Origin of the sequence: Rhizobium sp. ERR 1071, from assembly GCF_007828675.1 — a bacterium.
Classification (GTDB): Bacteria; Pseudomonadota; Alphaproteobacteria; order Rhizobiales; family Rhizobiaceae; genus Rhizobium; species Rhizobium dioscoreae.
Genome location: NZ_VITM01000012.1, coordinates 1 through 57671 on the forward strand (window position 1 = coordinate 1; position 57671 = coordinate 57671).

At 59.7% G+C, this 57671-nt stretch carries 53 protein-coding genes, 1 tRNA gene and 2 pseudogenes (1 of these 56 running past the window's edge); 36 read left to right on the forward strand and 20 right to left on the reverse strand.

Annotated elements, in window-relative coordinates; translation table 11 throughout:
* The first annotated feature begins 96 nt into the window (after positions 1-96).
* Complete coding sequence (locus tag FBZ99_RS27845) at positions 97-402, forward strand: diguanylate cyclase domain-containing protein (protein WP_442966521.1); 306 nt, start codon at positions 97-99, stop codon at positions 400-402.
* A gap of 12 nt (positions 403-414) precedes the next feature.
* Here FBZ99_RS27845 and FBZ99_RS27850 read toward each other — a convergent pair.
* The 4 genes and pseudogenes from FBZ99_RS27850 to FBZ99_RS27865 form a co-directional block, all read right to left on the reverse strand.
* A pseudogene (locus FBZ99_RS27850) lies at positions 415-947 on the reverse strand (IS5 family transposase); the annotation flags it as partial.
* 75 nt (positions 948-1022) lie between these two features.
* Complete coding sequence (locus FBZ99_RS27855) at positions 1023-1325, reverse strand: H-NS histone family protein (RefSeq protein WP_113366496.1); 303 nt, start codon at positions 1323-1325, stop codon at positions 1023-1025.
* Positions 1326-2383: 1058 nt separating this feature from the next.
* A complete protein-coding gene (locus tag FBZ99_RS27860) occupies positions 2384-3046 on the reverse strand; it encodes a flavin reductase family protein (RefSeq protein ID WP_145636138.1) in 663 nt (220 codons plus the stop codon).
* 95 nt (positions 3047-3141) lie between these two features.
* Positions 3142-3597 (reverse strand): winged helix-turn-helix transcriptional regulator, encoded by a 456-nt coding sequence (locus FBZ99_RS27865; protein WP_113420549.1) that lies wholly within the window; start codon positions 3595-3597, stop codon positions 3142-3144.
* Between the two features lie 146 nt (positions 3598-3743).
* On the opposite strand from FBZ99_RS27865, the gene FBZ99_RS27870 reads away from it, so the two are divergent.
* The 3 genes from FBZ99_RS27870 to FBZ99_RS27880 all read left to right on the forward strand — a co-directional run bounded on the left by FBZ99_RS27870 (position 3744) and on the right by FBZ99_RS27880 (position 7363).
* Positions 3744-4664, forward strand: a complete 921-nt coding sequence (locus FBZ99_RS27870; RefSeq protein WP_145636141.1) for an alpha/beta fold hydrolase — start codon at positions 3744-3746, stop codon at positions 4662-4664.
* Between the two features lie 501 nt (positions 4665-5165).
* Entirely contained in the window at positions 5166-5459 is a 294-nt protein-coding gene (locus FBZ99_RS27875; protein ID WP_145636143.1) for a hypothetical protein, read from the forward strand.
* A 1493-nt stretch (positions 5460-6952) separates the two neighbouring features.
* On the forward strand, positions 6953-7363 hold the full coding sequence (locus FBZ99_RS27880; protein WP_113366491.1) for a cupin domain-containing protein: 411 nt from the start codon (positions 6953-6955) through the stop codon (positions 7361-7363).
* Positions 7364-7452: 89 nt separating this feature from the next.
* Here the strand turns inward: FBZ99_RS27880 and FBZ99_RS27885 are convergent, their stop codons facing one another.
* Entirely contained in the window at positions 7453-8541 is a 1089-nt protein-coding gene (locus FBZ99_RS27885) for a Fic family protein (protein ID WP_145636145.1), read from the reverse strand.
* Positions 8542-8789: 248 nt separating this feature from the next.
* A tRNA-Ser gene (locus FBZ99_RS27895) sits at positions 8790-8879 on the reverse strand.
* A gap of 306 nt (positions 8880-9185) precedes the next feature.
* Here FBZ99_RS27895 and rplU point away from each other — a divergent pair.
* The 11 genes from rplU to modC all read left to right on the forward strand — a co-directional run bounded on the left by rplU (position 9186) and on the right by modC (position 18785).
* Positions 9186-9503: a 50S ribosomal protein L21 gene (gene rplU / locus FBZ99_RS27900; RefSeq protein WP_028753733.1), complete on the forward strand. Its 318-nt coding sequence runs from the start codon at positions 9186-9188 to the stop codon at positions 9501-9503.
* A gap of 32 nt (positions 9504-9535) precedes the next feature.
* The gene (rpmA, locus tag FBZ99_RS27905; RefSeq protein WP_004127267.1) at positions 9536-9805 is read left to right on the forward strand and encodes a 50S ribosomal protein L27; all 270 of its coding nucleotides are present in this window, start codon (positions 9536-9538) and stop codon (positions 9803-9805) included.
* Between the two features lie 128 nt (positions 9806-9933).
* Entirely contained in the window at positions 9934-10569 is a 636-nt protein-coding gene (locus FBZ99_RS27910) for a GNAT family N-acetyltransferase (protein WP_113352816.1), read from the forward strand.
* Positions 10566-11153, forward strand: a complete 588-nt coding sequence (locus tag FBZ99_RS27915) for a GNAT family N-acetyltransferase (RefSeq protein ID WP_145636147.1) — start codon at positions 10566-10568, stop codon at positions 11151-11153. The genes FBZ99_RS27910 and FBZ99_RS27915 overlap by 4 nt, the downstream gene beginning before the upstream one ends.
* A 266-nt stretch (positions 11154-11419) precedes the next feature.
* Complete coding sequence (obgE, locus tag FBZ99_RS27920) at positions 11420-12511, forward strand: GTPase ObgE (RefSeq protein ID WP_113352817.1); 1092 nt, start codon at positions 11420-11422, stop codon at positions 12509-12511.
* On the forward strand, positions 12508-13677 hold the full coding sequence (gene proB, locus FBZ99_RS27925; RefSeq protein ID WP_145636150.1) for a glutamate 5-kinase: 1170 nt from the start codon (positions 12508-12510) through the stop codon (positions 13675-13677). The genes obgE and proB overlap by 4 nt, the downstream gene beginning before the upstream one ends.
* Positions 13670-14953 carry a glutamate-5-semialdehyde dehydrogenase gene (locus FBZ99_RS27930; protein ID WP_145636153.1) on the forward strand — a complete coding sequence of 428 codons (1284 nt, stop codon included), beginning with the start codon at positions 13670-13672 and terminating at the stop codon, positions 14951-14953. The genes proB and FBZ99_RS27930 overlap by 8 nt, the downstream gene beginning before the upstream one ends.
* A 37-nt stretch (positions 14954-14990) precedes the next feature.
* A complete protein-coding gene (locus tag FBZ99_RS27935; protein ID WP_229002124.1) occupies positions 14991-15572 on the forward strand; it encodes a nicotinate-nucleotide adenylyltransferase in 582 nt (193 codons plus the stop codon).
* A 554-nt stretch (positions 15573-16126) separates the two neighbouring features.
* Complete coding sequence (modA, locus tag FBZ99_RS27940) at positions 16127-16924, forward strand: molybdate ABC transporter substrate-binding protein (protein ID WP_145636155.1); 798 nt, start codon at positions 16127-16129, stop codon at positions 16922-16924.
* Positions 16925-17013: 89 nt separating this feature from the next.
* Entirely contained in the window at positions 17014-17715 is a 702-nt protein-coding gene (gene modB, locus FBZ99_RS27945) for a molybdate ABC transporter permease subunit (protein WP_145636158.1), read from the forward strand.
* Positions 17712-18785 carry a molybdenum ABC transporter ATP-binding protein gene (gene modC / locus FBZ99_RS27950; RefSeq protein ID WP_145636160.1) on the forward strand — a complete coding sequence of 358 codons (1074 nt, stop codon included), beginning with the start codon at positions 17712-17714 and terminating at the stop codon, positions 18783-18785. Before modB ends, modC begins: the two co-directional genes overlap by 4 nt.
* Here modC and FBZ99_RS27955 read toward each other — a convergent pair whose 3' ends face one another.
* Positions 18786-19169 (reverse strand): winged helix-turn-helix domain-containing protein, encoded by a 384-nt coding sequence (locus tag FBZ99_RS27955; protein WP_113333472.1) that lies wholly within the window; start codon positions 19167-19169, stop codon positions 18786-18788. It lies immediately after the preceding gene.
* 170 nt (positions 19170-19339) lie between these two features.
* Between FBZ99_RS27955 and FBZ99_RS27960 the strand changes: the two genes are divergently transcribed.
* The 7 genes and pseudogenes from FBZ99_RS27960 (at position 19340) to FBZ99_RS27990 (ending at position 25843) form a co-directional block, all read left to right on the forward strand.
* Positions 19340-19639, forward strand: coding sequence for a DUF1330 domain-containing protein (locus FBZ99_RS27960; RefSeq protein WP_095433357.1), 300 nt, complete (start codon positions 19340-19342; stop codon positions 19637-19639).
* A 163-nt stretch (positions 19640-19802) separates the two neighbouring features.
* Positions 19803-20245: pseudogene (rsfS, locus tag FBZ99_RS27965) on the forward strand (ribosome silencing factor).
* 171 nt (positions 20246-20416) lie between these two features.
* Complete coding sequence (gene rlmH / locus FBZ99_RS27970) at positions 20417-20899, forward strand: 23S rRNA (pseudouridine(1915)-N(3))-methyltransferase RlmH (RefSeq protein ID WP_113352824.1); 483 nt, start codon at positions 20417-20419, stop codon at positions 20897-20899.
* A gap of 187 nt (positions 20900-21086) precedes the next feature.
* Entirely contained in the window at positions 21087-22523 is a 1437-nt protein-coding gene (locus FBZ99_RS27975) for a murein hydrolase activator EnvC family protein (RefSeq protein ID WP_233788775.1), read from the forward strand.
* Positions 22513-23841 (forward strand): S41 family peptidase, encoded by a 1329-nt coding sequence (locus FBZ99_RS27980; protein WP_113333468.1) that lies wholly within the window; start codon positions 22513-22515, stop codon positions 23839-23841. Before FBZ99_RS27975 ends, FBZ99_RS27980 begins: the two co-directional genes overlap by 11 nt.
* A 228-nt stretch (positions 23842-24069) precedes the next feature.
* Positions 24070-25263, forward strand: coding sequence for a divergent polysaccharide deacetylase family protein (locus FBZ99_RS27985; RefSeq protein WP_145636163.1), 1194 nt, complete (start codon positions 24070-24072; stop codon positions 25261-25263).
* Between the two features lie 40 nt (positions 25264-25303).
* Positions 25304-25843, forward strand: coding sequence for an RNA pyrophosphohydrolase (locus FBZ99_RS27990; protein ID WP_113352827.1), 540 nt, complete (start codon positions 25304-25306; stop codon positions 25841-25843).
* 142 nt (positions 25844-25985) lie between these two features.
* Here the strand turns inward: FBZ99_RS27990 and bfr are convergent, their stop codons facing one another.
* Together bfr and FBZ99_RS28000 are read right to left on the reverse strand one after the other, a co-directional pair.
* On the reverse strand, positions 25986-26471 hold the full coding sequence (gene bfr / locus FBZ99_RS27995) for a bacterioferritin (RefSeq protein WP_069611399.1): 486 nt from the start codon (positions 26469-26471) through the stop codon (positions 25986-25988).
* Positions 26437-26709: a (2Fe-2S)-binding protein gene (locus FBZ99_RS28000; RefSeq protein WP_244575290.1), complete on the reverse strand. Its 273-nt coding sequence runs from the start codon at positions 26707-26709 to the stop codon at positions 26437-26439. The genes bfr and FBZ99_RS28000 overlap by 35 nt, the downstream gene beginning before the upstream one ends.
* On the opposite strand from FBZ99_RS28000, the gene FBZ99_RS33655 reads away from it, so the two are divergent.
* Positions 26596-26850: a hypothetical protein gene (locus FBZ99_RS33655; protein WP_246661215.1), complete on the forward strand. Its 255-nt coding sequence runs from the start codon at positions 26596-26598 to the stop codon at positions 26848-26850. The genes FBZ99_RS28000 and FBZ99_RS33655 overlap by 114 nt on opposite strands.
* A 38-nt stretch (positions 26851-26888) precedes the next feature.
* On the opposite strand, the gene FBZ99_RS28005 is transcribed toward FBZ99_RS33655, so the two are convergent.
* The 3 genes from FBZ99_RS28005 to FBZ99_RS33660 are packed head-to-tail and all read right to left on the reverse strand — an operon-like array spanning position 26889 to position 32798.
* Entirely contained in the window at positions 26889-30353 is a 3465-nt protein-coding gene (locus FBZ99_RS28005) for an error-prone DNA polymerase (RefSeq protein WP_145636166.1), read from the reverse strand.
* On the reverse strand, positions 30350-31777 hold the full coding sequence (locus FBZ99_RS28010) for a Y-family DNA polymerase (protein ID WP_246661216.1): 1428 nt from the start codon (positions 31775-31777) through the stop codon (positions 30350-30352). Before FBZ99_RS28010 ends, FBZ99_RS28005 begins: the two co-directional genes overlap by 4 nt.
* A 40-nt stretch (positions 31778-31817) precedes the next feature.
* A complete protein-coding gene (locus FBZ99_RS33660) occupies positions 31818-32798 on the reverse strand; it encodes an ImuA family protein (RefSeq protein WP_233788774.1) in 981 nt (326 codons plus the stop codon).
* A 162-nt stretch (positions 32799-32960) separates the two neighbouring features.
* On the opposite strand from FBZ99_RS33660, the gene FBZ99_RS28015 reads away from it, so the two are divergent.
* Entirely contained in the window at positions 32961-33398 is a 438-nt protein-coding gene (locus tag FBZ99_RS28015) for a metallopeptidase family protein (RefSeq protein ID WP_069611396.1), read from the forward strand.
* Between the two features lie 52 nt (positions 33399-33450).
* Here the strand turns inward: FBZ99_RS28015 and FBZ99_RS28020 are convergent, their stop codons facing one another.
* The gene (locus tag FBZ99_RS28020; protein ID WP_113352830.1) at positions 33451-33657 is read right to left on the reverse strand and encodes a DUF1737 domain-containing protein; all 207 of its coding nucleotides are present in this window, start codon (positions 33655-33657) and stop codon (positions 33451-33453) included.
* A 26-nt stretch (positions 33658-33683) separates the two neighbouring features.
* Positions 33684-34628, reverse strand: a complete 945-nt coding sequence (locus FBZ99_RS28025) for an HpcH/HpaI aldolase/citrate lyase family protein (RefSeq protein WP_113366479.1) — start codon at positions 34626-34628, stop codon at positions 33684-33686.
* A 111-nt stretch (positions 34629-34739) separates the two neighbouring features.
* Between FBZ99_RS28025 and FBZ99_RS28030 the strand changes: the two genes are divergently transcribed.
* The 10 genes from FBZ99_RS28030 (at position 34740) to FBZ99_RS28075 (ending at position 43743) form a co-directional block, all read left to right on the forward strand.
* On the forward strand, positions 34740-34976 hold the full coding sequence (locus FBZ99_RS28030; RefSeq protein ID WP_069613878.1) for a hypothetical protein: 237 nt from the start codon (positions 34740-34742) through the stop codon (positions 34974-34976).
* A gap of 223 nt (positions 34977-35199) precedes the next feature.
* Positions 35200-35808: a 3-isopropylmalate dehydratase small subunit gene (leuD, locus tag FBZ99_RS28035; RefSeq protein WP_145636170.1), complete on the forward strand. Its 609-nt coding sequence runs from the start codon at positions 35200-35202 to the stop codon at positions 35806-35808.
* A 263-nt stretch (positions 35809-36071) separates the two neighbouring features.
* Positions 36072-36890, forward strand: coding sequence for a sugar phosphate isomerase/epimerase family protein (locus FBZ99_RS28040; RefSeq protein ID WP_145636172.1), 819 nt, complete (start codon positions 36072-36074; stop codon positions 36888-36890).
* Between the two features lie 156 nt (positions 36891-37046).
* Positions 37047-38159, forward strand: coding sequence for a 3-isopropylmalate dehydrogenase (gene leuB / locus FBZ99_RS28045; protein WP_113352832.1), 1113 nt, complete (start codon positions 37047-37049; stop codon positions 38157-38159).
* A 192-nt stretch (positions 38160-38351) separates the two neighbouring features.
* The gene (gene lpxE / locus FBZ99_RS28050; RefSeq protein WP_113352833.1) at positions 38352-39116 is read left to right on the forward strand and encodes a lipid A 1-phosphatase LpxE; all 765 of its coding nucleotides are present in this window, start codon (positions 38352-38354) and stop codon (positions 39114-39116) included.
* A 146-nt stretch (positions 39117-39262) separates the two neighbouring features.
* Positions 39263-39517, forward strand: a complete 255-nt coding sequence (locus FBZ99_RS28055; protein ID WP_113352834.1) for an ArsR/SmtB family transcription factor — start codon at positions 39263-39265, stop codon at positions 39515-39517.
* Positions 39518-39674: 157 nt separating this feature from the next.
* Positions 39675-40424 (forward strand): SDR family NAD(P)-dependent oxidoreductase, encoded by a 750-nt coding sequence (locus FBZ99_RS28060; protein ID WP_113352835.1) that lies wholly within the window; start codon positions 39675-39677, stop codon positions 40422-40424.
* Between the two features lie 295 nt (positions 40425-40719).
* Positions 40720-41229, forward strand: a complete 510-nt coding sequence (locus FBZ99_RS28065) for a Dps family protein (RefSeq protein ID WP_145636174.1) — start codon at positions 40720-40722, stop codon at positions 41227-41229.
* A 373-nt stretch (positions 41230-41602) separates the two neighbouring features.
* On the forward strand, positions 41603-42637 hold the full coding sequence (locus FBZ99_RS28070; RefSeq protein WP_069613887.1) for an aspartate-semialdehyde dehydrogenase: 1035 nt from the start codon (positions 41603-41605) through the stop codon (positions 42635-42637).
* A gap of 284 nt (positions 42638-42921) precedes the next feature.
* Positions 42922-43743 (forward strand): lytic murein transglycosylase, encoded by an 822-nt coding sequence (locus tag FBZ99_RS28075; RefSeq protein WP_092718611.1) that lies wholly within the window; start codon positions 42922-42924, stop codon positions 43741-43743.
* 112 nt (positions 43744-43855) lie between these two features.
* Here FBZ99_RS28075 and FBZ99_RS28080 read toward each other — a convergent pair whose 3' ends face one another.
* Both FBZ99_RS28080 and pdxY read right to left on the reverse strand, forming a co-directional pair.
* Positions 43856-44497 (reverse strand): carbonic anhydrase, encoded by a 642-nt coding sequence (locus FBZ99_RS28080; protein ID WP_145636176.1) that lies wholly within the window; start codon positions 44495-44497, stop codon positions 43856-43858.
* A 72-nt stretch (positions 44498-44569) separates the two neighbouring features.
* Complete coding sequence (gene pdxY, locus FBZ99_RS28085) at positions 44570-45445, reverse strand: pyridoxal kinase PdxY (RefSeq protein ID WP_145636179.1); 876 nt, start codon at positions 45443-45445, stop codon at positions 44570-44572.
* A 294-nt stretch (positions 45446-45739) separates the two neighbouring features.
* On the opposite strand from pdxY, the gene FBZ99_RS28090 reads away from it, so the two are divergent.
* Positions 45740-50530, forward strand: a complete 4791-nt coding sequence (locus FBZ99_RS28090) for an NAD-glutamate dehydrogenase (RefSeq protein WP_145636181.1) — start codon at positions 45740-45742, stop codon at positions 50528-50530.
* A 48-nt stretch (positions 50531-50578) separates the two neighbouring features.
* Entirely contained in the window at positions 50579-51970 is a 1392-nt protein-coding gene (locus FBZ99_RS28095; protein ID WP_113501457.1) for an MFS transporter, read from the forward strand.
* A 67-nt stretch (positions 51971-52037) separates the two neighbouring features.
* Here FBZ99_RS28095 and purH read toward each other — a convergent pair whose 3' ends face one another.
* The 4 genes from purH to htpX all read right to left on the reverse strand — a co-directional run.
* Positions 52038-53654, reverse strand: coding sequence for a bifunctional phosphoribosylaminoimidazolecarboxamide formyltransferase/IMP cyclohydrolase (gene purH / locus FBZ99_RS28100; protein ID WP_145636182.1), 1617 nt, complete (start codon positions 53652-53654; stop codon positions 52038-52040).
* Positions 53655-53751: 97 nt separating this feature from the next.
* A complete protein-coding gene (locus tag FBZ99_RS28105; protein ID WP_246661213.1) occupies positions 53752-55398 on the reverse strand; it encodes a heparinase II/III family protein in 1647 nt (548 codons plus the stop codon).
* Positions 55399-55547: 149 nt separating this feature from the next.
* Entirely contained in the window at positions 55548-56957 is a 1410-nt protein-coding gene (locus tag FBZ99_RS28110) for an RsmB/NOP family class I SAM-dependent RNA methyltransferase (RefSeq protein ID WP_145636186.1), read from the reverse strand.
* Positions 56954-57671 carry the 3' portion of a zinc metalloprotease HtpX gene (gene htpX / locus FBZ99_RS28115; protein ID WP_145636188.1) on the reverse strand. It continues 281 nt past the right edge of the window, so 718 of the gene's 999 nt are visible here — the last part of the coding sequence; its start codon lies off the right edge, out of view; its stop codon occupies positions 56954-56956. The genes FBZ99_RS28110 and htpX overlap by 4 nt, the downstream gene beginning before the upstream one ends.

Consider the following 57671-nt stretch of genomic DNA (forward strand, 5'->3'; position numbering starts at 1 on the left):
TACTTTATGCCGAAGCGGGCAAAGCAGAAGTTCTGAAAGAAAGCGCTTTGCGATCCCGTCAACGCCGAAAGCAGTGGGCTGTTCATCGCGCTCACGATCGTCCAGTCCTCAGTTCGCCGTGACGATCTCGTGGCGCGGCTTGCGACGAACGAACTCGGCATTTTTCTGCCTGGCGCCACGATCGAGGACGCCCGCGACATCGGTACCCGCGTCCGCACGCGCCTCTCCGAAGCTACCTTTAGCGCCGACGGCGCGCCGCTTTCTGTCGCCATCCGCCTCGGTGGTATCTCCTTCGACGGCCCGGCCGACTTCAACCAACTCCGCCAGCTCGCCGACCAAATGGCCTTCGAGCGCGGCGACGAGGACGATGACATCCCGATCAGCGTGCTGGCGGCCGCATGAGGCTGGCACCCCCGCAGCCGCGGCAGCGGCGGCAACTCCAAATGCTGCCAGGAGTATCTGACCAGGCCTGACAGTTTCAAACTTATCGGCGGCCGAACGCGCGTCATGAGCCTGCCCGGCTGTAAGCTTCAGTCTGATTGGGCGGCCATCGGCATCGACGAGGGCGTGGATTTTGGTTGTCAGTCCACCACGCGAGCGACCCATGCAACCGGATCTCTCGTCTGTTTTTGACCGTTGGCCGCATGCTGGTGAACGCGGATCGAAGAGCTGTCGATCATCTGGATATCGCCATCGTAAGCTTCTGATATTGCGTTGAGAATACGTGCCCAATGTCCCGCATGGCGCCATCGGTTGAAGCGGTTTACACAAGTCGTATAGGGTCCATACCGAACAGGAATGTCCGCCCAAGGCGCACCCGTTCTCAGTCGCCAGAGAATACCATTCAGCACCCGTCGGTCATCAACGCGCGCCTTGCCACGAACCTTGGTCGGAAGGAGAGGCTCAATTACCGACCATTCGAAATCCGTCAAATCAAAGGGCGCCATCACTAATGTCCAACCATCAGAAACAGTGAAGCACAAACTATATTCAAATCTAAAACTATTTTATGGGTATGTGATCTAGCCCGCGTGGACTTCAAAATCTTCTAAATTTGCGCCGCCATCAATTTTATCTTTCAGCCACTGAGGCATTCGACCTCTGCCGCGCCATGAATTTCCTTTGTCGTCTTTATAGATAGCCTTTGAGCTAGGCACTTCTCTTGCGGCCTTCCCTAAGCCTGCTTTGGATAGCTTATCAAGCTCGTTCAGCTCGGCGAGAAGTTGCGACCTGCGTGTCGAGATGATCTTGTTTCGAGCCGTGACTGCATCAGCAATGATTTCATTCAATTCTTTTAGCGAGGCCTTGGAAAAATCAATTTTCATCTAAACCGTTCATTTCGTTAATGTGTTTCCACCTGTTGCGTCGATTGCCTCAAGCAACGTAATGCAATTAAAGCGTATCCGAGCGCTTTACGAGTGCCATTCTCTATAGGACCATTTGCGCCTAATGTAGAGTCTTTTTGGCGCTGTTATTGGTTAAACTTATTCGAATGAAAGACACCAAGCTTGAGACGCTTAAGGAGCGTTGGAAATCCGCGCGGATATCAGCGGACCGCCACGTCCCCGAATTGAGCCGCCGCAGGTTGCACCCCAACTTTGGCCAGCGAGACAACCAGGCGCTTGGTTTTTGGTCCTAAGAGCCCGGCCGAGAGTAGTTAAAGAGAGCATTTCCGGCAGGGGTGCAAATACTCAATGACCCCCGGCCTCAAACAGAACTACGATGCAGTTATTGATTTTCGCACGTAGGAGCATCGACTCCTTATGAAATGCGAGCCTGCGCACCCCCGACATCATCCCGAGCGATGCACCTATAGGCAAGGAGTGTCTTTAGTGCTATTTTTCGCACATTAAGCGACGCCGTTATACCAATTGCGGCGTAGTAGTTCTTTTGCAGTTATTTTTTTGAAGCGAGAAGAGCGTGACGGAAACAGAAAAGCGTAAGCTTGCCCAACTCATCATGATGAAGCTCCTGCTGATTTTCGGTGGATTAACTGCGTTCGCGGCAGTCGCTCTTTCAACAATAAACTGAGAGTCAAAAAGCATTTTTTGGGCGAGAACTGGATCGCTCGATACCTATGCAAGACGTCAATCTTCATTGATTGCCGGTCATTCGCCGAAGATCGAGGGCGTCACCGGTCGGCGTCTTCGGCGCTTCAAACAAAATTACGCGCGATTGTGGTGGACCGTTCAGAAGGGTGGTTAACCACAGGCAAAGGCTGGCTGAATTATGGACATCACACGCATGAGATTGACGGAGTTCCATTGAGTTCGCGCTACTCTGGGACGAGCTGACCGAACGGCCGTGAGTTAACTCGCGTGATGGGCCATAACTTCATGTGCGGCCCCAATTTCTCAGTTGGGCGTCGTTGCGATTGGATGCATCATCTCTCGGCCTTGAACGTGCGGCCGAGATCCGGCCCGATGCCGAAATAATGTCGAAACACGTAAATCAGCGGGCTCCATCTGCTGGTATCGATATGATGGGTGCCGGCGACGACGATATCCTTGTGCGCGTGGACACGAAGAACCTTCGCCTCGATGATGGAGAAGCCTTCGGCACGCTCCGAGGGCCAATCCCCGCCGGGAGGATACGCCGCCACCACCTCCGCCTCGAATTGGATCGGACATTCAACGATGCGCGGAGGCCGCACGAGGTCGGCTGTCTGCGGCGTAAAGCCGCCCACGTCGAATTTATCGGCCTCGAAACGATAGCCGATCTTTTCCTTATGCGGGGGAACGGGATCGCGGCCGGTCGTCGGTGCGATCGCCTCGACCTTAGTCCACAGCTCCGGTGACGGGAAATTCAGCACCAGTTGGCGCTCGCGCAGGAGATTTTCTCGCCCTTTGCTGGTCGATGTCAGGCCAAGGACGATACGATCATATAAAGCCCAAACCGAGGACATCGGCGAGATATTCGTCGTGCCATCAGGGTTGAGGCTCGTAATCAGCACGACGGGAGTGCCGACATAAAGCACGCTGGGCTTGATTTCGATATGCTCGCGGTCGCCATCGGCCGCGCGGGATTCGGCTGTCTTCGTCAACATTGCAACTCTCCTTTGAGGGTTTCAGTGTAACCGACATGGAGTCTCAAATAGTTCGGCCGTGACCGAACTATTTCCTGACGACGGGCGCGCCAGCCTCATTCCTCAGGCGACGGCGCTACGATCATCGTATCTTCAGCCATAAGCATCCGCCCATCCTGCGCCCGCAGTTCCAGCCGCCGCACCGGCAGCTTTGTCGCTCTGTCGACCAGCATCACATGCGGCTCATTGGGCTCGAAAAAGAAATCCTCGCCCCATTGGCGAAGCGCGACCAGCAGAGGAAACAAGCCCTGCCCCTTCTGTGTAAGCACATATTCTTGATAAGGGCTACCGTCGGAGGCCGGCACGGTAGCCATGATGCCGTGCGCGACGAGATTGCGCAGCCGGGCCGAGAGGATGTTCTTAGCAAGCCCGAGGCTCTTCTGAAATTCGCCGAACCGCCGCAGTCCATCGAAGGCATCGCGGATGATCAGCAGCGACCACCAGTCGCCGATCGCATCCAGTGGCCGCGCCACCCCGCACATCGAATCCTTATGACTCACTCTCTTGGCCATGCCACCCTGCCCTCGCCTATTTTCATGTCTGCCGTCACGACCGCGATCAGGCGTCTGATGAGGAGTTCAATGTATTGGTTGCAAAATAAAACCGCAAGAGATAATGGGATTAAGGTTTCAAATTAAAACCACCTTGGAGAACCACTGTGATTCCTGCCAATGAAACATTCGCCGGTACATTCCCCTTCGCGCCGCATTTCACCGAGGCACCTGGCTTCCAGATGCATTATGTCGACGAGGGACCTCGCGACGGCGAGACCATCCTCTGCCTGCATGGCGAGCCGACCTGGGGCTATCTGTTTCGCCATCTCATCTCGACACTGAGCCGCACGCACCGCGTCGTCGTTCCCGACCAAATGGGGTTTGGCAAAAGCGAAACGCCGGCCGTCCGTAGCTATTGGCTGCAGGATCATATCGCCAATCTGGAGACCTTCGTGCTTGCGCTCGACCTCACAGACATCACGCTCGTCATGCATGATTTCGGCGGCCCGGTCGGCATGGGCTTTGCCGCTCGTCATCCTCACAGGATTCGCCGCATCATCTCGGCTAATGGACCAACGTCCTTCGGCCAGGCCGATGTTATCGATCGGGCGGTGGCGAACGCCGCCGTATCGCCGTGGTTTCAATGGATCATCAAGGCCGAGGCCGACGGCACGCTGGAGCCGGTGCTCAACAATCTCGGCTACAACATTCTCAGCACGCTCAAGCTCAATGGCTTCGAAAACAATGCCATCATCAACGGCACCTGGCTCGAAGCCTATGGCACTCCTTTTGCCACCGCGGCCGAGTGCCTTGGCGCGCTCGGCTGGGCCAAGGGCTTTGCGAGCGGTGCCCACCAGTTCGAGATACCCGATCCGGCCGCCGAGCGCATCATCCGCAGCAAACCGGCGCTCGCCATCTGGGGCGAGGCGGACCGGACGCTGCATGGCGAGCATTTCCTGCCGCTCTTTACCGCCCTCTTCCCGTCGGCGCCAATCAAGCACCTTCCAGGCGTGGGCCATTATTGCTTCGAAGATGCGCCGGAGACGATCTCAGGTCTGATCGCGGATTTCCTGCAGCGGACATGAGGCCATCAGGTCAAAGCAATCGCAACCGAAAACGAGAGAGCGGGAAACCTTCCCGCTTGCACTTCGTCGATCTTGCCTCTTCCTTGCCCATGGCGCGTCCAGACAGGACACAAAACCCAACAATTGACACCTTAACTAGATACCTATCCAATTGGCATTCTCGGTGTTTGCGACGCCGTTCCACGTGGTTATTCACCAAGCTTTTGAGGCAAATGACCACACGATCGCAAGCCATTGTCACGACAGCCGAGGACCGCCCGCGCGACGGATGAAACGATCCCGTCAACGGCTCCATCTCCTCGTACACGCTGCTCGTCAGCGGCATCATCCGCAACCGAAGCATCAGCGCCGCATCGTCGACGCGCCCCTCAATTTCGAGGATACCGGATTAGCCCGTAGGGAGCTATTTTTTCGGGCGGAGCAAACTGACGGTAGATATGAATGTATCGCCGTGACGATGAAGCCCAATAGCTGCTTGAGACGTTACTGTTCACGCTAAATGTGATCGTCGACCATGAGGAACACCGGCACCGGATCACCCAAGGCTTTCTGGATGCGAAGCAATTGATAGCCACGAAGTATAGGGGCGAACCCAGTGCTCAACCGGCCGTAGAGGCATGCCTTAGAGAGTTCGCTACCCTCAAGGATGCGAATGATTTTGCCGCAGCCGGGTGGATGATGGCTGCGATCCGGGAGCGGTTGACCGGGCAGGACCTGCCGGAGTTGGAAAAGCTCGAAAAGCTTGCATACGAGGCGATGTCATTCCTGCCCGTAAAGAAGCACCGTATTCAGTAGCGTGGCCGCCGACCTCATATCCAATGCGCCTTAGCGGGAAAGAAAAGATATAGGGATGCACCTATATGGCGAAATCACGCTCTAGACATTCGCGTAGCTTTAAGAATTAATTCGATCGGCGGGGCCACGAAGGGATGATGGACGCGATGGACGAAGATCTTCATAATATTGAACCAGAATGGAAAAGTGCCTTGGCAATTGTTGCTCTGGTGCTTGCCTGTATATTTCTGATTGCTGGTCCCTTTTGGCTCTGACGCGCCATGTCACCCGCTTATCCATGACTTTGGGTTTCGCGCCCGCATGACAGTGAGATGCGGAGCTTTAATACCCCCTGAAGAATTCGGCGTGCAGGATAATTGCGCGAAACTGGTGCCTCCCTATCAAAATTTCGTTTGAAGCGCCCTAAAATCTCTCTTTTTAAAAGAGAAGACCACAGAATTTGGAATCGTGCTCAGGGTGGCTCGGCTGTATTATCGTTTAGACCAACAGACCGGATGTAAATCTCGGATATGAGATTTGAATTCCTCGAATCACAAATGTCGAGGTGTCCCGGATCTACACCTATGCTGCAGTCCCCCAGTGCAAAGGGCCCGGCCGAAGGCGGACCGAACGAGGGTATCGGCCGGGTCCTCTGAACCGCCGCTTTCGCAAAAAAAGCCCGATGTTAAGTCGGGCTAAGCTTGGTGGGAAAGTATCAAACTGTATCGCCTATCAAGGCTATAATGGTCTGAAATGAATGCCCTGCCCGGTGGGGCCAGGCAGGGCGGCTACGTGGCACTGTTGCGCGAGTCGGGGCCGAACTGGAGTTCAGTAACCTGCGCAGAGTTAAAGTATCACCCTGTAGTGGCTTTGTGAATAGGAGAATAGTCTCAGCATAAAGACAGTACCCCTCACATTACGGCTCGTCAGGTAGAAATATAGCTTGCATATTAATACGAGCGTTACCTCTTGTGCCACCGTCTGATAGATACATTTGGATAAAGAGAGTTTGATGGGTCGCGATAGCATTGCTTCCGAGTGCCTTGACGCGCTCGACTGGGGTCAAAGGCTTTGATCGGCGCCCATCAATTCGAAAGATCAGATTCGGCCGACGAGCGCATCATCAGTAGCACGCCGGCGCTCCCTATTTGAGGCAAGGCAGACAGGGCGCTGTATGCGGAGCATTTCCTCCCGCTCCTTTCCGCCCTTTTCACGCCGGCGCCCATCGAGCGCCTCCTACGGCCGTTATTGCTTCGAAGATGCCCCAGAAACCACCTCGAGCCTGATTGCGGTCTTCCTGCGGTGGAGCTGGGCGGCACGATCTCAAAAGTCGAAACTAAAGAGCCGAGGGCCATCCGCTCCGGCCGGCAATGCCGTATCGGCACAGCCTCTTTCATCATGGCGGATCTCGCCCAACTACAAGCCGACGATCGGAACTTGGCAGCGGCCGATTGACATTCCGTATCGTTGTGACACCGTTCCGCGTGATTGCCGACCCACCGTACCGAGGTAAAATGACAAAGCGATCGCAAGCCGTTATCACCACAGCCGACGAACGCCCGCGCGACGGATGGAACGATCCCGTCCACGGCTCCATCTCCTGGCACACACTGCTCAGCAGCGACATCACCCCCACCGACAGCATGAGCGCCGGCATAGCCGAACTAGCCCCCGGCGGCGAACTCAAGCCGCATCGCCACGACCCAGCGGAAATCTACTTCATCTTCGAAGGAACCGGCATCGTCCGGATCGACGGTCAGGAAACAACGGTCAAATCAGGCACAACCGTTTTCATCCCCGGCAGCGCCGAACATGGCATCCGCAACGAATCGTCAGCCAATTTGAAGTTCTTCTACGTCTTCCCGACGGGGTCGTTTGCCGACGTGGTTTATCGATTTCCGGAGAATCGAGACACGCCTGGCTGACTTTCAGCAGATCACCGTGATCGACAGCGGTCTGAAACAAAGGGCGAAATGGCGGAGAGGATGCCAAGAATTATCCCGGCAGATTCTCATCACTCAGATACCTTTAAAAATAGGGCAATTAGCGGCTCATTGATGTAGTAATTGTTGCGCCCACTCTGGTGTTTGCTCAAAATTCCGGCATCGGCGAGCGCATCGAGATAGCGAGCCGCCGTCTGGCGCGTAACATTCAGCTCTTTCTGCACGTAATCGATCCGCGTGTAAGGATGCCGGAATAAGTTGTTGAGCAGATCCTGCGAGTAGATTTTCGGAAATTCCGTTCGGAGTCGCTTTTTTGCTGTCACCATCTGCTGGCGAATATTCTCGACCAGGTCCAGCGTCGTTTTAGCGGTCTCATCGACCGCTCGCAGCATGTAGATAAGCCAATCCTTCCATTCACCGGTATCGCGCACATGTTGCAGCAGGCGATAATACTCACCCTTCGAGTTGTTTATGGCGCGGCTGAGATAGAGAATGGGAATTTCGAGGAGACCCACTCGTGTAAGGTAGAGAACGTTCAGGATACGCCCTATGCGGCCATTGCCATCCGGGAACGGATGAATGCTTTCGAATTGATGGTGGATCAATGCCATTGTGATAAGCGGGTCGAGCGTTGAGAGCGCATCATCATTTACGAAACGCTCAAGCCCGCTCATTGCTAGGTTAATGTCGCGCTGGTCCTGGGGAGGCACATAGACGATCTCACCCGAGTGATCGTTTCGGAGCGCTGTGCCTGGCGTCTGGCGAAAACCATCCGTGCGCCGTTTGAGAAGCTGAAACATACCGATGATAGTCGCATTCGTAATCAGACCTTCGGTTTGCCGAAGATTGTCAAAGCCGAATTTGAGGGCATCTCGATACAGAGCAACTTCTTTTGCTGCAGGAGACTCCAATCCCTCTGGAAACAGGTCCGCCTGAAACAATTCGTCCTGGGTGGTGAGGATGTTTTCGATCTCCGAGCTTGCTTTTGCCTCTTGCAATGCAAGCGTGTCGATCAGAATTCCCTGATTGGGTATTGCCGCGGCTCGCCCCTTCAACTCAGCGAGTGATCTGTTCGCGGCGGCGAGTGCCTTGAAAACTTCGATGGTTTCTAAGCCATGAAGCGATGTCAGATCAGGAAGCTGATAGGATGGATTTAACATGTGCGACTCGATATGTTAAAAAAACCCTATTTCTTTAACATATCCGTCGCAATCTGTTAAATCTGCCTCTATGGTTGCCCATGCGAGTCAATCCAAGATCTGAGTTGAATGCGAGAAAGAGATTCTATGTGTTTCCGACGGGATCGTTTGCGGAGGTAGTCTATCGGTTTCCGGGGAGTTGAGGCGTTTTAGGCTATTGCGGCTGCTTGTTCAGTTCACTTGAAAGTGACGGGTAGCGAAAGCCAAAATGGCGGAGAGGGTGGGATTTGAACCCACGATACCCTTGCAGGTATGCCGCATTTCGAGTGCGGTGCATTCGACCACTCTGCCACCTCTCCGGTTATGCTGGTCGGCGCGTTTCTCAGCGCGGGGGCTACATAGCGACAGAAGAGAGGGATGGCAAGGGCGAATATGAAAGCTTTATGATCCTTTTGCCTTGACAGATCAGGAGCGCTTATATATCCCGTGCGACGCAATAGGTGTGGATAAGTCCGCCCCTTGCCCGCCCTGCTTCGTGCAGGGTTTCACCGGCAGAACTTTTTGAAGGCTCAAGCCTTTGGAATCCCTGCTAAGTTTCGACTGATAAAAAGACGGCCGCTCGCCCTCGAAGCGAGAGAGCCGGAACGAACATGAAAGGATAAAAAATGTTCGCAGTCATCAAGACCGGCGGTAAGCAGTACCGTGTGGCAGCCAACGACGTGCTGACCATCGAGAAGCTCGAAGTCACCGCCGGCGACACCGTAGAATTCACCGAAGTCCTCGTTATCGGCGAAGGCGCCGACGCTGCGATTGGTGCTCCCTTCGTCAAGGGCGCTTCCGTCAAGGCCGAAGTGGTCGAGCACAACCGCGGCAAGAAGGTCATCGCCTTCAAGAAGCGCCGTCGTCAGAACTCGAAGCGTTCGCGCGGCCATCGCCAGCATCACACTGTTGTCCGCATCACGGACATCGTGGCTGCCAAGTAAGTAACGGGATCAAGGTTTAAAGGAGAACTCCAATGGCACACAAAAAAGCTGGCGGTTCCTCGCGCAACGGTCGCGATTCCGAATCCAAGCGCCTTGGCGTGAAGAAGTTCGGCGGCGAAGCCGTCATCGCAGGCAACATTATCGTGCGTCAGCGCGGCACGCAGTGGCACCCGGGTTCCAACGTTGGCCTCGGCAAGGATCACACGATTTTTGCGCTTACGGCGGGCAACGTGAACTACCGTACGAAGGCCAATGGCCGCGTGTACGTGTCTGTAATGCCGAAAGCGGAAGCAGCGGAATAAGCCGGTAGCGCTCTAAAACAGCCGGCGTCTCATCGACCCGGCTGACCGCATCAGGTTCAGTCCAGAAAACAGGGGAGATGGGGCGCCATCTCCCCTTTTTCTTACCCTCAACCAAGGAGGACTGAACCATGCAAGGCGAATTGTTAAGGGAAGACCAATCGAGGTCTCCCGAAGAACGGCTGAGGCCGGAGCGGTTAAGGACCGATTGCCCTGTCTTACTGTCGGAAAGGCTCGTTCTGCGCGCGCCCCACGAAGAAGACATCGACGCCCTTGCCCATCTCGCCAACAACGCCCATGTCGCCACAATGGTATCGCGTATGCCGCACCCGTATACGACCGCCGATGCCGCCGATTTCGTGCGACGCACGAAGCTTGGCGAGATTGGCAAGTGCGTCTATGCGATTACCAAAGCCGACAACGGCGCCTTTCTCGGTTGCTGCGGGGTCGAACCCACGGGCGACCCGAACACGGTCGAGATCGGTTACTGGCTGGGCGAGCCCTATTGGAACCAGGGCTATACGACGGAAGCGGCCCATGCCCTCATCGACATGGTCTTCCGCACGCGTGAGAATGTGGCGCAAATCGATGCCCGTTGCCGGGTAACGAACGTCGCATCGAGGCGCGTCGTGCAGAAGTGCGGCTTCCAGTTCCAGGGATCCGGCCTTGCTGCGTCGCTGGCGCTCGGCAGCACCGTGCCGGTCGAATGGTACCGGCTCGACCGCAAGACCTGGATCTCGCTGCGCAGCTGGGGAGGCATGAGATGAACGCTCTCACCCTCACCCGCCGCGATACCCGGATTCTGACGCCCGGGCCAACGCCGGTCATCCAGACCGGCCGACTGACGCTGCGCCCGCACCGGCTCAGCGACGCCGATATGATTGCGGAATCGCTTTCGGATTTCGCCGTCACCCGCATGCTGGCCCGCGTTCCCGCGCCCTATGACCGGCAGGATGCGCTCGACTGGCTGGTCGAGCACACCTCCGGCCTCGGTGTCGATTGGGAGCTCGCCATCACCGAGCGGGATGACGCCCATATCGGCTGCGTCGGCATCGAGCTTCGCCACGGCCGCTGGCACCTCGGTTATTGGCTGAACCGCTTCTACTGGCGGCAAGGCATCATGACCGAAGCGGTCAAGGCTGCGCTCGAACGTTTTGCCCGCCGCATGCCCGAAGTCGCCGTTTATTCTGGCGTCTTCGCCGACAATCCGGCGTCGCTCAAGCTGCAGCAGAAGCTCGGCTTCGAGATTATCGGCTGCTCGGAGATCTACAGCTTTGCCCGCACCACCATGGTTCCGCATATCGAAACCGTGCTGAAGCCGGGCGCGCTGCGGCTCTCGCAGGCGGCCTAAGCCATGAGAATAGGCCATCGCCGGCCCGTCCGGCGATGGCTGTCATATCAATCATGCAGTTCCGCCCCTTTATGGCGCTGGAGCCGCACGATATTCTTTGACCTCAGCCCGAAGCGCCTATATCGAAGGCGACATGACGGGCAAACGCCGCTCGATGTTTCTTTTAGATGCAGAAGGAGCGGCAGACATTGAAAAGAGCGCATAGGCTTTTGTGAATCCCATTCGATCCGAGGGGATATGCGCCGACACCGGGTGACGGACGTAAGATGAAATTTCTCGATGAAGCAAAGGTTTATATTCGCTCAGGCGATGGTGGCGCGGGCAGCGTCTCCTTCCGTCGCGAGAAGTTCATCGAGTTCGGCGGCCCGGATGGCGGCGATGGCGGCCGCGGCGGCGATGTCTGGGTCGAGGCCGTTAACGGCCTGAATACACTGATCGATTTCCGCTACCAACAGCACTTCAAGGCGAAGGTGGGCATGCATGGCATGGGCAAGAACCGCGCCGGCGCCAAGGGCGACGACGTGACGCTGAAAGTGCCCGTAGGAACGCAGATCTTCGAAGAAGACCAGGAAACGCTGATATGCGATTTGACGGAAGAAGGCCAGCGCTTCCGGCTGGCCGCAGGTGGCAATGGTGGCTTCGGTAATGCCTATTTCAAATCCTCGGTCAATCAGGCGCCGGACTGGGCCAATCCCGGTCTTCCGGGCGAAGAAAAGACCATCTGGCTGCGGCTGAAACTCATCGCCGATGCCGGCCTCGTCGGCCTGCCGAATGCCGGAAAATCGACGTTTCTCGCAGCCGTCAGCCGCGCGCGGCCGAAGATCGCCAATTATCCCTTCACGACGCTGCACCCCAATCTTGGCGTTGCCACCATCGACGGCCAGGAATTCATTCTGGCGGATATTCCCGGCCTGATCGAAGGCGCCCATGAGGGCGTCGGCATCGGCGACCGCTTCCTCGGCCATGTCGAGCGCACGCGCGTGCTGTTGCATCTGGTCTCCGCCCAGGAAGAAAAGGTCGGCAACGCCTACAAGACCGTGAAGCACGAGCTGGAAGCCTACGGCAACGACATCACGGACAAGCCGGAGATCGTTGCCCTCTCGCAGATCGACGTGCTGGACGATGAAACGCTGAAGAAGAAGACGCGCGAGCTGGCGCGGGCCTGCGGCAAGACGCCCTTCCAGATTTCCGCTGCCACCGGGCGCGGCATGACGGAAGTGCTGCGCGCCCTGCGCGACGTCATCGTCGAAGCCAATGCCGGCGAAGCGGACAAGCCGGCGAAAACGCCGAAGCTGCGGCATCGCGACATGCAGTCCGCCGATGATGTCGGCGCTGACGACGAGGACAATCAGGGATGACTGCCCGCAAGCCGCTCGATCGCTACCGCCGCATCGTCATCAAGATCGGCTCTGCCCTTCTCGTCGATCGCAAGACCGGCTTGAAGAAATCCTGGCTCGACGGCATGTGCGCGGATATCGCCGCATTGAAGGCCAAGGGCATCGATGTTCTGGTCGTCTCCTCGGGCGCGATCGCGCTCGGCCGCTCCGTGCTCGACCTGCCCTCCGGTGCGCTGAAGCTAGAGGAAAGCCAGGCGGCAGCGGCCGTCGGCCAGATTTCGCTGGCTCGTGCCTGGTCGGAAAGCCTGTCGCATGACAATATCGTTGCCGGCCAGATCCTACTGACCCTCGGCGACACGGAAGAGCGGCGGCGCTATCTCAATGCGCGCGCTACCATCAACCAGCTCCTGAAAATCGGCGCGGTGCCGATCATCAACGAGAACGATACGGTCGCGACCAGCGAAATCCGCTATGGTGACAATGATCGCCTCGCCGCCCGCGTCGCCACCATGACCGGCGCCGACCTTCTCGTGCTGCTGTCTGACATCGACGGGCTCTATACCGCCCCGCCGCATCTCGATCCGCAGGCGAAATTCCTCGATACGATCGCGGAGATCACGCCTGAGATCGAAGCCATGGCCGGCGGTGCCGCCTCGGAGCTGTCGCGCGGCGGCATGCGCACGAAAATCGATGCCGGCAAGATAGCGACCGGAGCCGGCTGCGCCATGATTATTGCTTCCGGCAAGACCGACCGGCCGCTGAATGCGATCGAGAGCGGCGCCCGCTCCTCCTGGTTCGCGCCGTCGGGAACGCCCGTCACCGCCCGCAAGACCTGGATTGCCGGGCAGCTGCAGCCGGCCGGCGAATTGCATGTCGATGATGGCGCCGTTACCGCGCTTGGCGCCGGCAAGAGCCTGCTGCCGGCCGGCGTGCGCCGCGTCGTCGGCCATTTCGGCCGCGGCGACACTGTTGCCGTCGTCGGCCCCTCCGGCCGTGAGATCGCCCGCGGCCTTGTCAGCTATGATGCCGAGGAGGCCCGCCAGATCACCGGCCGCAAATCGGCGGAGATCGAGGCGATCCTCGGCTATGCCGGCCGCGCCGCCATGGTGCATCGCGACGATCTGGTGATGACGGCATCCGTCAAGACGAAGGCCGACAAATCGAAGAAGGATGAAGCTCATGCTTGATACTGTCGCACAAAGCCCCGACATCGACGCGCTGATGAACGATATCGGCCGCAAGGCCCGGGCTGCGTCGCGACCGTTGGCCTTCGCGTCGACTGACAGCAAGAACAAGGCCCTGAATGCCATGGCGGATGCCATTCTGGCCCGCAAGGATCATATCCTCGCTGAAAACGCCAAGGACCTGAAAGACGTCGAAGGCACCGATATGCTCGCCTCCTTCGTCGATCGCCTTACGCTGAACGACAAGCGTGTCGCCGAAATGGCCGAAGGCATTCGCGCCATCGCCGCTCTGCCCGATCCCGTCGGCGAAGTCATCGCCGCCTGGGATCGTCCGAACGGCCTGAAGATCGAGCGCGTCCGCACGCCGCTTGGCGTCATCGGCGTCATCTTCGAAAGCCGGCCGAACGTGACGGCCGATGCCGGCGCGCTTTGCCTGAAGGCCGGCAATGCCGTGATCCTGCGCTGCGGCAGCGATTCGCGCCGCTCCTCGCAGGCGATCCATGAGTGCCTGGTCGAGGGATTGAAGGCCGCCGGCCTGCCGGAACATGCCATCCAGCTCGTGCCCGTCAGCGATCGCGTCGCCGTCGGCGCCATGCTGCGCGGCCTCGAAGGCAATATCGATGTTATCGTGCCGCGCGGCGGCAAGAGCCTCGTCGCCCGCGTGCAGACCGAGGCGCGCGTGCCGGTCTTTGCCCATCTCGAAGGCCTCTGCCACATCTATATCGATGCCTCGGCCGATCTCGACATGGCGAAATCCATCGTCGTCAACGCCAAGATGCGCCGCACCGGCATCTGCGGCGCCGCCGAAACGCTGCTGGTTGACAAGAAAGTCGCTTCCACCCATCTGAAGCCGCTGCTTGACGGACTTGCCGAGGCAGGCTGCGAAATCCGTGGCTCCGCCGATGTCCTGCAGCTCGTTCCCGGCCTCAAAGCAGCAACGGAAGAGGATTGGACGACCGAATATCTCGCGGCCATCATCTCGGTCGCCCTGGTCGACGGCATTTCCGGGGCAATCGGCCATATCGGCAAATATTCGTCGAACCATACCGAAGCCGTGATTGCCGAAGACCCTGATGTTGTCGAGCGCTTCTTCACCGAGATCGATTCGGCGATCCTACTGCACAATGCCTCAACGCAATTTGCCGATGGCGGCGAATTCGGCATGGGTGCGGAAATCGGCATCGCCACCGGCAAGATGCATGCGCGCGGGCCTGTCGGCGTTGAGCAGCTCACCTCCTTCAAATATCGCGTTCGCGGCACCGGACAGATACGGCCCTGACGTGCTGAAAGAAGAGGTTGATCAACGCTATCTGCGCATGCCCCATGCCGAGCGCGGCATGGTGGTCGGTCTTTTTGGCGGCTCGTTCAACCCGCCGCATCGCGGTCATGCGCTGGTCGCCGAGATCGCCATTCGCCGGCTTGGCCTCGATCAGCTCTGGTGGATGGTAACACCGGGCAATCCGCTAAAGAGCCGCAATCATCTGGCGCCGCTTGCCGAGCGCATCGCGCTGAGCGAGCAGATCCTCCACAATCCGCGTATCAAGGTGACAGCGTTCGAGCAGACGCTGGGCATGAGCTATACCGCCAATACGCTGGCCTACGTGAAGGCACGCAACCGCCAGGTCCATTTCATCTGGATCATGGGCGCCGACAGTCTGAATACGTTCCATCGCTGGCAGAAATGGCAGGAAATCGCGCAAACCTTCCCGATCGCCGTCATTGACCGGCCGGGATCGACGCTCTCCTATCTCTCGGCCAAGATGGCAAAAACCTTCCATTATGCCCGCGTGGATGAAGATGACGCCCGCGTGCTCTGGAAGAAGCGTGCGCCGGCCTGGACCTTTATCCATGGACCGCGTTCGGCGCTGAGCTCGACCGCCTTGCGCGCCGCTCAATAATTCCGCCAATTTTTCGGGCCTGAAAAATAAAAAGCCCGACGCGGGAGGAGGTGCGTCGGGCTTTTGAACCTGATCAGCAACTGGGAGGAGGAGAGTTGCTGATCCATATCGAACGGCATTGGGAGGAGGAGATCGCCGTTTCGATGATTATGTTTTACCAGATTCTACCGATTGATAAATGGGCGATTGCGCAATGCAGCAATGCATATGATGCATGACTATGAAAATTTTCTGCCCAAAAAACGCTTCTTTTGCGAAGTTCTCGCCATTTGATTTTCAGTATCGGGCTTAATTCGGCGAAAGAATGGCGCAAGATCCCACGGTTCGTAACGTTACGTCGTACTTCGTGAGCGTTCGCCAATCCACTGAGCAAATTCAGTCATGCATTTTTGTAATGCCCAAAGCCGCTCATATGCGCTGCGTCGCGGAAAATCCATAAAATTCGTAGGTTTACGCGATCATTTCGCGATATATTTTTGCAAATACATCCCTAGTCAAGTCTCGCGTGTCGTTATATCTCTCAAAATATGTCGACATCTTTGGAGAGAATTAGGATGACCACCAGCCGACGCCAATGGATCAAGCTCGCAACCGCCGCGGTATCAGCCGCATGGCTCGGCCTTTCGGTCATTCCGGCACCGGCCCTCGCCGCCGACAAGATCGTCGTCTTTGCCGCCGCCAGCATGAAGAACGCGCTCGACAACGCCGATGCCGCCTTCACCAAGGAAACCGGCAAGGAGGTCACTGTCTCCTACGCGGCGAGCGGACCGCTTGCAAAGCAGCTTGAAAATGGCGCGCCGGCCGATGTTTTCATCTCCGCCGACACGAACTGGATGGATTATGTCGCCGGCAAGAAGCTGATCAAGGACGATAGCCGCATCAACCTGCTGGGTAACAAGCTCGTTCTCGTCGCCGCCAAGGACAAGGCGAAGCCGGTCGAGATCAAACAGGGCTTCGATCTTGCTAACCTGCTTGGCGACGGCCGCTTGGCGATCGGCCAGCCGGAATCGGTACCAGCGGGCAAATACGGCAAGACGGCGCTGGAAAAGCTCAGCGTCTGGGCTTCAGTCGAAAAGAAGGTCGCTGGCGCCGAAAGCGTGCGTGCCGCCCTTGCGCTCGTTTCGCGCGGCGAAGCGCCTTACGGCATCGTCTATCAGACCGATGTCTCGGCCGATCCTGGCGTTGCCGTCGTCGGCACCTTCCCCGCCGACAGCCACCCGCCGATCGTCTACCCCATCGCCATCACCAGCAACAGCAAGAACCCGGATGTACAAGCCTATTTCGACTTTCTGAAATCGGCTAAAGCTGTTCCGTTCTTCGAGCATGAGGGCTTCACGATCCTGAAGCAGTGAGCGTCATCACCGCAAGTCAGGTATGAAAAGTTCAAGCCCTCAGGCTCGCTGCCTCGTGGCGAGCCTGAGATGTTTTAAGGGGCGGATATTTGGAAGCGTTGGGTCTGAGCAGCGACGAATGGACTGCAATAGAGCTGAGCCTGCGCGTCTCCATTGTCGCCATGCTGGTCAGCCTACCCTTCGGCATTGTCGCTGCCCTCCTGCTCGCGCGCGGCCGGTTCTGGGGTAAATCGGTCCTCAATGGCGTCATCCATCTGCCGCTGATCCTGCCGCCCGTCGTCACCGGCTTCATCCTCCTGATCCTCTTCGGCCGAAAGGGCCCGATCGGATCTTTACTTGATCAATATCTCGGCCTCGTCTTCTCCTTCCGCTGGACTGGGGCAGCACTTGCCTGCGGCGTCATGGGTTTCCCGTTGATGGTCAGAAGCATCCGCCTGTCGATCGAAGCCGTCGACCGCAAGCTGGAGGAAGCCGCCGGCACGCTGGGCGCCAGCCCCATCTGGACCTTTCTGACGATCACGCTGCCCTTGATCCTGCCCGGGATCATCGCCGGCATGATCCTCTCCTTCGCCAAGGCCATGGGCGAATTCGGCGCCACCATCACCTTCGTCTCCAACATTCCCGGCGAGACCCAGACGCTGTCTTCGGCGATCTACACCTTCACGCAGGTTCCAGGCGGCGATGCCGGCGCCATGCGGCTGACCATCATCGCCATCGTCATTTCCATGGCGGCGCTGCTCGCCTCGGAATTCCTCGCCTATCTCGCAGGCCGCAGGGTGGATTTCGAATGACGCTTTCAGTCGATATCCGCCACCGCCTCGGCGCCTTTTCCCTGGAAGCCGCATTCACGTCCGATGGCGGCGTGACGGCCCTTTTCGGCCGCTCCGGCTCCGGCAAGACGTCGATCGTCCGTATCATTGCCGGCCTGACACGCCCTGATTACGGCAGCGTCAGCCTGGACGATACGGTGCTCGCGGACACCGACAGACAAATCTTCGTGCCGCGTCACCGCCGCCGCTTCGGCTATGTCTTTCAGGAAGCGCGCCTGTTTCCGCATCTATCCGTGCGGCAGAACCTCAATTACGGCCGCTGGTTCGCTCCGAAGAACGAGCGCAGCGAAAGCTTCGATGGTGTCGTCGATCTCCTCGGCATCGGCGCACTGCTCGACCGGCGCCCGGCAAAGCTCTCGGGCGGCGAAAAGCAGCGCGTCGCGATCGGGCGCGCCCTGCTCTCCTCTCCACGGCTCCTGCTGATGGACGAACCGCTGGCAGCACTCGACGAGGCCCGCAAGGCGGAAATCCTTCCCTATCTCGAGCGGCTTCGCGACGAGACCAATATACCGATCATTTATGTCAGCCATTCGATCTCCGAAGTGGCGCGCCTCGCCAACCGTGTCGTCGTCATGCGCGACGGCAAGGTCGAGGCGATCGGCGCCGCCGTCGACATCTTCAGCCAGCTCTCAGGCCCACTGGCGGAAGACCGACGCGAAGCTGGTGTGCTGCTGGAAGGCCGCGTCGAAGCGATCGACGATAACAATCATCTCACCGTCGTCGCCCTGAAGGCGGCAAGATTGATCGTGCCGGGACAGGTAGCCGCGGTCGGCAAGACGGTGCGTGTCCATATTCCCGCCCGTGACGTCATGCTGGCGACGACGCGGCCGGAGGGTCTCAGCGCCCTCAATATCCTCGGCGGCGAAGTGCTGGGAATCGGCACGGCGGCTGACGGGACGGCTGAGATCAGGGTCGATTGCGGCGGCGACATCGTCACTGCCCGCATCACGCAATTCTCAGCCGAACGGCTGGGGCTGCGCATCGGGCTGCCGGTCCATGCGGTCATCAAGACCGTGGCGCTCGAACATTAGTCAGGATTTTTTCGAAGAAGCGTCCGCCAAGCTGCGATTGGCTTCGAGCCAGTCCAGGTCATCGGCTATTGCCGCGCGCAGCGTCGTTTCCATGCCGCGGAACCGCCGCAGCAACTCCTCGCCAAACGGCGTCAGGGCGGCGCCGCCACCCTTTTGGCCGCCGCGTTGCGATTCGACGACCGGTTCGCGGAACATGTGATTAAGTTCGCTGATAAGCAGCCAGGCCCGGCGATAGGACATGTCCATGGCGCGGCCGGCGGCCGAGATCGAGCCGGTCTCCTGAATATGCTCGAGAAGCTCCATCTTGCCGCGCCCAAGCCGATCCTGCCCCGAAAAGCTGATGCGGAGAATGGGCTTCAATGATGACTGCGGAGCGTCGGTCATGGCACCTGTAACGGTTTGGTCTCAATGGTTTATAGGCGGCTTTCGCGCGCCTGTACATGCCGGGGAGAATGGACGGAAGACGGTAGCGGCCTATCTGATTTCCAATACAACGGCGCACTTCCAAACAGGAGTGCCGCGAGTTCTTCATCGTCGCACGAATGGGAAAAACAATGTCGGCTTATATCATCTCCGATGTCACGGTAAGCGATGCCGAGGCCTTCCAGATCTACCGGACCCGCGCAGCCGCCTCCATAACCCGGTATGGAGGGCATTATCTTGTCCGCGGCGGCCCGATCGAAAAGCTGGAAGGCGACTGGTCGCCGCAGGCAATCGTGATCGTCGAGTTTCCCGACATCGAGCGAGCCAGAGCCTGGTATCGCTCACCGGAATATGCCCATGCCCTTGAAGTTCGCGACCAAGCGCTCAGCCGCAACCTCATTCTTGTCGACGGAGTGACCCCGGAAAGCTGATTTTTGGCATCTGCCGCGTATGTTCACCCATATCTGGTGCAAAAGAGCCCCGTTCAGACGCAAATCCTTGTCCCGAACGGCCGAAGTTACAGGCCTGCGTCTTGAAACCTTAATGCTTTGATGCCTATCTTTATAAGGTGATCGACTCAGATCACTCACGTGCATGTTCTGTTACTCAAGGAAGGAAGAGCACTGACAACAGTACACGCCAAGGGAAGAACGCCTGTCGTTATCCCGAAGAGCTCGGAACGTGGCGCCGATGCCGCTGCCCGCGCCCTGCAAGCCGTCCTCGCAAGCCTCGAGGATTCCAAGGCCGAAAATATCGTCACCATCGACATTGCTGGCAAGTCTGCGCTGGGAGACTACATGGTCGTCGTCTCCGGCCGATCGAACCGCCATGTCCTGGCGATTGCCGACCATCTCATGACCGATCTCAAGGACGAGGGCTTCGGCAATGCCCGCGTCGAGGGTCTCGATGGCGGCGACTGGGTGTTGATCGACACCGGCGACATCATCGTTCATGTCTTCCGACCCGAGATCCGCGAGTTCTACAACATCGAAAAGATGTGGGCAGCACCCGATCTCGATGAAGGCACGCTGCACTAGCGGTGCTACCGCATTTCCGGGAAAACTGCGTAGCGGTTTTCCGCCCGGAATGCGGAAGGATCCAAGGGCGCCTTCCCGGCCCCCCTGTGCAGGTTTAGATCGCCGGAGATGAACCTCCGGCAAGAGTTTCGTTCTGTGCCGCCATGACGGCGGATTTGCGTGGGAGCGGGAATGCGGATAGGTCTTTTTGCGGTGGGACGGCTGAAAGCCGGCCCGGAAAAGGATCTTGCGGCTCGCTATCTCGACCGTTTCGCCAAGGCCGGACCAGCCATCGGCCTGGAAATGGCGCGCATGACCGAGGTTGCCGAAAGCCGCGCATCCAATAGCGAGACCCGCAAGCGTGAAGAAGCGAGCCTCTTGCAAAAGGCGCATCCCGAAGGCGGTGTCCTCATTCTTCTCGATGAGCGCGGCAAGGCGCTCGACAGTGAAGCCTTCGCCGGCATGCTCGGAACATACCGCGATCAGGGCAAGCGCGACCTGACGATCGCCATCGGCGGTGCTGACGGCCTCGACCCCGCCCTCTACGACAAGGCCGACATGACCATTTGCCTGGGCAAGCTGACCTGGCCGCACCAGCTGGTGCGCATCCTGATTGCCGAACAGCTCTACCGAGCCGTGACCATCCTCTCCGGACACCCCTACCATCGGGTGTGATTGCTCCATCCGTTTTGAAAACAGTTTGGCTTTCGCCGTTTTTGCGTTAACGAAACGCTCACACAGGCGTGTTTTGATTCCCGCCCTGAAAATGACGATGCTTCCTGGATGATCGCGGCAAATCAGCTTATTTTCGCGCGATCCGAAGGGACCAGGCCGAACCGACTGGATGAGAAAAGCCCCGCCCATGCTTTCGCGTATCGTGCTGCCAGCTTTGGCGGCAATACTCGGCGTGGGCGCCTATATGGCAGGCCCTTTCTCCCGGGAGGACGTCGCCATCGCGCAGGAAGCGGATGCCATCGCGCCGCAAGCGCCTGACGATCGCCCTTCCGCGACGGCATCGGCATCTGCACAGGAAATCCCTGACCCGGCAGCAGACCTTGCGCGTAAGCGCGATGAGACGCGCGCGCAGCTCGATGCGCTTTCCAAGACGATCAGCCTCTCGTCCGGTAAGACGAAGGAACTGGAAGACAGCATCGCCTCTCTCGACAAGAGCACCGAAAGCCTACGTCAGGCGCTGATCGACAGTGCAGCCCGTCGCAAGGACCTGGATCGCAAGATCCAGCAGAGCGAGAAGACGCTGACGAACCTCGCCGTCAGGCAAGACAAGATCCGCGCCTCACTGCACGAGCGCCGCGCGCTGCTGGCCGAGGTTCTCGGCGCGCTGGAGCGCATGGGACGCAATCCGCCGCCGGCTTTGCTGGTAACGCCGGACGATGCGCTCGCATCGGTGCGCAGCGCCATTCTTCTCGGCGCCGTCGTGCCCGGAATGCGCAAAGAGACGGACAAGCTCATCGCCGATCTGACCGATCTCAGCAAGTTGCAGGCCGATACCGCCGCCGAAAAGGCGAGCTTCACCACCACCATGACCAACAGTCTGGAGGAGGAGCGGCGTATGGATCTGCTGATTGCGGAGAATGATAAGCACAGCAAGGAAAACGCCACCCAGCTCGAGGCGGAGCGCAAGCGCGCGGAGGAGCTGGCAGGTCAGGCAACCAGCTTGGAAGGGCTCGTCGCCTCGCTGGAAAGCCAGATCGGCTCGGTGCGGGACGCTGCCGCAGCTGCCCGCGCGGAAGAGGCGCGCCGCGCGCAAATGACCGAACAGCAGCGCGAGCAGGCGAAAGCCCTCGCCGAGAGCGGTGTGCCCGATAAAAACCGCATTACGCCCGCATATGCATTTTCAGACCTGAAGAAAAAGTTGGAGCTGCCCGTGGCGGGCGATATTCTCCGCCAGTTCGGCGACGACGATGGCACCGGCCACACCGCGATGGGACTGACCGTCGCGACCGGCCCGGAAGCACTGGTCACGGCTCCCGCCGACGGCACGGTCGTCTACGCCGGCGCGTTTCGCAGCTACGGACAGATGATCATCCTGGACACGGGCGACGGCTATCACATGGTGCTGTCGGGCATGGACGCGATTAAGACGCGCCCTGGCAGATTCGTCTTCGCTGGCGAACCGCTTGCCACCATGGGCCAAAAAAGAGTCGCGAGCGCGACTGCATTGGCGCTGGAAACGGATCGGCCAACGCTTTACATTGAATTCCGAAAAGATGGAAAACCAGTCGATTCTCGGCCCTGGTGGACCTCCAAAGACACTGGAAAGGCACGCAATGATACGTAGGGCTTCTCTTGTTCTCGTCGGCGCATTGATGGGTGCGACCGCGATGGGCGTTATCTACTCGGCGGTAGCGCCGGCGGAAGCCGCTGGCACTTCCACCTATAAGGAATTGTCGATTTTCGGCGATGTCTTTGAGCGCGTGCGCGCGCAGTATGTGACCCCTCCCCAGGAAGACAAGCTCGTCGAAGCCGCCATCAACGGCATGCTGTCTTCACTGGACCCGCATTCGAGCTACATGAACGCCAAGGACGCGGAAGATATGCGCACCCAGACCAAGGGTGAGTTCGGCGGTCTCGGCATCGAAGTGACGATGGACAACGATCTCGTCAAGGTCATCACCCCGATCGACGATACGCCGGCTGCCAAGGCCGGTGTCCTTGCCGGCGACTATATCACCGCCATCGACGGCCAGTCCGTCCGCGGCCTGAAGCTGGAAGATGCCGTCGAGAAGATGCGCGGCCCGGTCAAGACGCCGATCAAGCTTACCCTGATGCGCAAGGGCGTCGACAAGCCGATCGAGCTCACCGTCATCCGTGATGTCATCGCCGTTGCCGCCGTCAAGTCGCGCGAGGAAGGTGGCGATGTCGGTTATATCCGCATCATCTCCTTCACCGAAAAGACCACGCCGGATCTCGAAGCCGCGATCGCCAAGATCAAGAAGGATATCCCGGCCGACAAGCTGAAGGGCTACGTCCTCGACCTGCGCCTCAACCCGGGCGGCCTGCTCGACCAGGCGATCAACGTTGCCGACGACGTGCTTGAGCGCGGCGAGATCGTTTCGACCCGCGGCCGCAATCCGGACGAGACCCGCCGCTTTAACGCCACCCCGGGCGATCTGACCGACGGCAAGCCGATCATCGTGCTCATCAACGGCGGTTCGGCCTCGGCTTCGGAAATCGTCGCCGGCGCGCTGCAGGATCTGCGCCGCGCCACCGTGCTCGGTACCCAGTCCTTCGGCAAGGGCTCCGTGCAGACGATCATTCCGCTCGGTGACGGCAACGGGGCCCTGCGCCTGACGACAGCGCTCTACTACACGCCGTCGGGCCGTTCGATCCAGGGCACGGGCATTACCCCCGATGTCAAGGTCGACCAGCCACTTCCCGACGATCTGAAGGGCAAGCTGACGACGGAAGGCGAATCCAGCCTGCCGGGCCACATCAAGGGCCAGAGCGAGACCGACAAGGGCTCCGGCTCTTCGGCCTACGTGCCGCCGGACCCGAAGGACGATATCCAGCTCAACTACGCACTCGACCTGCTGCGTGGCGCGAAGACCGATCCGGCCTTCCCGCCGAACCCCGAAAAGGCGGTTTCCTCCAAGTAAGGATTGGCGCCGGGCTGGAAACAGACCCGGCGCTTTCGTGATGAGGGAGCGGGACGAAGTGTATCGTTCCGGTCGTCTCCGCCGGCCTCAATTCCGTATGAATCCGACGTCGCTCAGAAACAATTTTGTTCATGTTTTAGCGCTTTGAGTGCGGCGGGCATTTTTCCGCTTCGCCGTGAGCGATATGCTCGAGGCCGATAGAGTTTTCCGCTTAGGGTGGATTGGAACTTGGGAACGGATTTGCATGCACCGTTGGGACAGAACCGCGGCCCCGGCCGCCAGCGGCGCTCCATCCCCTTTGGACGCATTCTCGGCGGCTTCTGCCTGATCGCGATCGCCGGCTTTTCTCTCTATTCGGCGCTTTTGCGCGATCACCTGCAAAAGACCCAGCCGGTCGAGACGGCAAAGAAGGAAGATCCGGCTCCTCAAGCTGAAACCAAGCCGACTACGGCCGGGCAAACCGGACAGACCGGACTAGCCCAGGTCGATCCGCAATCCGGCGCCAATACCACACGCATCGTTACCGGCGATGGGTCGGTCGTCACCATGTTCAGCCCGAACAACCGTGATGGCAGCGGCCCGGTCCTGATCAACGCCAATCAGGTGGGCCAGGACCCGCGCATGGCGGCAACGCCGAATGACAGCCTGCTGGAAGACTCCCCCTTCGGCAAGCTGCCGATCACATCGCCGAGCGGCCTGCGGCCGATGGATCAATATGCGCGGCCCTGGTCCGGCGCGCGCGGTACCCGCGTCGCTATCGTCGTCAGCGGCCTTGGATTGAGTCAGACTGGCACCCAGCGCGCCATCGAGAAGCTGCCGGAAGAAATCACGCTTGCTTTTGCCGTCAGCGGCAACAGCCTGCAGCGCTGGATGCAGGAGGCGCGGCGCGGCGGCCATGAGATCCTCATCCAGGTGCCGTTCGAGCCCTTCGACTATCCCAGCAACAATCCCGGCCCGGATACGCTACTGACCTCGTTTTCGGCTGCAAGGAACATCGATAACCTGCACAAGGCGATGGGCAAGATCACCAATTATACCGGTGTCATGAACTATCTTGGCGGCCGCTTCCTCGCCAATCCCAGTGCCATGGAACCTGTGCTGCGCGATATTGGAAAGCGCGGCCTGCTATTCCTGGATGATGGCTCTTCGGCGCAATCCAAATCCGGAATGCTCGCCAAGACACTGGAAGTGCCGCATGCTTTCGCCGATATCCAGCTCGACGGAGAACTGCAGCAGGACGCGATCCTCAAGAAACTCGATGAGCTCGAGCGTATCGCCCGCCGCAACGGTTCCGCGATCGGCGTGGCCTCGGCGTTCGACGAAAGCGTCGATGCCATCAGCAAATGGAGTGAGGAGGCCGCCATGCGCGGCATTGAAATCGTCGCCGTCTCGGCGCTTGCCGACGACCCGAAACATCCCTGACCCCTGGCCCGGTTCGCCGGGCTGATCCCTGGAGAGAGAAATGAGCACGCCCCACGCGCCCGTAAGAGCCGAAGACCTGCCCTACCGCCCTTGTGTCGGCATCATGATCCTGAATCGGGAGGGCTTGGTTTGGGCCGGCCGCCGCATTCCGGACGGCAATTCCGAGTATGACGGCTCACCGCAGCTTTGGCAGATGCCGCAGGGCGGCATAGATGAGGGCGAAGATCCGCTGAAGGCCGCCTATCGCGAGCTTTATGAGGAAACGGGCATGAAAGCCGTGACCTTGCTCGCGGAAGCGAAGGATTGGATCAATTACGATCTGCCGCCGCAGTTGATCGGCATCGGCCTCAGGGGAAAATACCGCGGCCAGACGCAGCGCTGGTTCGCCTTCCGCTTCGACGGTGACGAGAGCGAGATCGCCATTAATCCGCCGCCGGGCGGTCATGAACCGGAATTCGATGCTTGGGAGTGGAAGCCGATGGCCGAGCTTCCCGGTCTGATCGTTGCCTTCAAGCGATCGGTCTACGAGCAGGTGGTTTCGGAGTTCAGCCATCTGGCCGGCCTGAAGGCCGAAGACTGAACGAAAAAACCGGCGCAAAGCGGCCGGATTCTGAAGCAATTCCAGGAAAAGTGCGTAGCGATTTTCCGTTCGGAATTGCCGGAAAACAAAAAGATGGAGCGGTTCAGAGTTTCCGTGAAAAGCTGAACCGCTCTGGCATCGATTATTCTGCGGAATCGGCGGAGTCAGCGTTGAGCTGGCCATATTTGGCTTCGCCGATTTTTCCGAGCAGTTCGAGCTGGGTTTCGAGGAAGTCGATATGGCCTTCCTCGTCCGCCAAGAGCTCTTCGAACAGCTTCATGGAGACATAATCGCCGGCATCGTGACAGATATCGCGGGATTTCTTGTAGGCGGTGCGGGCATCGTATTCGCCGGCGAGATCGGCTTCCAGCACTTCCTTGACGTTCTGGCCGATGCGCAGCGGCGCCAACGTCTGCAGGTTGGGATGGCCTTCAAGGAAGATGATGCGGGCAACGAGGCGATCGGCGTGCTGCATTTCCTCGATGGATTCTGCGCGCTCCTTCTTGGCAAGCTTGGTGTAGCCCCAGTCTTCGAGAAGTCTGTAGTGAACCCAATATTGGTTGACTGCGCCAAGCTCGAGGAACAGCGCCTCGTTAAGCCGCTCGATGACTTTTTTGTCGCCTTTCAATGTCCGCTCTCCTGTTGTCTTCATGGAATTTTTTCAGGCGGGACATGAAATCAAATATTTCCGCTTCCGTCGAGTGGCGGCGGGCATGATAATCTTGGGTTGTCTGTATAATGATATCAACGACATTCGGGAAGCAGCCGCAGCAACGGCCGCGCTTTTCCATGGCGTGATAAACCTTCGCGGGAACGATGAGCTGCCAACAGTCCTGATCAAGGAGTTCGTTGATAACGTCCCGGATTTCCTTGTCGGTGATGTAATTACAACTGCAAACCAGCATTCTTCGCTCAGCCCGTCAAACATGACACCTGCTGTCTTGTTATCTGCTAAAGAAGACGCTCTTTGTCAAGAAAGAAACGATTCGAATCTGGTCCGCCGATGAGGTCATTGGCCTCCGCCGGGGATGCGGAGGCCGGAATTTCAATGAAAATTGCGGCCTCGCGGCATGACTCTGGCCGTTTCGGCACCATTGCTGCGGCCTTCCGCCGCTGCCCCTGCAGCGGCTCCACGCGGCAGAGGGGACTTCTCCTTCTGTCTGACATCCATGGTCGGCCGCAGCGCCTCATCCGCTCGATCGCTGACGCCAAAACGCCGCGCCTCGCGCTGCAAAATACCAAGTGCCGGCGTCATATCCTCGATATGATCGACCACCACGTGGATGACGCCGCTCTCGCTCTGTAGCCGGCCACGGATCTTCACCAGCCGCGCCCCCATGACGATGGCGCGGTATTTCTCAAACTTCTTCGGCCAGACGATCGCATTGGCGACGCCGGTTTCATCCTCCAAGGTCATGAAGATCACCCCCTTGGCCGAACCCGGCCGCTGGCGCACCAGCACCAGGCCGGCGATCGTCACCATCCGCCCATTCGCCACCTTTGGCAGATCCCGGCTTTGCACGATGCCTTGCCGCGCGAAATCGGCGCGTAGGAAGGAAACCGGATGTGCTTTCAGCGATAGCGACAGATAGCGATAATCTTCGATGACCTGCTCGCCGGGCAGCATTTCCGGCAGCGCAACCACCGGCTCGACCTGCAGCTCCGCATGATCGCCGAGATCGAAGAGGGGAAGCTTTTCGGCAGCGCTGCTGGCATCGAGCGCCCGCACGGCCCACAGCGCTTCCCGTCGGCTCAAGCCGATGGAGCCGAACGCATCCGCATCCGCCAGGCGTTCGATCTGCGCCTTGGCAAGACCGGAGCGAAGCCAGAGGTCACGCACGGACCGATAACCATCGCCACGACGCTCGACGAGCTGCTTCATCTCGTCTTCGGACAAACCCTTGACCTGCCGGAAGCCGAGACGGACGGCACATTGCGTCTTGATAATACCGCGCATCGACGCGTGGCGCGGCTCGACCGCATCCTTATCGAAGCGTCCCCGCTCGAGCAGGCAATCCCAGCTGGAACGATTGATATCCACCGGCCGCACCTCGACGCCATGCTCGCGTGCGTCACGCACCAGCTGCGCCGGGGCATAGAAGCCCATCGGCTGGGCATTGAGGATGGCCGCACAGAAGACATCCGGATAGTAGGCCTTGAGCCAGGAGGAGGCGTAGACGAGCAGAGCGAAGGAGGCCGCATGGCTTTCGGGAAAACCATACTCGCCGAAACCTTCGATCTGGCTGAAACAGCGTTCGGCAAAGTCCTGAGGATAGCCTTTCGCGACCATGCCCGAAACCAGATCCGTCTTGAATTCATCGACCCTCCCCGTTCGCTTGAACGTCGCCATGGATCGGCGCAGCCGATCGGCTTTGGCAGGCGAAAATCCGGCTGCAGTGATGGCGATCTGCATCGCCTGTTCCTGAAACAGCGGAACCCCCAAAGTTCGCTCCAAAACAGCCTTCAACTCCGGACGATGATATTCGATCGGCCGCTTGTGAAGATCGTCATCCCGCCGCTTGAGGTAAGGATGAACCATGTCTCCTTGAATGGGGCCGGGACGGACGATCGCTACCTCGATAACCAGATCATAGAATTTGCGGGGCCGAAGACGCGGCAGCATGCTCATCTGCGCCCGGCTTTCGATCTGAAAGACGCCGATTGTATCGGCGCGACAGATCATATCATAGACCGGCACGCCATCAGGATATTCCTTGCTCCCAAGGTCGGCGAGCGCCTTCTTCACGTCGTAATGCAGCAGCAGTAGGTCGAAGGCCTTGGCAAGGCAGGTCAACATACCGAGGGCCAGCACATCGATCTTCAATATATTGAGGTTGTCGAGATCGTCCTTGTTCCACTCGATCATGTAGCGATCGTCCATGGCCGTATGCATGATCGGCACGACCTCATCCAGCCGATCCCGGGTGATGACGAAGCCGCCGACATGCTGGGTCAGGTGCCTCGGAAACCCCATCAGCGTCGAGGCATAGGAAAGGACGTTGCGTGTCGTCTTGTCCTTGAGATCGAGGCCGGCAATCTTCGCCTCGCGCTCGGAAAGTTCTTCCGTCGACCAGCCCCAGACGCCGCTCGCAAGAGCCGATTGCACATCTTCCGACAGGCCGAAGGCTTTCGCCACTTCGCGGCCGGCCGAACGTGCGCGATAACTGGTGACCGCCGCCGTCAGCCCGGCATGCTCCTTTTTGTAATGCCTGTAAATGAACTGGATGACCTCTTCACGCTTCTCGTGCTCGAAATCGACATCGATGTCAGGTGGCTCCTCGCGTTCCGTCGAGATGAAACGCTCGAAAAGCAAGCTTGTTATTTCAGGATTGACCTCAGTAATCCTGAGGCAATAACAGACGGTCGAATTGGCTGCCGATCCGCGTCCCTGGCATAGGATATTCGCACTGCGAGCAAACTCCATGATGCGGTGCACCGTCAGGAAATATGGCTCATATTTCCGCTCCCTGATGAGCTTGAGCTCGTGCTCGATCTGCATCGAGACCTTTGACGGGATCCCTTCAGGAAAGCGCCATCTGGCCCCCTCCCAGGTCAGTCTCCTCAGCGTTTCCGCAACGGTCTCTCCAGGAACGCTTTCGTCGGGATAATTATGTTTCAGCTCGTCCAGCGAAAAAGAAAGCCGGCTAAAAAACCTCTGCGTATTGGCGATGGCCTTCGGATAATCCCTGAAGAGGCGCGCCATCTCGGCAGCATCCTTCATGTAGCGCTCCGCATTCGCCGCCAGCCTGAAGCCGGCTTCGGCGATCGGCACATGCTCGCGGATCGAAACGACGATATCGGCAAGCGGCTTGCGCTCAGTCGAATGATAGAGCGGCTGATTGCTGGCGATCAACCGCACGCCATTGCGCTGCGCCAGGATGGAAAGCGTGGCGAAGACCATGCGGTCCCGCCCGTCATAGGCCGGCGACAGGACCATGTGGAACTTCCGGCCGAATCGCATCCATAACCGCTTCAGGCATTGCTCCAGCTTTTCCTGCCCTTCTTGCGTCTCGACACTTTCAGCATCGGGAATAAGCGCCAGCATCATCTCGTCGCCCCATTCCGTCAGATCGGCCTCTTCGAGCTGGCAGGAACCCTTCTCGGCTCTGAGATTGCCAGCACTCAACAGCCGGCAGAGATGCGCCCAGCCCTTACGGTTTTCCGGATAGGCAAGAATGTCAGGCGTGCCGTCCGAAAACACCAGGCGCGCGCCCGGCTGGAAAGGGACCGGCTTCAGAAGCGGCTTTTCTGGCTCGCCCTTCGCTCGAAGCGTTAGATTCTTCTCAATGCCCTCCTTGTATTTTTCCCAGAGAATCTTGGTATGCGCATGCGCCTTAACGACGCCGGCAACCGAATTGCGGTCGGCAATTCCAAATCCCGACAGTTTCAGGATGGCGGCCTGCGCCGCGATTTCCTCTGGATGCGAGGCACCTTCGAGAAAGGAGAAATTCGTTCTCACCCCGATCTCAAAGAAGGGCACGGGTTCGTGGAAACTCGGACGCGCGTTCATGCGAAGACTCCATGCATGTACCAGTCAGGCGTCGTGGCGCCTCGGCCATAGAGCCCCTTTCGGAACAACCAGAAACGATGGCCTTCCTCATCTTCGACCTGGAAGTAATCGCGGTCAGGTTCTTGCCTTTCCTCGAGCCACCATTCCGCCGAAAGCCGCTCCGGCCCTTCGGCCCGGCTGACCCGATGCATGACCCGCCGCCAGCGAAATTGCCGGGGCGGGCCATCGGGCACTTCGGCAGCAATGGTTTCGACCAGTTCCGGCATGCGAAACAGCCGCAGCGGCCGCTCGCCGCGGAAGAAGCCATGGCCAGCATCCTCCTGACCTGTGCGCGGCTTCGAGCTAAGGATGGTCATCGCCGGCAGCGGCCGCACAGCTCGTTCGGGGATATGGCTCTGCCGCAGCTCGAACCCTTGCAGGCAGTCCGGCCCCAGCCGGGCGGCCACGCGATCCACAAAGGCGGCAAGCGAGCCTTCCTGACGATCTCCTCCGACAAAATCGCCTTGCATGGCATCGAAGGGCGCATGCTGAAGCACATTCAGGCGGATGATTTCGAAACCATAGCCGACATCGAGATCGTCATGAATGGCGCCGAAGCGCTCAGTGAATAGGCTGGCGATCCGGCTCGGCTCACGCAACGGCTGCGATGCGCCGGCCGCGATACGGAAGACCGCGCCATCCACACGGAAGAGCAGGAGCTCGAAGGAGCGACCGCCGATGCCGCGGGCTTCCAGCCCCGGCTTCAGGCTTTCGGCAAGCTGGCGGGCAAGCTGAAGAATATCCTCTTCGGCCTGCATCGGCTCGGCCAGCCGGCGCTCGGCCGACAATTGCGCGACCGGGCGGCGCGGCGAGATCGGCTCTTCGACCAGACCGACGGCCTGATCGAGCCGCAGCAGCAGCTGCGCGCCGAACCGGCGGGCAAGCGGCGCTCGTGGTGCGGCCAGAAGATCGCCCACCTGCTTCAGGCCCATCTTCTGCAAGGCTGCAATAGTCTCCTCGCCAAGACGAAGACATGCGACCGGCAGCGACGCCAATGCCTCTTCCATGGCCTCCGGCGGAACGATACGGCTCTCGTCAAAGCGGGCAACGGCCCAGGAGAGGCCGGGTGCGGAGGAAATGGCGCCGCGCACATCGAAGCCCAGCCGGGAAATCCGGATCAAGACATCCTCGAGCAGCGCCTCTTCACCGCCGAAGAGATGGGCGCAGCCGGTAATGTCGAGAAACAGCCCGTCCTTGCCGTCGATCGCCACCAGCGGCGTATAACGGTCACACCAGTCGGCGATCGCTTCCAGAAGCTTGCGATCCGCCGCCGGATCCTCCTCGACGACATCGAGATCGGGACAGATCGCCTTTGCCTCGGCCACGCCCTGCCCCTGTTTCAAGCCGATCATTTCAGCCCGTTCGTTGAGCGCGGTCAGCCGCATGGCATTGTTGAGCTTGCCGGCACAGGCGAGCGGCGGCGCTTCAAGCCTGCCTGTCGAACGCCAGGACAGACCCCAGCGCTTGCGTGCGATCCGGTCGGTCGGCAGATGCGGAAAGGTCAGCGCCAGAATGCGCTGCGTGTTCGCCGGGAAAGGCAGGGTGCTGAACATCGGAGACAGGGGCAAAGCGGCGGTCATGGGCATTCCACTCCAAGGTTATGGAAAGAGGCGCTGGGTTTCGGCTCTTTTCCAAGGTCAGACGAAAGGCCGGGTGACCGATGCTGCCGCCAAGCACCGATCCATCCGGCAGGGGCCGCGCCTGCGCAGGCGCGGGTTCGACGGAAAAGCGGAAGAGGGCGCTGCTTGCTTCCTCCTCGCCTCCCTGTCGCAACAGAAATAAGGGCCGCCCCGCCGCCTTGGCCCTCAGCGCCAACCGCCGGCTTTCGGTCAGGCCGAAACGGGCGGGATTGCCGCGTACTTCCAGTATGATGGCGGCAAAGGCAGCACTGCCAAGCGCCGCCTCCGCCACCCAGAGCGCATCGTCCAGCTTGCGGGGCGACGCTTGCAGAAAAGCCTGAGGCTCCAGCCCAAAATCGCTGATGCCGATGGCATAGGGCAGGCCCGCCTCCATCGTCGCGACCGTATCGCCGATCCACAGAACCGGAGACTTGGCCGGGACCGTATCCGAAGCTTGCGCATGCAGCCGCGCGGCAAGCGCCAGGGCAAAACCACTGGCCACACCGGCATCGCGGAGGCCGAGCGAGCGGATTTCCGTCAGCGCATCGAGCGGCAAACCGCCTTGCAGCGCCGCATCAAGCTCGTCGACACCGATCGGAAGGAGCGATTGTTCACGCATAGGCTGAATAGGCAGGGATTTCGCAATAGCCGCCATCTGCCTCGCCGGCTTGTCTGTCAGCGTTTCATGCGCCGCAGCGGCCAGTGCCGGGATCGGCCTGCCTTCCAGTCGGGCAATGGTTTCACGCAGGGCGAAAAGCGTTTCCCGCGCCACGGCAGCCTCGGCCATGACGTTCACTCCAGATCGATAATGTTCCTGTTATGTTCTTATGGATTCCAGAGCTTGCAGAAAGAGTCAACACCATTTCATGAGAAAATATTCCTCTGCCGCAATCTACACTCGTAAAAGCGGCGTAAAGTCTCTATATGACCAGCCAAGGAAGGAATATTCATGGCTCGCGTCGACCAGAGCGAAGATTGGCGGGATCGCCACTCGCCCTCCATCAGTACATTCGAATCCCTGGCAATGGAGGCTTACAGCCACCTGCCAGACGAATTCCGTTCGCTCACCGGTGATCTCGTCATCCTCATCGAAGATTTCCCGGATGACGAGGTATTCGAGGACATGGCGCTGGAAACGCCCTTCGACCTGCTCGGCCTCTTCGAAGGCCGCGGCATCTCGGAGCGCTTCACCGCCCAGACGGGGGACATGCCCAACAAGATCCGCCTCTATCGCCGGCCGATCATCGATTACTGGGCTGAGAACGAAGAAACCCTCGGCGACATCATCACCCATGTCCTGATCCATGAGATCGGCCACCATTTTGGCCTGAGCGACGAGGACATGGAGCGCATCGAGGCGAGCGCCGAGGAAGCGACGGATCGCTGATATCGGTCCCGGCCGCAAGACGATCGGGAAGAATGAGAATTTCAGCCGGTGCTTACTGCTCGGAAAGCTTCATATCCGGATCGTAATCCTTGCCGGCCACGTCCTTGATGACAGCCTGACCGCATTCCATCCGCCCGCTTGCTGAATTGAAGCCATAGGTCGGCGAGCCGTATAACTCCCAGCCCTTGTTCAGCGCCGCGCTTACCTTGTGGCAAAAGGATGCGTCATCGGGGCCGGTGAGAAAGCGGTAGAGTTTCATCAAGGCATCTTTCTTGTATTTAGCAATCACACATCGCTACGGGGCGTTCCGGCGGCGCCCGAAGAGCGCTGCTCGATCAGGCGAGCTTTATGGACGAGTCTCTCTGCCTGGACAAGATGCAGCCGCTCCACCATCCGCCCGCCGAGGTTCACGACATTGAGAGTGGCGGCATCCGGTGCGGCGAAGGCGGCGATGATGGATTCCGCCTCGGCAACAGCGGCCTTGTCAGGGCCAAAATGCCAGTTGGCGGCTTCGATCTGGCTCGGATGGATCAGCATCTTGCCGGCAAAGCCCATGGCAACCCCCTGGCCGCATTCTGCCGCGAATTCTTCAGTATCCTTGAAATCGTTGAAGACGCTGTCGATGGCCTCGAGGCCGTAAGCGCTGACGGCCAATATCACCTGCATCAGCCAGGGCACGAGATAGGGACGGCCGGGCTGCGGCAGGACGCCCGTTTCCTTCCTGAGATCGTTTAGGCCGACGACGAAACAATCGAGCCGGCTGCCGGCCGTGCGGCCAGCCTCGGCGATCGCGGCTGCATTCAGGATGCCGCGCGGCGTCTCGATCATCGCCCAGATGCGCAAGTCTTCCGGCGCATCGGCTTCCGCAAGCCGGTCACTGACACCAGTCACATCCTGCGGCTCATCCACCTTCGGCAGCAGCACCGCATCCGGCTCCAGCTCCACGACCAGCGCCATATCCTCAGCACCGAAGTTCGAGGAAAGCGCATTGATGCGGATGATCCGCTCCTTGCCGGGAAGCGGGGAGGCGGCAAAGAAGGCCCGCAGATTCTCCCGCGCCTCGGCCTTTTTCTCCGGCGAAACGGAATCCTCGAGATCGAAGATGACGGCATCGCAATCCAGGCTCGAAAGCTTGTCCAGGGCACGGCGGTTGATGGCGGGAACGCTCAAGACGGAGCGGCGCACCCGGGCAGGGCGGGAAGGGGAGGTTTGGCTCTCGGATTGGCTCATTGTGCCGTTTTGCCGCGCTTTTAATCGACAAGCAAGTCAACAAAAAGCCATGCTGCTCTTGCAGATGACAGAGATGAAGACCACATTGCTTGGTGTAGAGAGGTCTCGACCATGCAGAATATCCGTTCCCTGTTCATCGCGCTTGCCGGTATCACCGTGTTTGCAGCCATGGCGCTGCTGACCGTTTCGGTCACGCTTGCCGTCGGTGCTATACTGACCGTGCTAATGGCGGCCCGCGCGATCTCGCTGCGCATGAAGCCGGCACCGGTGCGCGCCAAGGCGAAGACGAACGGCCAGCGCGAAATGCGCATCTGGAACGACGGTCGCGGCACCATCATCGATCTCTGAGATTGAAACACGGCAGGGCGGCCTATTGCCGAATCCCTTGATCATGTGTCCAATTCAGGCCACGTGCTGATTGATCATGTGTCCAATTCAGGCCACGTGCTGAAGGGCAAAGCGTGCAAAGGGCCGCGTTTGAGAGCATTTCCAAGATTCTCCTTCATTTCGGGCCGGATTTGCTCTATTGGCAGGATAATTCGTGCTTAGACGAGAATGAAGGCAGGACCCCATGGACAAGTTCGTGAAGTTGACCGGTGTCGCAGCACCCCTCCCGGTCGTCAATGTCGATACCGACATGATCATCCCGAAGGATTATCTGAAGACCATTAAGCGCACGGGTCTTGGCAAGGGCCTTTTCGCTGAAGCCCGCTACAATGAAGACGGTTCTCCGAACCCGCATTTCGTGCTGAACAAGCCGGCCTATCAGAATGCCAAGATTCTCGTTGCCGGCGACAATTTCGGCTGCGGCTCCTCGCGCGAGCATGCGCCCTGGGCACTGCTCGATTTCGGCATCCGCTGCGTCATCTCGACCAGCTTCGCCGACATCTTCTACAACAACTGCTTCAAGAACGGCATCCTGCCGATCAAGGTCAGCCAGGAAGATCTCGACAAGCTGATGGACGACGCTTCGCGCGGCTCCAACGCCATTCTGACGATCGACCTCGAAAACCTCGAAATCACCGGCCCGGACGGCGGCTCGCTGAAGTTCGAACTCGACGAATTCAAGCGTCACTGCCTGCTGAACGGCCTTGATGATATCGGCCTGACGCTGGAAAAATCCTCCGCGATCGACAATTTCGAAAAGTCGAACGCCGCATCGCGCCCTTGGGCCGCCTGATCGGTTTCATCACTATTTCGCGTTTCGAAGCCGGGCCTTGCGCCCGGCTTTTTTCATGCCAAAACGCCCGCCGCCTGCAGAGAGAGGGAACTATCCGCGGCTGCGGCACCTCAGGGAGCGGAAAACGCAAATCCCGGAAACGGGACACCATCTTTCCCAACCGTTGTAATATGATCGACAAGAAGGGGGCTCATACAGGCGTGCCGAGACCTTCGGGCCTCTTCTCCCGCCCTTAAATCTTCTCCACGCAATGGAGCCTCTCCATGACCTCCCTTCCCATTGTTGGCGCCGCCATGACGCTCGACGACGTCGAAATCCATCGTAACTGGTTGCTCGAAAAGCCGCGTGACCTAGAGCTGCAGAGCTTCGTTGAAGCCGAAATCCTCAACGGCGACTGGGCTCCGCTGGCCGAACGCGCCCGCAAGCTGCTTGACGGCCATCAGGGCCGCCTCGGCATCCACGGCCCGTTCTGGGGCTTTGTCATCGCCTCACAGGACCCGGACGTCCGCGGCGTCGTCACAAAGCGCCTGCTGCAGGCACTCGACGTCTGTGCCAATATCGGCGCCACGCAAATGGTCATCCATAGCCCCTATACGTCGTGGTCCTACAACAACCTCGACAACAATAAGGGCGAGCGCGAGAAGATCATCGAATATACGCATCTGACGCTGAAAGAGGCCGTCAAGCGCGCCGAAGACATCGGGCTCACCATGGTCATCGAGAACATCGAGGACAAGGATCCCCATATCCGCGTCGGCCTCGTCGACAGCTTCAATTCGCCCGCCGTCGCCGTTTCCATCGACACCGGTCATGCCCATTACGCCCACGGCTATATCGGCGCTCCGCCGGTCGACTACTACGTCCACGCCGCCGGCAATCGCCTGCAACATGTCCACCTGCAGGATGCGGATGGCTATGCCGATCGCCACTGGAGCCTCGGCGAAGGCAACATCCACTGGCGCGCCGTCTTTGCCGCTATTGCCAAGCTTAACAGCAATCCGCGCCTGATCATCGAAATCAAGGACAAGTCGAAGATCCCGGCATCGGCCGCCTACCTCGCCTCGCTCGGGCTGGCTGAGTAAGGATAAGCAACGCAAGCCACCCGCCCTCGTGGTCCAAGGGCGGGTGACTGGTCTCAAAAGCCCGAAAACCGTACCGTTTCGACCCCTTCCTCGCTTGAAAAGCCGCATTTGCAGGTCTAAAAACCCCGCAACTTTTTCTTTCGCGGAGGCTTTCCCATGACAGTTCGCAATCTTTTCCTCCTGCCGGGCGACGGCATCGGCCCCGAGGCCATGGGCGAAGTTCGCAAGATCATTGCCTATATGAACGAGGCGAAGAATGCCGGCTTCGTTACGGATGAAGGTCTTGTCGGCGGCAGCGCCTATGATGCGCATGGCGCCGCCATCTCCGAAGAGGACATGCAGAAAGCGCTTGCCGCCGACGCCGTGCTCTTCGGCGCCGTAGGCGGCCCGAAGTGGGATAGCGTTCCCTACGAAGTGCGTCCGGAAGCCGGCCTGCTGCGCTTGCGCAAGGATCTGCAGCTCTTCGCCAACCTGCGCCCGGCCATCTGCTATCCGGCGTTGGCATCGGCCTCGTCACTGAAGCCGGAACTGGTCGAGGGGCTCGACATCCTGATCGTGCGCGAACTCACGGGCGGCGTCTATTTCGGCGAGCCGAAGGAGATCATCGACCTCGGCAACGGCCAGAAACGCGGCATCGACACCCAAGTCTACGACACCTACGAGATCGAGCGTATTGCCGGCGTCGCCTTCGAACTGGCGCGCACCCGCAACAACCGCGTCTGCTCGATGGAAAAGCGCAACGTCATGAAGTCGGGCGTGCTCTGGAACCAGGTCGTCACCGCGACGCATAAGGAAAAATATGCCGACGTGCAGCTCGAGCACATGCTCGCGGACGCCGGCGGCATGCAGCTCGTTCGCCAGCCGAAGCAGTTCGACGTCATCGTGACGGACAACCTGTTCGGCGACATGCTGTCCGACGTCGCCGCCATGCTAACCGGCTCGCTCGGCATGCTGCCGTCGGCTTCGCTCGGCGCCCCCGATGCCAAGACCGGTAAGCGTAAGGCGCTCTACGAGCCAGTACACGGCTCCGCGCCCGATATCGCCGGCAAGGGCATTGCCAACCCGATCGCCATGATCGCCTCCTTCGCCATGTGCCTGCGCTATTCCTTCGGCCTGGTCACTGAGGCCGATGCGCTGGAAAAGGCGATCGCCAACGTCCTCGACAGCGGCATCCGCACCGGCGACATCATGTCGCCTGGCAGCCGCCAGGTCGGCACGACAGAAATGGGCGACGCCATCCTCGCCGAATTCAGGGCCCTTTCGGCGTAAGCCAGATAGATCGCCTGGTATATTTCACGTGAAACACGAAGCCCCGTTCCGCGAGGAACGGGTTTTTCTTGTGAACGGGATAGGCGTTTCTCAGCTTGAGATCGCCGCGACGCTCCGTTCTGATTTTCTAAAAAACTGTAACAACAACCTGCTATCAGTCGGACCGATTGGAAATCGACATAGGCACTGATTATGCAGGCGATCTTGACGTCTCTCGATAGGCGTTGGCGGCGAAGTGATGCTGCTTTTGCACCATCTCATTGGAAAATATGCCTTTTTCTGACCGCCAATATCGTCCTTCTCTCGGCTCTCCTGTTCGATTGGCCTGTCGGCGCCACCCTTAAAAGCCTGTCGCCCTGCCTTCGCTTCGTCGGCGGAATGTTGACGAATTTCGGCGATTCCGGATGGATCCTTCTCATCAGTGCCTTCCTGTTTTTCGAAGGTTGGGCTGGCAGCAGGCTGCTGTACTCGCAGCGCTGTCGCTGCCAAGCACTGCGCATCTGCCAGATCGGCGGCTATCTCCTGACGACCGTGGCGCTTTCCGGTATCCTCGCCAATTTGCTGAAGCGCGCCATTGGACGCGCCCGCCCCACGCATTTTGCCGATTGGGGACCCTTCGGCTTTTCGCCCTTCAATGGCCGTGCCAGCTTCGAAAGTTTCCCCTCCGGCCATGCCACGACCATCGGCGCTCTGTTCGTGGCGCTTGCCTTCCTGTTTCCGCGCTATCGCTACATCTTCGCCGCCTGCGCCTTATGGCTGGCGATCACGCGTGTCATGGTCGGCGCCCATTATCCGAGTGACGTGGTGGCCGGTCTGGCGCTCGGCGGCTGGTTTTCCTTCGTAACGGCGATCATCTATTCCCGCTACGGCTTGCTTTTTCGCATCAACGCCGCCGGCTGGCCGACGCCGCGCTTGCCACTATTCAAAAGCGGCAAGACGCGACAGACCGATTCCTGAGCCGGTCACGGCCGCAGCGCAAAGGTTGCCAAGGCCCTCGCACATTCATATATCTGGCAGAATAGGGATGACCGAAGACGGTCAACCCGATTTCGTTTGCGATGAACACCATGGATGCCGGGCCAATACGTTTAAGCGAGAGGCAGATGGGATTGATCTCCCGGGCACTTGCCGAACCGCGACGTGTGCAGATTCTGAAAGAGATCGGTACGCGAACCGAGCCTACGCCCTGCAGCCTCCTGAACGAGTGCCACGCCGTCAGCGCCGCGACAATGTCGCATCACATCAAGGAACTCGAGAATGCCGGGCTCATCGAGATCCAGCGCGAAGGTAAATTCGCCAATCTTGTGTTACGTCGCGACACTCTGAACGCTTATATGGCGGAACTTTCCAAGATCTGACAATTCCTTACACGCCATCAGCATTTCTTCTCGTGGCTCTTGTATCAATTAGATGATTATCTAAATATCAAAGTGACGGTGCGATCGGTTTTCGGGTCGCATGCGCCAAATAATTCGATGATTGTAAAATTGTCTAAGTTTTTCGAAGGAAAGTGACATGAGCAAACTGGCAGGCAAGGTCGCGATCGTGACTGGAGCATCCAAGGGCATCGGCGCCGGCATCGCCAAGGCAATGGGCGAAGCGGGCGCGGCCGTTGTCGTCAATTACGCATCGAGCCGCGAAGGCGCCGACAGGGTAGTAGCCGAAATCACCGCCAAGGGCGGCAAGGCGCTCGCCGTGCACGGCGACGTTTCCAAAGCCGAAGACGTCAAACGCCTCTTCGCCGAAACGAAACAGGCATTTGGCCGCGTCGATATCCTCGTCAACAATGCCGGCGTCTACCAATTCGCGACCATCGAGGAATTCACCGAGGAAGAATTCCACCGTGAATTCAATATCAACGTGCTGGGCACGCTGCTGACCACGCGGGAAGCCGTCAGGTATTTCGGCCCGGAAGGTGGAAATGTGATCAACATCGGCTCCAACGCCGTCAGCATGAACTTGCCGACTGCCTCCGTCTATACGGCAACCAAGGCCGCGGTCGATTCCATTACCAAGATCCTCGCCAAAGAGCTCGGGCCGCGGAATATCCGGGTCAACAACCTGGCGCCGGGCGGCGTTGAAACAGAGGGTGTCGTTGCGGCAGGCGTCATCGGCAGCGACTTCGAGAAGCATCTCGTCTCCCAGACGCCCCTCGGCCGTCTCGGCCAGCCGACCGATATCGCTCCGGTCGCCGTCTTCCTCGCTTCGCAGGATGCCGCGTGGGTGACCGGCGAAACCCTCTATGTCGGTGGCGGTCTGAAGTAGCCGCTATTCGCGGTGCTGCCTTCCGAGAGGAGGCAGTTTGCCGGGCGCGACACAACCGCGCGCCTGGCTAATACATTAGCAAGCAATTGCCAAACCATCTCATTTTCCTATTTAGTAAAGACGTTCGGGTTTTCCGCTTAGCATCGCAGTTGATCGTGCCGCGAAGCGACAGCTCGGCTGTGAGATTTAAAATAATCCTGTCTTCAATGCGATCCCACGCAGCAGCTGATGTCATCGAACTCCCCTAAGATCCGCCGACGATCGCTGTCGTGAACAACAAATGGAGGACGTCTTTATGAATACTGCCAATACCAAATCGAAATTGGGCACTCGCACCAATCTCAGCGAAGAAGCGACGCGCGATATTTCCGCGGCTCTGACCGCGCTGCTGGCGGATGTCTTTGCTCTCTATTTGAAGACTAAGAATTTTCACTGGCACATGAGTGGCCCGCATTTCCGTGATTATCACCTGCTTCTCGACGAGCACGGCGATCAGGTTTTCGCCATGACCGATCCTATGGCCGAGCGCTGCCGGAAGATCGGCGGAACGACCCTCCACTCGATCGGCCAGATCGCCAAGCTGCAGCGCATTCCCGACAACGACGCCGAATATGTCGACCCGCAGGACATGCTCGCCGAACTGGCTGACGATAACCTCAAGCTCTCCGCCGAAATGCGTGCCGTCCACGACGTTTGCGACGAATATGGCGATGTCGCCACGGCCAGCCTTCTGGAAAACTGGATAGACGAGACCGAGCGCCGCACTTGGTTCCTGTTTGAAATCACGCGCAAGTCCAACCGCTGACACCGAACCGGCGCCTTCCAATTTGATAAGTTGAAGGCTGGTTTCGACGCCTCCGATTTCCTCGCTTCCGCACCGATACAAGCGAGGAAATCCTTGACTCCTGTGGAAAACATCTTAGAACCGGCGACGGAAAAGGAAGACTTCCATGGTTCGATTCGAACAGCTCGATAGCTTCAGTCACCTGGCGCAATGTGCCGGGCGGGATGTCTATTTTCCGGTTTCTTCCAAAACCAAGGCCAAAACGACGACGAAAACCGTCTGACGTCTCTGGCCTGCCGCTCTCTCCCCGGCTCGGCCGGGGACAGGAACCGGTCGTTATGGCTGCGGTTCCCCCCCTCGCCAAAGAGGAGAGAAGAGAAAGAGAGCTTGAGAAATGGGTTTCAAAGTTGCAGTAGCGGGCGCGACCGGGAATGTCGGCCGCGAAATGCTCAATATCCTGGCCGAACGCGGCTTCCCGGCGGATGAGGTCGTGGCACTCGCATCGGCCCGCTCGCAGGGAACCGAAGTTTCCTTTGGCGACCGGACGCTGAAGGTTTCCAACCTGGAGAACTACGATTTCTCCGACACCGACATCTGCCTGATGTCGGCCGGCGGCGACGTTTCGAAGAAGTTCTCGCCGAAGATCGGCGCCCAGGGCTGCGTCGTCATCGACAACTCTTCCGCGTGGCGTTATGACGCCGACGTGCCGCTGATCGTGCCGGAAGTGAACCCGGATGCCGTCACGCAGTTCACCAAGCGCAACATCATCGCCAACCCGAATTGCTCGACCGCGCAGCTCGTCGTCGCCCTGAAGCCGCTTCATGACTTCGCCAAGATCAAGCGCGTCGTCGTCTCGACCTACCAGTCGGTCTCCGGCGCCGGCAAGGACGGCATGGACGAGCTGTTCAACCAGACCCGCGCCGTCTTCGTCGCCGATCCGATCGAGGCAAAGAAGTTCACCAAGCGCATCGCCTTCAACGTCATCCCGCATATCGATGTCTTCATGGAAGATGGCTACACCAAGGAAGAATGGAAGGTGCTGGCCGAAACCAAGAAGATGCTCGACCCGAAAATCAAGGTCACCTGCACGGCTGTCCGTGTGCCCGTTTTCATCGGCCATTCGGAATCGGTCAACATCGAGTTCGAAAACGAGATCACCGCCGATCAGGCTCGCGATATCCTGCGTGAAGCGCCCGGCTGCCTCGTCATCGACAAGCGCGAAAACGGCGGTTATATCACGCCTTACGAATCCGCCGGCGAAGATGCGACCTATATTTCTCGCATCCGTGAAGACGCGACCGTCGAGAACGGCCTCAACCTCTGGGTTGTCTCCGACAACCTGCGCAAGGGTGCCGCGCTCAATGCCATTCAGATCGCCGAATTGCTCGTCAATCGCGGCCTGATCAAGCCACGCAAGCAGGCTGCATAAGGATCTGTAAACCAATTTACGGTTTATCAACCCTCTTTGGGTAAGCAGGTTAGAACGGAAGCCCCGCCATTTCGGATGAAAGGCGGGGCTTTTCTGAATGATTTTGGCGGCGATGTTTCACATGAAACGAAAACATCACTCGCTAAAACATGATGACATGATGGTCGGATGCTGGCATGGTCCGGTGGCGACTAAACGCGCGTGATCCCCTGGCTTTCAAGGGTTTACGCGCCATTGAAAACGGTTACCGCGTTCGCACCGCGGTAAGATTTCGGGGACACTGAATGCGCTTCACAAAATCTGGAATGGCAGCTCTCGTGGCGGGCGGATTGCTGCTGGGAATGCCGCTTGCGGCAAACGCCGCATCTTGCGGCAACACTTCCGCCGGATTCGAGAATTGGGTGCAGGAATTCAAACGGGAAGCGCAGGGACAGGGTGTTAGCCCCTCTACCCTCGACAGGGCCTTCGCCAACGTTCATTACAACCAGCCTACCATCCGCGCCGACCGCGGCCAGAAGAGCTTCAAGCTTTCCTTCGAGGAATTCATGAAGAAGCGCGGCGGCCAGACGATCATCAATCGCGGCAAGAGCATGAAGCAGGCCAACGCGGCCCTCTTCGCCAAGATCCAGAAGCGCTTCGGCGTTCCCCCAGGCCCGATCATCGCCATCTGGGGCATGGAAACCGGCTTCGGCAGCTATATGGGCGACCAGCATACGCTTTCGGCCGTCTCGACGCTTGCTTATGATTGCCGTCGTTCCGCGTTCTTTACCGAGCAACTCTACGCGGCCCTGAAGCTCGTCGGCGAAGGTTATCTCAGCCCGTCAGCACGCGGCGCGGCTCATGGCGAAATCGGCCAGACGCAGTTCATGCCGAAAAACGTAGTCGCCTTCGGCGTCGACGAAGATGGCGATGGCAGGGTCGATCTTGTCGGCTCGCGCGCGGATGCACTGGCCTCGACCGCCAACTTCCTGCGCGGCCATGGTTGGCAGCCGGGTGCCGGTTACCAGCCCGGCGAGCCGAATTTCTCCGCTATCGCCGGATGGAACGACGCGAAGGTCTATCAGCAGGCGATCGCCTATATCGGCCAGCAGATCGACGGCAAGTAAGCCCGATCTCGTGAATCAAAAAAGGCGCTGCGACCAGATGGTCTGCGGCGCCTTTTTTCGTTTGATCCACCTGCCGTCCTGCCAGGCGCCTGACTCCTAAACCTCAGGCCTCTTAAATCTCAGGGCGGATGAAATCGCGCGTGGCCGGATCCATGACCCACAGCTCGCCTGTCGAAATATCGAACCATGCGCCATGGAGATTGAGCTTGCCCTCCTCCTCACGTGCCTTGATCTCCGGAAAGCTGCGCAGATTGTCGAGCGAATTGCGGATCGAAATGCGCTCCAGCGCGGTCTGGCGCTCGGTCTGCGTCATGATGTCATTGCTCTGGATCTGTTCGGCCGCGGGCTTCAGCAGCGCCATCCAGCGGCCGATGAAATCGCCCGGCGACAGCGGCTCCGCATTCGGGTCAAGTGCGGCGCGAATGCCGCCGCAGCGGCCATGGCCCATCACGACGATATCGGAAACCTTGAGCGACAGAACAGCGAATTCCAGCGCTGCCGAAGTCGCATGGAAATTGCTATCCGGCTCGTAGGGCGGCACCATGTTGGCGACGTTACGGATGACGAAGAGTTCGCCCGGCCCGGCGTCGAAGATGATCTCCGGCGCCGAACGGGAGTCACTACAGGCTATCACGAGGGTCGATGGGCTTTGGCCAAGCTCAGCGAGAGTGCGATAGCGTTCGCGCTCATCGACGTAACGCCCGCTCATGAAGTTGCGATAACCGTTCAGAAGGGTGTCGGGAAAGCTTTTCATGATATTGAATTACAATGCACTTCGGCCGATGGCAACTGCTGCGCCGCAAAAAGCTCCCGCCGCTTCCAGCCGTTACTTTTTCTTCCGCTGCACCGGATGGACGAGATGCCTTAGCTGCACCATCGCCATCGGCGTCGACAGGCTTGCGGAATCGACGGCAAGCGTCAACTCGTTGCTGCCGCGCTTGACGGCGCGCGCCAGCACTTCAAAGACGCTAGCCGTCGTCAGCTGCAGCGCCCGCTCCTCATCCATGCCGGAAAGCAGGCGCGACAGGAACACAGCGGATAAGAGATCGCCGAGCCCGTTCGGCGCACCTTCCACGCTGCGATGTTCGGCAAGCAGCGCATTTCGGCCGCTGAGATAGAGATTGCCAATGCCGCCGGCCATCATCGGCACGGCAGACGTCACCAGCATGCGCGACGGGCCAAGCGCGAGAGCCGCCTCCATGATGGCGTTGTTATCCTCGAGGGGCGCTCCCGCAAGCCAGGCAAGCTCATAGCGGTTCGGCGTTGCGAGCGACGCCAGCGGGATCAGATGGTCGCGGATCGCTTCCGCCGTTGCCTCAGGCACATAAAGCCCGCCGGCATCGCCGATGACAGGATCGCAGGCATACAGGAGATCAGGGTTCTTCTCCCGCAAAGCCGTTACGAGCCTTGCAACGGAATGCGCCTGTGCAGCATTGCCGAAATATCCCGACAGAACTGCCTTTACCTCGGAAAGCCAGGGTGCGGCGATGAGATCGTCGATCGCATGGTCGAAATCCGCCTCGTTGAAGGTCAAGCGCGTCGAACGTCCATGACCGGGATGCCACGGCAGAACGATCGTCGGCAGCGCCCACACCGGATGGCCAAGCGTCTCCAGCGCGAAAACGGCGGCGCGATTGCCGACGGACCCTCGGACGACGTGGCTGGAGATGACGATAACAGCGCCGGCGGACACTTGCGACATGATGCTAGCTTTCAAGTTCAGGGCTTCAAACTGCCATGGCGCCGTTGATGATCCCTTTGGCGGCACTCTGTCAACCGCACTTCACAGAGTCATGAAAACCTCTGTTGACGAGTTGATTCCGCCAATGTCACACCGATGATATCCGCTTTGCACCGAGATCGCGCGTTTCGGCAAGATTTTTAAAGAAACCGGCCAAAATCAGTCCGAAAGCAACCAAATTCGCATTCTTTTTGCCAGTTTTTTCGCTAAACCTTCTGCTACTGTCGTCAAAATTCGAAGATCGGGAGGAATTCCATGGCGCCTAAGACCAATCCGAAACGGGAAAAACAGATCGAAGCGGCACGCAAAATTGCCGCGGCAACGGGTGAAGCGCATCTCGATCCCGAAATCCTGTTCGGCCGGGCGAGCAATGACGACATGGAGCTTTACAGCCCGGAAATGCTGGCCCTTGCCGCAGCGCATGCCGCTAGGGAACTGGCAGCCTGGAGCGGCACGGTTCCCCGCGTCAACATAGAGCAGGTCGCCGGCATCGAGCCCGATGGCGTTGCGGTGTCGATCCTCTCGATCACCGACCACAACATGCCCTTCCTCTATGAATCGATCATGGGCGAGGTGACCAGTAGCTACCGCGATCTCTACATGGCGGTGCATCCGATCCTAGTCATCGAGAAGGGCAAGCAGCCGAGCCTTTATTCGGCCGATCAGCCGAGCGACCCGGCCCGTCGCGTCAGCCATATCCAGCTTCATCTCTCGCCGCTGACGACAGCGCAGGCGAGCGATCTGACCAAGCGGCTTCAGACCGTGCTCGATCAGACGCATCTTGCCGTTTCCGACTGGAAGCCAATGTTGTCGCGCCTGGATACCGTGATATCGGAACTATCAACCTATGAGGCCGCCGGCCGCCGCAAGAACGATCGCGACGAAGCGCTCGCCTTCCTTGCCTGGCTACGGGACGGCAATTTCACCTTCCTCGGCATGCGTGAATATGTCTATTCCGGCAAGGGCGCCGATGCGAAGGTCGAGCGGGATCGCGGCACCGGCCTCGGCATCCTCTCCAATCCGGATGTCCGCGTTCTTCGGCAGGGCAAGGACGCCGTCACGACGACACCGGAAATCCTCGCTTTCCTCGACGGCCCGGATTTCCTGATCGTCACCAAGGCCAATGTCAAATCGATCGTCCACCGCCGCGCCTATATGGATTATGTCGGCGTCAAGCGCTTCGACACGGATGGCAACGTGACGGGCGAGCTGCGCATCGTTGGCCTCTTCACCTCCACAGCCTATACCAGCGCTGCCGCGGAAGTGCCGCTGCTGCGCTCGAAGGTGCAGAAGGTCAAAGATCATTTCGGTTTTGATCCCACTAGCCATTCCGGCCGAATGCTCGAAAACACGCTGGAATCCTATCCGCGCGACGATCTCTTCCAGATCGACACCTCATTGCTGGCAAGCTTCGCCGAGCAGATCAACGACCTGACCGACCGGCCGCGCGTTCGCGCATTGCCGCGCATCGACCATTTCGACCGTTTCGTCTCCGTCATCGTCTATGTCCCGCGCGAGGAATATGATTCCGTTGTCCGCGAGAAGATCGGCAATTACCTGAAGTCGGTCTATGACGGCCGCGTCTCCGCTTATTACCCGGCTTTCCCGGAAGGTGGCGTGGCGCGCGTGCACTTCATCATTGGCCGCAGCGCCCGCAAGACGCCGCATGTTCCGCAGGCCAAGCTGGAGGAGGCGATCCGTGCCATCACAGCCCGCTGGGACGAACGCTTCGCCATGCTGGCCGGCCCGAAGGCGCCGAGCATCTCCGTCAGCCAGGCTTTTCAAGAAGCCTTCTCGCCGGAAGACGCCTTTGCCGATCTGCCAGATATCATCGCCACTGCCGGTGTTGAGCCGATCCGCATCGGCTTCTATATCCGTAAGGACGAGGCAGGCGACATTCTCTCGCTGAAGATCTTCCACGGCGACGGCAACCTGGCGCTGTCGCGCCGCGTGCCGCTGCTCGAAAATCTCGGTTTCAACGTCATCAGCGAGCGCACCTTCGATATCTACGTCACGGCCAAGGACGGTTCGACCGGCCATGTCGTGCTCCATGACATGGAGCTCGAAACCCGCAGCGGCCTGACGATCGATCTCGCCCGCCATGGCGCCGCCCTGGAAGAAGCCTTCCTTGCTGCCTTCGGCGGCACGATCGACAACGACGCCTTCAACCGGCTGATCGTCTCTGCCGATCTCTCCGCCCGCGAAACCAATGTGCTGCGCGCCTATTCCCGCTATCTCAGACAGGCTGGCATCGCCTATTCGCAGGATTATATCTCTGCAACGCTGGATAAGTATCCTAGGATTGCCGCATCGCTCTTCCGATTGTTCCACGATACGCTCGACCCGAAACTCAGCGACAAGAACCGCACGAAGAGGCTCTCCGAGCTGCACGCGAGCATCGAAGCCGAGCTTTCCGACGTACCGAGCCTCGACGATGACCGCATCCTGCGCCGCTACGTCAACGCCATCGACGCGACGCTGCGCACCAACTATTTCCAGAAGAATGCGGACGGCACGCCGAAGGCCATGCTCGCCTTCAAGCTCGATCCCAAGCTGCTCGATGGCCTGCCCGAACCGCGCCCTTTCCGCGAAATCTTCGTCTACGGCGTCGAAGTGGAAGGTGTTCACTTGCGCTTCGGCAAGGTGGCGCGCGGCGGCCTGCGCTGGTCGGATCGCGCTGAAGACTATCGCACCGAAGTTCTAGGCCTTGTGAAGGCACAGCAGGTGAAGAACGCCGTTATCGTCCCCGTCGGCGCCAAAGGGGGCTTCTATCCGAAGAAGCTTCCGGTCGGCGGCAGCCGCGACGAGGTCTTCAATGCCGGTCGTGAGGCCTACAAGACCTATATCCGCACACTGCTGTCGATCACCGACAACATCTCTGGCGCCGATATCATCCCGCCTGCCGACACCGTACGGCTTGACGGTGACGACCCCTATTTCGTCGTTGCCGCCGACAAGGGCACGGCGACCTTCTCCGACACTGCCAATGCATTGGCGCAGGAAGCCGGCTTCTGGCTCGACGATGCCTTTGCGTCAGGTGGCTCGGCGGGTTACGACCACAAGAAGATGGGCATCACCGCTCGCGGCGCATGGGAAACCGTGAAGCGGCATTTCCGCGAAATGGACATCGATATCCAGACGACGCCCTTCAGCGTCGTCGGCGTCGGCGACATGTCCGGCGACGTCTTCGGCAACGGCATGCTACTGTCGCCGAAGATCCGCCTGCTCGCCGCCTTCGACCATCGCGATATCTTCATCGATCCTGATCCGGACATGGACAAGACGCTCGCCGAGCGGCAGCGGCTCTTCAACCTGCCGCGTTCGAGCTGGCAGGATTTCGACAAGTCTGTCTTGTCGAAGGGCGCGATGATTATTTCCCGATCGGCAAAATCGGTCACGCTGACGCCGGAAGCCGTCGCCGCCATCGGCATCGACAAGTCGGTCGCAACCCCCTTCGAGATCATGACGGCGATCCTCAAGGCACCCGTCGACCTGCTCTGGTTCGGCGGCATCGGCACCTACGTCAAGGCGCCGTCCGAAACCGATTCGGAAGTTGGCGATCGCGCCAACGATCCGATCCGCATCACGGCGGACGAAGTCCGCGCCAAAGTGATCGGCGAGGGCGCCAATCTCGGCGTCACGCAGAAAGGCCGCATCGCCTATGGCCTCAAGGGCGGCCGGTGCAACTCAGACGCCATCGACAATTCGGCCGGGGTCAACACCTCCGACGTCGAGGTCAACATCAAGATAGCGCTTGCCAACGCCATGCATGACGGCCGCCTGACACGCCCCAAGCGCGATACGCTGCTCGCCTCCATGACCGACGAAGTGGCAGCGCTCGTCCTGCGCAACAACTATCTGCAATCGCTGGCGATCTCGCTGACCGAGCGCAAGGGGACCGGCAATGGCCTGGAACTCAGCCGCTTCATGAGCGTGCTGGAAGCGGCAAAGCAGCTCAACCGCAAGGTCGAAACCCTGCCCGACGATCAAACGTTTGCCGAGCGTTACGCCAATGGGCGGCCGCTGACGCGCGCCGAAATCGGCGTGCTGCTCTCCTACGCCAAGATCGTCCTCTTCGATGCGCTTGTTGCCAGCGACCTGCCTGACGATCCCTATTTCGCCACCACGCTCAGCCGCTATTTCCCGGCAAAGATGCAACGCTCGAATTCAACGGACATCGAAAGCCATCGTCTGCGCCGCGAGATCATCGGCACGGCGCTTGCCAACGAAGCGATCAATCGTGGTGGTCCGGGCTTTGCCGTCAGCATGATGGATGCAACGGCTGCGTCGGCGGCCGAGGTGGTGAAGGCCGCCGTCATTGCCCGCGACGGCTTCGATCTCGACCGGCTTTGGAACGAGACGGATGCACTTGACGGTAAGGTCGGCGGCCAGATGCAGAACCGCGTCTATGGCGAGATCACCGAAGTCTATACCGTGCTTACGCGCCTGCTATTGAAGACTGGGGCCGCCAAGGGTGAAATCGAGGAAACCGTTAGCCGGCTTCGCGCAGCTCTGAAGAAGCTGCGACCCGTCTTCCTCACCCATATCCCGGCAGATTTCGCGGCCGAGATCGCAGCTCGCGAAGCGGAATATCTGGCAGCCGGCCTGCCGGAGAAGCTCGCGTCGGAGATCGCCACGATCTATGCGCTTGTCCTCGTGCCTGAGATCATGCAGATCGCCGAACGCACCGGCGATACGCTGAACCGCGCGGCCGAAAGCTACTTCACCGTATCGCAGACCTTCCGCGTCGGCCGCCTACTGCTGGCCGGCAGCCGGATCGTTACCGGCGATCACTACGAGAGCCTGGCGCTGGCGCGTAGCCTCGACCAGATCGCTGGCGCCCGCCGTGACATTGTCATCTCCGCTTTGTCCAACCATCCGAAGGACAAGCAGCCGGTTCAGGCATGGCATGCGGAAGACCGTATCCGCATCAATCGAATCGCCGAAGAGCTCGGCGGCCTCAGCGAAAGCGGCGATCCGAACCTCGCCCGCATCACCGTCGCTGCCGGCCTGCTCAGCGATCTTGCGAACGGCCGGGCAAGATGAGACAGTCCGCCTCGTCCCCGTCACGGGATGAGGGAATGAGGGCTGGATCTGGTGGCGACCGAAATTGTTGACGATAACGTGCCGGCCAAAGTGCCGGCACGCGGTATCTGGGGCTGGATGTTCTTCGACTGGGCGGCTCAGCCGTTCTTCACGGTCGTTACCACCTTCATCTTCGGCCCCTATTTCGTCGCGCGGCTGACGGCCGATCCCGTCTCCGCGCAGACGACATGGAGCAATATGGCGACGATCTCCTCGGTGATCATCGCCATCCTTTCACCGGTCCTCGGCTCGATCGCCGATCAATCCGGCGCCCGCAAGCCCTGGATCGCCTTCTTCGCCGTCATCAAGATCGTCAGCCTTTTTTGCCTCTGGGGCGCGGCACCCGGCTCGCCGGTCATCTATCCGGTGATCTTCATGATCCTCGCCTCGATCTCGGCCGAATTCTCGATCGTCTTCAATGATTCCATGATGCCGCGGCTGGTTGGTAAGGATGATGTCGGCAGGCTGTCGAACGCCGCCTGGGGGCTCGGCTATCTCGGCGGCATGATCGTGCTGATCACCGTTGTGGCCTTGCTCGCCGGCAATCCGCAGACCGGCAAGACCATTCTCGGCCTCACCCCGCTCTTCGGCCTCAACGCCACGCTAGGCGAGGATGCTCGTATCACCGGGCCGATTTCGGCCGTATGGTATTTCATCTTCATTCTGCCGATGTTTCTCTTCACGCCGGATGCCGCACGCGGCTTGCCCTTGGGCGCCGCCGTTCGCTCGGGCCTGCGCGAGCTATCGGCGACCTTGGGCGAGCTGAGGCGCCGGCGCGGCATCAGCCTCTTTCTTGTCGCCCGGATGATCTATCAGGACGGCGTCAACGGCCTCCTGATCCTCGGCGGCACCTTCGCGGCCGGCATGTTCGGCTGGGCGACGATCGAGATCGGCATCTACGGCATCATCCTCAACATCATCGCCATTTTCGGCTGCTTTGCCGCCGGCTATGTCGATCGCTGGCTGGGCTCGAAAATGACCGTTATCATTAGTCTGACGCTGCTGCTCGTCGCCACTTTCGGCATCCTCTCAACCGGCCCTGGTTTCACGCTCTTTGGCCTCGTGCCGCTCTCCACCATCAGCGCCGGTGGTCTGTTCGGTACGGCGGCGGAAAAGGCCTATATCGGCTACGGCCTTTTGATCGGCATCGCCTTCGGGCCTGTGCAGGCCTCCTCGCGGTCCTATCTCGCCCGCAGCGTCAGCCTCTCGGAAGCCGGCCGCTATTTCGGCATCTACGCCCTGTCAGGCCGCGCCACTAGCTTCATGGCGACTTTGTTCTTCTCGCTGGTGACCTATTGGAGCGGCTCGGCCCGCCTCGGCATGGCGACGCTTGTCATCTTCCTCGCCGGTGGCCTGCTGCTTCTGTTGCCGACACCTTATCCGGCCGATAGAGCGAAGTAGGCAAAGAAAAATCCCGGCTGGCAAACCAACCGGGATATACGTTTTATAAATCCGGTATATCCGCCGATCAGTGACGGAAGTGGCGAACGCCGGTGAAGACCATCGCGACATTGTGCTCGTTGGCCGCGTCGATCACTTCCTGGTCGCGCATCGAACCGCCGGGCTGGATGACGGCGGTGGCGCCGGCGGCGATCGCCGAGAGTAGGCCATCGGCAAAAGGCAGGAAAGCTTCGGAAGCGACGGCGGAGCCACGCGTCAGTGGCTCGGCAAGCCCCATGGCCTTGGCGGCTTCCTCGGCCTTGATGGCAGCGATGCGGGCGGAATCGACGCGGCTCATCTGTCCGGCGCCGATGCCGGCCGTCTGGCCATCCTTGGCGTAAACGACGGCATTCGACTTCACATGCTTGGCCACACGGAAGGCGAATTTCATGTCTTCCAGCTCCTGCGCCGTCGGCGCGCGCTTGGTAACGACCTTGAGCTCCATGTCCTCGACCAGCGCGTTGTCGCGGTTCTGAACTAGCAGCCCGCCGGAGACGGTTTTTGCGGTGAGGCCAGCGGCGCGTGGATCGGGCAGGGCGCCAACCGAGAGCAGGCGGAGATTCGGCTTGCGGGCGATGATCGCCTTGGCTTCCTCGCTCACTTCGGGCGCGATGATGACCTCGGTGAAGAGCTTGACGATCTCTTCGGCCGTTTCGGCATCGAGCAGGCTGTTCAGCGCAATGATGCCGCCGAAGGCGGAGGTGGAATCGCAGGCGAGAGCGCGCTTATAGGCTTCCACCAGGCTCGGACCCGTGGCGACACCGCAGGGATTGGCATGCTTGATGATCGCGCAGGCCGGCCCCTTTTCCGGCAGGAACTCGGCGACGAGCTCATAGGCCGCGTCAGTGTCGTTGATGTTGTTGTAGGACAGCTGCTTGCCCTGGATGAGCGTTGCCGTCGAGACGCCGGGACGGTTTTCGCCAGTCAGGTAGAAAGCCGCCTTCTGGTGCGGATTTTCACCATAACGCATCTCCTCGCGCAGCACACCGCCGATGACGCGGTGGCGCGGCGTGGCGATATCCAGCGCTTCGGCAAACCAGTTAGAGATCATCGCGTCGTAAGCAGCGGTGCGGGCAAAAGCCTTTGCGGCCATGCGCTTGCGGAAATCATAGGTCGTCTGGCCGGCATCGGCGGAAAGCTGAGCCAGCAGCTCGGCATAATCGGCGGGATCGGTGAGCGTCGTCACATAGGCGTGATTTTTGGCCGAAGCGCGGATCATCGCCGGGCCGCCGATGTCGATATTCTCCACCGTTGTCGGATAATCGCCTCCGGCTTTGCGCACGTCCTCGAAGGGGTAAAGATTGATGACGGCAAGATCGATGCCTTCGATACCGTGCTCCTTCATTTCAGCCTGATGCTCGGCATCGTCACGAATGGCGAGCAGGCCGCCATGCACCTTCGGATGCAGCGTCTTGACGCGGCCGTCCATGATCTCAGGAAAATTCGTCACTTCCGACACGTCGGTCACCGCAAGGCCGGCTGCAGCAATCGCCTTGTGCGTACCGCCGGTCGACAGCAGGCGCACGCCCTGTTCGCTCAGCGCACGCGCCAGCTCGACGATGCCGGTCTTGTCGAAAACGGACAGAAGCGCGGTTTTCACCTTCACCTTGTCGGGAGCGGGAATTTTCTTGGAAACGACGGCCATGGGCTTTCTCCGGTCTGGCATAGGGAGATGTGGCGTCCGGCAAAAAAGGGCGCGGGACGGATAATGCCGCCCCGTTAGCATAGCTCACGCGCTTAGCCTATGGCCGATGCGATAAAAACCAGCGGATTTCCGGCTTTTCCGTGATCCGGAAGACAATCTCAAGCTGATCGGAGGAACGCATACCTGAGGGATCGGCAAAGAAGATATCTTCCGCGACCAGCACCTCGTTGCCGGGGGAGGAGAAGATCCAGGTCTCTCCATCCGGGGCGATCAGCAGCGCGGCATCCGTCTCGGTCTGCAGCAGGCTGATGGAGGGGTGAATGTGAAAACGGGCAGAAGCAATGCCCTCACCCTTCGGCTGATGCTTCTTGCCCTCCGGCACGAAGAACCGGTCGCGGCCGGCGACGATCGTGCCGCTGGCATTCAGACTGATCTCGCGCTCATGGACGTAGCCGAAGGCGGAGAGATAGCCGTCATGCGCGGCACGGACATAGTCTCGCCCGTCTTCGGTCTCGGCGCGCTCGACGATGACCTTCTTGACGCCGCTGACCATGATCGGCCCAAGCGATTTCGATTTGGAGAACTGACAGGACGAGGTGTCGTTGAGCGTGACGGTCGAATGCGCCGCAGTCGCCCGCGCCGCCTGCATGAAGCGGTCACCCGCAAATTCGGGCGCGCCGGAATTGATGATGAAGCGCGACTTGCCAGACGACATCTCGAAGGAAAGACAGCCGGCATGCGCCGTGCGGCTGAGATCGACGGAGCCAGCAGAGCCGGCATCAACGATGACGACGGCCGAACCGGCGGCCAAACGATGATATTTCGTGTGCGGTAGTGCCTTGAAGGTCTGGCCGGCCGTCTCGTCATAGCGCAGCACCGACATCAGCTCGTTGGCAAGCGTCGAGGTCGCACCGTTGAACAGCGCCAGATCGCCATCCTGATGGCGGAAGAAACGCAGCGCCGGATACATGCGGTCGATGCCGGGGATGAGCCGGATCGGCACGTCATGGCCGAGATTGACATAGGTCTGGCGCAGCGGCAGCAGATCGAGCAGTAATTCCAGCGACGCCCGCGGATTGCGCGAGATATGGCCGCCATCCTGCAGGATTTGCCGGTCGATCTCCCCGTCGAGCGCCTGACCGGCCCGTTTCAGCGTGAGGGAACTGCTCGGCATGGCGACCGAGGCCATGGCAAGCGCGATGCGCACACGGAACCGGGTGATGCCGTCAGGCGAGGACGCAACGATCCGACGCAGAAAGCGCACATGGAAGACGAGCATGCGCATGAAGCGGCGGTAGAAACCGCTATCCGTGCCCTGCAAAAGTACGGGCGAATGCGACAGAAGCGCGATCAGCCGCTGCGCCGCTATATCGGGTGACCAGGCAAGGCCATGCAGCCGGCGGCCGTGGACGGCAATCCAATCCGTGAGGATCGATCGCGCCATGGCCGAGGCCTGATCACTCTTTTCCGCCCGTAAATGCCGCAGCCAGCGAAAATTATGCAGCCGGGCGGCAAAGGCCAGCGACGGCAGCTCCAGTGAGAAGGGCGATGCACCTTGTGTTTCCAAAACGCGCCCGGCGAGCAGAATGCGGCCGTTCAAAAGCTCTTCGACGAAAAAGGGATCGACGCTGCGCAGATCGGTCGGTGCCACGATCAGGCGCTCCGGCACACGCATCGTGTGGCGGGTAAGACGCAATCGCGTCAACGCCGCGCGGCGCGACATCCGCCGCCATGCTTCCCGCATGTATGAACTCACTAAACCCTGCCGCAGATCTGCATATTTGCTTCTGCTTACTCTCATTACCCGTGGTTAAAAAGAGGTTACAGATATACCAATTAAAGACACGTTTGCCGGTTTTTTAACCGGCCGGTCAAAACGATTCGAGGTGGGGACTAATGCGTGCGTCGAAGCGCGACAGCAAAAAAGCCGTCGAGGCCGGAGGCGAAGCCATCGGGAAGCGGCAGCATGTCCGGCGTGGTGCGGAAGGCTCCAAGCGGCGAAATCGCCGTTTCCAGACCCGGCCAATCGCCTGATGGGATCGGTACGCGCTCGACATTGCCGGTATCGGCAAGCAGGCGTGCAACCAGATCTTCGCCCTCTTCGGGATCGAGCGAGCAATTGGAGAAGACCACCACACCGCCCGGCTTGACCAAGGTCAGGGCATGGCGAAGCAGGCGTTCCTGCAGGGCGGTCAGCTTGGCGATATCCTCCGGTCCCTTGGTCCACAGCACGTCCGGATGGCGGCGCGTCGTTCCCGTGGAGGAGCAGGGGGCATCGAGAAGAGCCGCATCGAAAAGTTCGTCGGGTTGATATTTGCTCATATCGGCAACGACGGTTTCTGCTTCGAAGCCAAGCCGTGCCAGATTGCCGGACAGCCTCTTCAGGCGATTGGCGGATTGATCGAGAGCCGTGACCTTAGCACCGGCGAGAATGAGTTGCGCCGTCTTGCCGCCAGGTGCTGCGCAGAGATCCACCACCCGCTTGCCGGCCAGCGAACCGAAAAGTTTTGCTGGAATGCTGGCGGCAGCATCCTGAACCCACCACTCACCCTCATCGAAACCTTCGAGAGAGGGAATGGAACCTTCGAAGGCGGCAAGCCGCACGCCGCCGGTCGGCAGCACCACGCCGTTCAACCGCTTTGCCCAGCCCTCGGCATCGGATTTCACGGTCAGGTCGATCGCCGCCGGCTCGAGTTGCGTGTCGGAAATCTTTAGTGCAGCGGGAGCGCCATAGGCCGCTTCCAGGCGAGAAAGGAACCAGGCCGGCATGGCCGGCACCTTCGCAACCCGCTCAAGGATTGCCTGCTTCTCGCGGCCGATGCGGCGAAGGATGGCATTCACCAGCTTCGCGAAACGGCGATTGCGCGGATCGCGGTTGGCTTGCTCGACAGCAAGATCGACGGCGGAATGATCCGGCACGTCGAGATAGAGGATCTGGGTCGCACCAACGACGAGGACATGATGCAGGGCACGGGCGCCCTCCGGCAGCGGCGAATCGAGCAGCGACGAGATCGCCGCCTCGATGCGCGGCAGGTGGCGCAGCGCGCTATTCAAGATAGCGCGCACCAGCGCACGGTCGCTATCGCTGAGTGTCGTATAGGCGGCGCTGCCGCCTTCGGCATCCAGCATGCCGTCGAGCGGCGTCTTGCGGTCCAGCACGGCCCCCAGGATCTTCGACGCCGCCGCGCGGGCCGCAAGGCCGGGCTTGAGTGGAGACGAATCAAGCGGCCGCGATTGCTGAGGCCGCTTGCCCGATCGTTTTCCATCTCTATGGGAAGCTTTGTTTTTCGTGTCAGAACTCAAGACCAGGGACCCTTCGGCGGTTGCGAACCACCGCGACCCGTATTCGGCACGGAGCGCGATTTGCGCCCCGGATTAGCAGTGAAGGACGGTCCCGTCGAGCCAAAGCCGGAAGATGAGCCGGAAGACGGTGTCATCGGCGAAGCGCCGCCGCCACCGTAACGGGCCATTTCATGCAGCGCGGCGATGCGGTTTTCCGTATTCGGATGGGTGGAAAACAGATTGTCCATGCGCTCGCCGGAGAGCGGATTGATGATGAACATATGCGCCGTCGCCGGATGGCCCTCGGCATCTTCATTCGGGATATGCGCCGCGCCGCGGGCGATCTTGCCGAGCGCGGAGGCAAGCCAAAGCGGATTGCCGCAGATTTCCGCGCCGCGGCGGTCGGCAGAATATTCGCGCGTACGGCTGATCGCCATCTGCACCAGCATGGCGGCCAACGGGGCAACGATCATCGCGACAAGGACGCCGACCATGCCGAGCGGATTGTTGTTGTCGCGGCGGCCGCCGAAGAAGAAAGCGAAATTGCCGAGCATGGAAATGGCACCGGCAAGCGTCGCCGTGATCGTCATCGTCAGCGTGTCGCGGTTCTGCACGTGGGCAAGCTCGTGCGCCATCACGCCGGCCACCTCCTCCGGCGTCAGCGCATGCAGCAGGCCGGTGGAGGCAGCGACAGCGGCATTTTCCGGATTACGGCCCGTCGCGAAAGCATTCGGC

Excerpts from the sequence above, each read along its gene's own strand:
- rpmA (WP_004127267.1), top strand. The coding sequence starts at position 9,536 with ATGGCACACAAAAAAGCTGGCGGTTCCTCGCGCAACGGTCGCGATTCC.
- FBZ99_RS27865 (WP_113420549.1), bottom strand. The coding sequence starts at position 3,597 with ATGGCCAAGAGAGTGAGTCATAAGGATTCGATGTGCGGGGTGGCGCGG.
- FBZ99_RS28055 (WP_113352834.1), top strand. The coding sequence starts at position 39,263 with ATGGGATTGATCTCCCGGGCACTTGCCGAACCGCGACGTGTGCAGATT.
- FBZ99_RS28070 (WP_069613887.1), top strand. The coding sequence starts at position 41,603 with ATGGGTTTCAAAGTTGCAGTAGCGGGCGCGACCGGGAATGTCGGCCGC.
- modA (WP_145636155.1), top strand. The coding sequence starts at position 16,127 with ATGACCACCAGCCGACGCCAATGGATCAAGCTCGCAACCGCCGCGGTA.
- purH (WP_145636182.1), bottom strand. The coding sequence starts at position 53,654 with ATGGCCGTCGTTTCCAAGAAAATTCCCGCTCCCGACAAGGTGAAGGTG.
- FBZ99_RS27915 (WP_145636147.1), top strand. The coding sequence starts at position 10,566 with ATGAACGCTCTCACCCTCACCCGCCGCGATACCCGGATTCTGACGCCC.
- modC (WP_145636160.1), top strand. The coding sequence starts at position 17,712 with ATGACGCTTTCAGTCGATATCCGCCACCGCCTCGGCGCCTTTTCCCTG.
- pdxY (WP_145636179.1), bottom strand. The coding sequence starts at position 45,445 with ATGTCGCAAGTGTCCGCCGGCGCTGTTATCGTCATCTCCAGCCACGTC.
- FBZ99_RS27990 (WP_113352827.1), top strand. The coding sequence starts at position 25,304 with ATGAGCACGCCCCACGCGCCCGTAAGAGCCGAAGACCTGCCCTACCGC.
- proB (WP_145636150.1), top strand. The coding sequence starts at position 12,508 with ATGACTGCCCGCAAGCCGCTCGATCGCTACCGCCGCATCGTCATCAAG.
- rlmH (WP_113352824.1), top strand. The coding sequence starts at position 20,417 with ATGCGGATAGGTCTTTTTGCGGTGGGACGGCTGAAAGCCGGCCCGGAA.
- FBZ99_RS28010 (WP_246661216.1), bottom strand. The coding sequence starts at position 31,777 with ATGCGGCTGACCGCGCTCAACGAACGGGCTGAAATGATCGGCTTGAAA.
- FBZ99_RS28075 (WP_092718611.1), top strand. The coding sequence starts at position 42,922 with ATGCGCTTCACAAAATCTGGAATGGCAGCTCTCGTGGCGGGCGGATTG.
- FBZ99_RS27960 (WP_095433357.1), top strand. The coding sequence starts at position 19,340 with ATGTCGGCTTATATCATCTCCGATGTCACGGTAAGCGATGCCGAGGCC.
- FBZ99_RS28015 (WP_069611396.1), top strand. The coding sequence starts at position 32,961 with ATGGCTCGCGTCGACCAGAGCGAAGATTGGCGGGATCGCCACTCGCCC.
- FBZ99_RS27880 (WP_113366491.1), top strand. The coding sequence starts at position 6,953 with ATGACAAAGCGATCGCAAGCCGTTATCACCACAGCCGACGAACGCCCG.
- obgE (WP_113352817.1), top strand. The coding sequence starts at position 11,420 with ATGAAATTTCTCGATGAAGCAAAGGTTTATATTCGCTCAGGCGATGGT.
- FBZ99_RS27980 (WP_113333468.1), top strand. The coding sequence starts at position 22,513 with ATGATACGTAGGGCTTCTCTTGTTCTCGTCGGCGCATTGATGGGTGCG.
- FBZ99_RS28090 (WP_145636181.1), top strand. The coding sequence starts at position 45,740 with ATGGCGCCTAAGACCAATCCGAAACGGGAAAAACAGATCGAAGCGGCA.
- FBZ99_RS28005 (WP_145636166.1), bottom strand. The coding sequence starts at position 30,353 with ATGAACGCGCGTCCGAGTTTCCACGAACCCGTGCCCTTCTTTGAGATC.
- FBZ99_RS27885 (WP_145636145.1), bottom strand. The coding sequence starts at position 8,541 with ATGTTAAATCCATCCTATCAGCTTCCTGATCTGACATCGCTTCATGGC.
- FBZ99_RS28030 (WP_069613878.1), top strand. The coding sequence starts at position 34,740 with ATGCAGAATATCCGTTCCCTGTTCATCGCGCTTGCCGGTATCACCGTG.
- FBZ99_RS27910 (WP_113352816.1), top strand. The coding sequence starts at position 9,934 with ATGCAAGGCGAATTGTTAAGGGAAGACCAATCGAGGTCTCCCGAAGAA.
- leuB (WP_113352832.1), top strand. The coding sequence starts at position 37,047 with ATGACAGTTCGCAATCTTTTCCTCCTGCCGGGCGACGGCATCGGCCCC.
- FBZ99_RS27860 (WP_145636138.1), bottom strand. The coding sequence starts at position 3,046 with ATGTTGACGAAGACAGCCGAATCCCGCGCGGCCGATGGCGACCGCGAG.
- FBZ99_RS28080 (WP_145636176.1), bottom strand. The coding sequence starts at position 44,497 with ATGAAAAGCTTTCCCGACACCCTTCTGAACGGTTATCGCAACTTCATG.
- rplU (WP_028753733.1), top strand. The coding sequence starts at position 9,186 with ATGTTCGCAGTCATCAAGACCGGCGGTAAGCAGTACCGTGTGGCAGCC.
- FBZ99_RS28040 (WP_145636172.1), top strand. The coding sequence starts at position 36,072 with ATGACCTCCCTTCCCATTGTTGGCGCCGCCATGACGCTCGACGACGTC.
- FBZ99_RS33660 (WP_233788774.1), bottom strand. The coding sequence starts at position 32,798 with ATGGCCGAGGCTGCCGTGGCGCGGGAAACGCTTTTCGCCCTGCGTGAA.
- FBZ99_RS28060 (WP_113352835.1), top strand. The coding sequence starts at position 39,675 with ATGAGCAAACTGGCAGGCAAGGTCGCGATCGTGACTGGAGCATCCAAG.
- FBZ99_RS28020 (WP_113352830.1), bottom strand. The coding sequence starts at position 33,657 with ATGAAACTCTACCGCTTTCTCACCGGCCCCGATGACGCATCCTTTTGC.
- FBZ99_RS27975 (WP_233788775.1), top strand. The coding sequence starts at position 21,087 with ATGCTTTCGCGTATCGTGCTGCCAGCTTTGGCGGCAATACTCGGCGTG.
- FBZ99_RS28105 (WP_246661213.1), bottom strand. The coding sequence starts at position 55,398 with ATGCGGGAAGCATGGCGGCGGATGTCGCGCCGCGCGGCGTTGACGCGA.
- FBZ99_RS27935 (WP_229002124.1), top strand. The coding sequence starts at position 14,991 with ATGCCCCATGCCGAGCGCGGCATGGTGGTCGGTCTTTTTGGCGGCTCG.
- lpxE (WP_113352833.1), top strand. The coding sequence starts at position 38,352 with ATGCAGGCGATCTTGACGTCTCTCGATAGGCGTTGGCGGCGAAGTGAT.
- FBZ99_RS28065 (WP_145636174.1), top strand. The coding sequence starts at position 40,720 with ATGAATACTGCCAATACCAAATCGAAATTGGGCACTCGCACCAATCTC.
- FBZ99_RS28025 (WP_113366479.1), bottom strand. The coding sequence starts at position 34,628 with ATGAGCCAATCCGAGAGCCAAACCTCCCCTTCCCGCCCTGCCCGGGTG.
- FBZ99_RS27955 (WP_113333472.1), bottom strand. The coding sequence starts at position 19,169 with ATGACCGACGCTCCGCAGTCATCATTGAAGCCCATTCTCCGCATCAGC.
- leuD (WP_145636170.1), top strand. The coding sequence starts at position 35,200 with ATGGACAAGTTCGTGAAGTTGACCGGTGTCGCAGCACCCCTCCCGGTC.
- FBZ99_RS27930 (WP_145636153.1), top strand. The coding sequence starts at position 13,670 with ATGCTTGATACTGTCGCACAAAGCCCCGACATCGACGCGCTGATGAAC.
- FBZ99_RS27855 (WP_113366496.1), bottom strand. The coding sequence starts at position 1,325 with ATGAAAATTGATTTTTCCAAGGCCTCGCTAAAAGAATTGAATGAAATC.